49 protein-coding genes and 2 tRNA genes (1 of these 51 running past the window's edge) are annotated in these 57,671 nt (G+C 57.6%); 18 read left to right on the top strand and 33 right to left on the bottom strand.

Translation table 11 applies throughout. The annotated features are described in order from the left end of the window. Positions 1-425: 425 nt before the first annotated feature. The 5 genes from HQL98_01430 to HQL98_01450 all read right to left on the bottom strand — a co-directional run bounded on the left by HQL98_01430 (position 426) and on the right by HQL98_01450 (position 4,572). The gene (locus HQL98_01430) at positions 426-1,472 is read right to left on the bottom strand and encodes a hypothetical protein (GenBank protein MBF0270723.1); all 1,047 of its coding nucleotides are present in this window, start codon (positions 1,470-1,472) and stop codon (positions 426-428) included. A 616-nt stretch (positions 1,473-2,088) separates the two neighbouring features. Beyond that, positions 2,089-2,164 (bottom strand) — tRNA-Ile (locus HQL98_01435). Between the two features lie 20 nt (positions 2,165-2,184). After that, on the bottom strand, positions 2,185-4,002 hold the full coding sequence (gene rpoD, locus HQL98_01440) for an RNA polymerase sigma factor RpoD (protein MBF0270724.1): 1,818 nt from the start codon (positions 4,000-4,002) through the stop codon (positions 2,185-2,187). Between the two features lie 154 nt (positions 4,003-4,156). Then, positions 4,157-4,369: a type II toxin-antitoxin system HicA family toxin gene (locus tag HQL98_01445; GenBank protein ID MBF0270725.1), complete on the bottom strand. Its 213-nt coding sequence runs from the start codon at positions 4,367-4,369 to the stop codon at positions 4,157-4,159. Next, positions 4,366-4,572, bottom strand: coding sequence for a type II toxin-antitoxin system HicB family antitoxin (locus HQL98_01450; GenBank protein MBF0270726.1), 207 nt, complete (start codon positions 4,570-4,572; stop codon positions 4,366-4,368). The genes HQL98_01445 and HQL98_01450 overlap by 4 nt, the downstream gene beginning before the upstream one ends. Before the next feature lie 113 nt (positions 4,573-4,685). Between HQL98_01450 and HQL98_01455 the strand changes: the two genes are divergently transcribed. Further along, positions 4,686-4,844, top strand: coding sequence for a hypothetical protein (locus HQL98_01455; GenBank protein MBF0270727.1), 159 nt, complete (start codon positions 4,686-4,688; stop codon positions 4,842-4,844). On the opposite strand, the gene HQL98_01460 is transcribed toward HQL98_01455, so the two are convergent. Next, positions 4,832-5,506 (bottom strand): transposase, encoded by a 675-nt coding sequence (locus HQL98_01460; protein ID MBF0270728.1) that lies wholly within the window; start codon positions 5,504-5,506, stop codon positions 4,832-4,834. The two genes, HQL98_01455 and HQL98_01460, sit on opposite strands and share 13 nt — an antisense overlap. Before the next feature lie 34 nt (positions 5,507-5,540). Here HQL98_01460 and HQL98_01465 point away from each other — a divergent pair, with 34 nt between their 5' ends. After that, entirely contained in the window at positions 5,541-5,822 is a 282-nt protein-coding gene (locus tag HQL98_01465) for a hypothetical protein (protein MBF0270729.1), read from the top strand. 395 nt (positions 5,823-6,217) lie between these two features. Here HQL98_01465 and HQL98_01470 read toward each other — a convergent pair whose 3' ends face one another. The 5 genes from HQL98_01470 to HQL98_01490 all read right to left on the bottom strand — a co-directional run bounded on the left by HQL98_01470 (position 6,218) and on the right by HQL98_01490 (position 13,296). Continuing rightward, positions 6,218-8,425, bottom strand: a complete 2,208-nt coding sequence (locus HQL98_01470; GenBank protein MBF0270730.1) for a hypothetical protein — start codon at positions 8,423-8,425, stop codon at positions 6,218-6,220. A gap of 375 nt (positions 8,426-8,800) precedes the next feature. Further along, positions 8,801-8,876: transfer RNA gene (locus tag HQL98_01475), tRNA-Ile, on the bottom strand. 20 nt (positions 8,877-8,896) lie between these two features. Then, a complete protein-coding gene (gene rpoD, locus HQL98_01480; GenBank protein MBF0270731.1) occupies positions 8,897-10,903 on the bottom strand; it encodes an RNA polymerase sigma factor RpoD in 2,007 nt (668 codons plus the stop codon). Positions 10,904-10,947: 44 nt separating this feature from the next. Next, the gene (locus tag HQL98_01485) at positions 10,948-12,750 is read right to left on the bottom strand and encodes a DNA primase (GenBank protein ID MBF0270732.1); all 1,803 of its coding nucleotides are present in this window, start codon (positions 12,748-12,750) and stop codon (positions 10,948-10,950) included. A 195-nt stretch (positions 12,751-12,945) separates the two neighbouring features. Then, the gene (locus HQL98_01490; protein ID MBF0270733.1) at positions 12,946-13,296 is read right to left on the bottom strand and encodes a histidine triad nucleotide-binding protein; all 351 of its coding nucleotides are present in this window, start codon (positions 13,294-13,296) and stop codon (positions 12,946-12,948) included. Positions 13,297-13,485: 189 nt separating this feature from the next. Between HQL98_01490 and tviB the strand changes: the two genes are divergently transcribed. Continuing rightward, positions 13,486-14,763: a Vi polysaccharide biosynthesis UDP-N-acetylglucosamine C-6 dehydrogenase TviB gene (tviB, locus tag HQL98_01495; protein MBF0270734.1), complete on the top strand. Its 1,278-nt coding sequence runs from the start codon at positions 13,486-13,488 to the stop codon at positions 14,761-14,763. 43 nt (positions 14,764-14,806) lie between these two features. Here the strand turns inward: tviB and gspK are convergent, their stop codons facing one another. The 14 genes from gspK to gspL form a co-directional block, all read right to left on the bottom strand. Continuing rightward, complete coding sequence (gene gspK, locus HQL98_01500; protein ID MBF0270735.1) at positions 14,807-15,742, bottom strand: type II secretion system minor pseudopilin GspK; 936 nt, start codon at positions 15,740-15,742, stop codon at positions 14,807-14,809. After that, positions 15,742-16,425 carry a type II secretion system minor pseudopilin GspJ gene (gspJ, locus tag HQL98_01505; protein ID MBF0270736.1) on the bottom strand — a complete coding sequence of 228 codons (684 nt, stop codon included), beginning with the start codon at positions 16,423-16,425 and terminating at the stop codon, positions 15,742-15,744. The genes gspK and gspJ overlap by 1 nt, the downstream gene beginning before the upstream one ends. An 8-nt stretch (positions 16,426-16,433) precedes the next feature. Continuing rightward, positions 16,434-16,811, bottom strand: coding sequence for a type II secretion system minor pseudopilin GspI (gene gspI / locus HQL98_01510; protein ID MBF0270737.1), 378 nt, complete (start codon positions 16,809-16,811; stop codon positions 16,434-16,436). Then, entirely contained in the window at positions 16,808-17,344 is a 537-nt protein-coding gene (gene gspH, locus HQL98_01515; protein ID MBF0270738.1) for a type II secretion system minor pseudopilin GspH, read from the bottom strand. The genes gspI and gspH overlap by 4 nt, the downstream gene beginning before the upstream one ends. Further along, positions 17,328-17,813 (bottom strand): type II secretion system major pseudopilin GspG, encoded by a 486-nt coding sequence (gene gspG, locus HQL98_01520; GenBank protein MBF0270739.1) that lies wholly within the window; start codon positions 17,811-17,813, stop codon positions 17,328-17,330. The genes gspH and gspG overlap by 17 nt, the downstream gene beginning before the upstream one ends. An 8-nt stretch (positions 17,814-17,821) precedes the next feature. Beyond that, positions 17,822-19,039: a type II secretion system inner membrane protein GspF gene (gene gspF / locus HQL98_01525; GenBank protein MBF0270740.1), complete on the bottom strand. Its 1,218-nt coding sequence runs from the start codon at positions 19,037-19,039 to the stop codon at positions 17,822-17,824. Positions 19,040-19,240: 201 nt separating this feature from the next. Further along, the gene (locus HQL98_01530; GenBank protein MBF0270741.1) at positions 19,241-21,889 is read right to left on the bottom strand and encodes a pyruvate, phosphate dikinase; all 2,649 of its coding nucleotides are present in this window, start codon (positions 21,887-21,889) and stop codon (positions 19,241-19,243) included. A 436-nt stretch (positions 21,890-22,325) separates the two neighbouring features. Continuing rightward, positions 22,326-22,748: a VOC family protein gene (locus tag HQL98_01535; GenBank protein ID MBF0270742.1), complete on the bottom strand. Its 423-nt coding sequence runs from the start codon at positions 22,746-22,748 to the stop codon at positions 22,326-22,328. A gap of 59 nt (positions 22,749-22,807) precedes the next feature. After that, positions 22,808-23,611 carry a formylglycine-generating enzyme family protein gene (locus tag HQL98_01540; protein MBF0270743.1) on the bottom strand — a complete coding sequence of 268 codons (804 nt, stop codon included), beginning with the start codon at positions 23,609-23,611 and terminating at the stop codon, positions 22,808-22,810. Between the two features lie 7 nt (positions 23,612-23,618). After that, entirely contained in the window at positions 23,619-25,676 is a 2,058-nt protein-coding gene (locus HQL98_01545; protein MBF0270744.1) for an EAL domain-containing protein, read from the bottom strand. Position 25,677: 1 nt separating this feature from the next. After that, positions 25,678-26,208: a metallophosphoesterase family protein gene (locus HQL98_01550; GenBank protein MBF0270745.1), complete on the bottom strand. Its 531-nt coding sequence runs from the start codon at positions 26,206-26,208 to the stop codon at positions 25,678-25,680. Between the two features lie 104 nt (positions 26,209-26,312). Beyond that, positions 26,313-27,119, bottom strand: a complete 807-nt coding sequence (gene gspN, locus HQL98_01555) for a type II secretion system protein N (protein ID MBF0270746.1) — start codon at positions 27,117-27,119, stop codon at positions 26,313-26,315. After that, complete coding sequence (locus tag HQL98_01560) at positions 27,077-27,643, bottom strand: type II secretion system protein M (protein ID MBF0270747.1); 567 nt, start codon at positions 27,641-27,643, stop codon at positions 27,077-27,079. Before HQL98_01560 ends, gspN begins: the two co-directional genes overlap by 43 nt. Beyond that, complete coding sequence (gspL, locus tag HQL98_01565) at positions 27,640-28,857, bottom strand: type II secretion system protein GspL (protein MBF0270748.1); 1,218 nt, start codon at positions 28,855-28,857, stop codon at positions 27,640-27,642. The genes HQL98_01560 and gspL overlap by 4 nt, the downstream gene beginning before the upstream one ends. A 264-nt stretch (positions 28,858-29,121) precedes the next feature. Between gspL and HQL98_01570 the strand changes: the two genes are divergently transcribed. Then, a complete protein-coding gene (locus HQL98_01570) occupies positions 29,122-29,850 on the top strand; it encodes an FKBP-type peptidyl-prolyl cis-trans isomerase (GenBank protein MBF0270749.1) in 729 nt (242 codons plus the stop codon). 97 nt (positions 29,851-29,947) lie between these two features. Here HQL98_01570 and HQL98_01575 read toward each other — a convergent pair whose 3' ends face one another. Further along, positions 29,948-31,744, bottom strand: coding sequence for an EAL domain-containing protein (locus HQL98_01575; protein ID MBF0270750.1), 1,797 nt, complete (start codon positions 31,742-31,744; stop codon positions 29,948-29,950). An 18-nt stretch (positions 31,745-31,762) separates the two neighbouring features. After that, positions 31,763-36,781, bottom strand: a complete 5,019-nt coding sequence (locus HQL98_01580) for a PAS domain S-box protein (protein ID MBF0270751.1) — start codon at positions 36,779-36,781, stop codon at positions 31,763-31,765. 178 nt (positions 36,782-36,959) lie between these two features. On the opposite strand from HQL98_01580, the gene HQL98_01585 reads away from it, so the two are divergent. Next, positions 36,960-37,277: a hypothetical protein gene (locus HQL98_01585; GenBank protein MBF0270752.1), complete on the top strand. Its 318-nt coding sequence runs from the start codon at positions 36,960-36,962 to the stop codon at positions 37,275-37,277. 182 nt (positions 37,278-37,459) lie between these two features. After that, positions 37,460-38,473 carry a hypothetical protein gene (locus HQL98_01590; protein ID MBF0270753.1) on the top strand — a complete coding sequence of 338 codons (1,014 nt, stop codon included), beginning with the start codon at positions 37,460-37,462 and terminating at the stop codon, positions 38,471-38,473. 66 nt (positions 38,474-38,539) lie between these two features. Here the strand turns inward: HQL98_01590 and HQL98_01595 are convergent, their stop codons facing one another. The 5 genes from HQL98_01595 to HQL98_01615 form a co-directional block, all read right to left on the bottom strand. Beyond that, positions 38,540-40,777: a response regulator gene (locus HQL98_01595; protein ID MBF0270754.1), complete on the bottom strand. Its 2,238-nt coding sequence runs from the start codon at positions 40,775-40,777 to the stop codon at positions 38,540-38,542. Positions 40,778-40,864: 87 nt separating this feature from the next. After that, the gene (locus HQL98_01600) at positions 40,865-41,482 is read right to left on the bottom strand and encodes a hypothetical protein (protein ID MBF0270755.1); all 618 of its coding nucleotides are present in this window, start codon (positions 41,480-41,482) and stop codon (positions 40,865-40,867) included. 94 nt (positions 41,483-41,576) lie between these two features. After that, positions 41,577-41,885 (bottom strand): DUF3301 domain-containing protein, encoded by a 309-nt coding sequence (locus HQL98_01605; protein MBF0270756.1) that lies wholly within the window; start codon positions 41,883-41,885, stop codon positions 41,577-41,579. Next, the gene (locus HQL98_01610; GenBank protein ID MBF0270757.1) at positions 41,886-42,722 is read right to left on the bottom strand and encodes a TIGR02646 family protein; all 837 of its coding nucleotides are present in this window, start codon (positions 42,720-42,722) and stop codon (positions 41,886-41,888) included. It lies immediately after the preceding gene. Beyond that, positions 42,719-43,924 carry an AAA family ATPase gene (locus tag HQL98_01615; GenBank protein MBF0270758.1) on the bottom strand — a complete coding sequence of 402 codons (1,206 nt, stop codon included), beginning with the start codon at positions 43,922-43,924 and terminating at the stop codon, positions 42,719-42,721. The genes HQL98_01610 and HQL98_01615 overlap by 4 nt, the downstream gene beginning before the upstream one ends. 134 nt (positions 43,925-44,058) lie before the next feature. On the opposite strand from HQL98_01615, the gene HQL98_01620 reads away from it, so the two are divergent. Further along, positions 44,059-45,867: an ATP-binding cassette domain-containing protein gene (locus tag HQL98_01620; GenBank protein ID MBF0270759.1), complete on the top strand. Its 1,809-nt coding sequence runs from the start codon at positions 44,059-44,061 to the stop codon at positions 45,865-45,867. A 49-nt stretch (positions 45,868-45,916) separates the two neighbouring features. Here the strand turns inward: HQL98_01620 and HQL98_01625 are convergent, their stop codons facing one another. Then, a complete protein-coding gene (locus HQL98_01625; protein ID MBF0270760.1) occupies positions 45,917-47,119 on the bottom strand; it encodes a hypothetical protein in 1,203 nt (400 codons plus the stop codon). A gap of 466 nt (positions 47,120-47,585) precedes the next feature. Here HQL98_01625 and neuC point away from each other — a divergent pair, with 466 nt between their 5' ends. The 11 genes from neuC to HQL98_01680 all read left to right on the top strand — a co-directional run. Then, positions 47,586-48,770 carry a UDP-N-acetylglucosamine 2-epimerase (hydrolyzing) gene (gene neuC, locus HQL98_01630; GenBank protein MBF0270761.1) on the top strand — a complete coding sequence of 395 codons (1,185 nt, stop codon included), beginning with the start codon at positions 47,586-47,588 and terminating at the stop codon, positions 48,768-48,770. Continuing rightward, on the top strand, positions 48,767-49,873 hold the full coding sequence (neuB, locus tag HQL98_01635; protein ID MBF0270762.1) for an N-acetylneuraminate synthase: 1,107 nt from the start codon (positions 48,767-48,769) through the stop codon (positions 49,871-49,873). Before neuC ends, neuB begins: the two co-directional genes overlap by 4 nt. After that, positions 49,870-50,565: an acylneuraminate cytidylyltransferase family protein gene (locus HQL98_01640; protein ID MBF0270763.1), complete on the top strand. Its 696-nt coding sequence runs from the start codon at positions 49,870-49,872 to the stop codon at positions 50,563-50,565. The genes neuB and HQL98_01640 overlap by 4 nt, the downstream gene beginning before the upstream one ends. A 125-nt stretch (positions 50,566-50,690) precedes the next feature. Next, positions 50,691-51,743: a radical SAM protein gene (locus tag HQL98_01645; GenBank protein ID MBF0270764.1), complete on the top strand. Its 1,053-nt coding sequence runs from the start codon at positions 50,691-50,693 to the stop codon at positions 51,741-51,743. 21 nt (positions 51,744-51,764) lie between these two features. Beyond that, complete coding sequence (locus HQL98_01650) at positions 51,765-52,439, top strand: hypothetical protein (protein ID MBF0270765.1); 675 nt, start codon at positions 51,765-51,767, stop codon at positions 52,437-52,439. A gap of 124 nt (positions 52,440-52,563) precedes the next feature. Continuing rightward, on the top strand, positions 52,564-53,193 hold the full coding sequence (locus HQL98_01655; GenBank protein MBF0270766.1) for a hypothetical protein: 630 nt from the start codon (positions 52,564-52,566) through the stop codon (positions 53,191-53,193). After that, a complete protein-coding gene (locus HQL98_01660; protein ID MBF0270767.1) occupies positions 53,190-54,212 on the top strand; it encodes an aminoglycoside phosphotransferase family protein in 1,023 nt (340 codons plus the stop codon). The genes HQL98_01655 and HQL98_01660 overlap by 4 nt, the downstream gene beginning before the upstream one ends. 46 nt (positions 54,213-54,258) lie before the next feature. Continuing rightward, entirely contained in the window at positions 54,259-55,059 is an 801-nt protein-coding gene (locus HQL98_01665) for a transketolase (protein ID MBF0270768.1), read from the top strand. Between the two features lies 1 nt (position 55,060). Continuing rightward, positions 55,061-56,005, top strand: coding sequence for a transketolase (locus tag HQL98_01670; protein ID MBF0270769.1), 945 nt, complete (start codon positions 55,061-55,063; stop codon positions 56,003-56,005). Next, positions 56,002-57,066, top strand: coding sequence for a radical SAM protein (locus HQL98_01675; GenBank protein ID MBF0270770.1), 1,065 nt, complete (start codon positions 56,002-56,004; stop codon positions 57,064-57,066). The genes HQL98_01670 and HQL98_01675 overlap by 4 nt, the downstream gene beginning before the upstream one ends. Before the next feature lie 49 nt (positions 57,067-57,115). Further along, positions 57,116-57,671 carry the 5' portion of a methyltransferase domain-containing protein gene (locus tag HQL98_01680; protein ID MBF0270771.1) on the top strand. 107 nt of this gene lie beyond the right edge of the window, so the window shows 556 of its 663 coding nt (coding positions 1-556); its start codon is at positions 57,116-57,118; its stop codon lies off the right edge, out of view.

Below are 57,671 nucleotides of genomic sequence, written 5' to 3' on the forward strand. Positions count from 1 at the left end.
CCCCGTCAGGTTCCGAAAGAGCTGGTCCGACCCGTCACCACATCATTTCACAGCATCTCCGCCAGGTTCAATAAGCCCACCTTGTTCTTGATAATCTTCTCTTCGGCATTCATCGCTGACATCCTCCTTGGTTGGTTTATGTCCATCCTACCATAAATGTCAGATTAAGTCTTGCCTACTACAGAATATATGTCTGCATCCGTTCCCTTGTTCACTCACGATTCACGGCATCTGGTCGAGACAAGCTGACACAAGCAATGGCAGGAGGCATAACGGAAGAATCGAGACAGAAAAAGACGGCCAACAGAGGACAAAGGCACCAACCATTCTGGGGCGCAGAAATTTTCCTTGCGCTCCGGGAGGGGTCCATATATGTCCCCGGATTTACGACCGAGTATGGTTTACCAGATTCCGGATTTCCGACTTCATATCCAGATAGAAAGATCTGCATCAAAGCCAATCTTCTTGCGAGAGTGAGCATGCGCAATTGCGATGCCTACGCTTGTCAATTCCATGCTATTGAATTGGGTACTCGCCGCATCGTCTAGGAACTTCGGAAACCTCGGACAAATTTTTTCGAGAAACTTGCGTGCCTCCTGCTCGTTCATTACATATTGCGTATTTAGCTGGATAAGCTGATTGGCTAATTCTTCCGATATGCCTCTGTCCGAACACAGCGTCTTGGTTATGTCGTCGTTTAACCCTTTTGGTTGTAACAGAGCGGAATCGTGAAGGCATGAAATATGAACATCAATAATCTTCGGCTCTCTTTCTTCGATCGCCCTTATGGCGTCTCGTTGATATCCTTTCGAAAAAAAACCTTTATACGCGTCGGTTAATGATTTTACGATATCTCTCGAACCTGCCCTGACCGAAGCACAACCGACAAACTCTATATGTTTGTAATTAGAAAGTTTTAGACTAATCGGATCAGCAAAAACCAATATCTCATTTTCTAGATAATCAGCGAGCATCTCAATACTATTCATGTTACCTCTGAACACATTGGCAACATTGAAGCAACATGCGAGGATGTCCAATTGCTCGGAATTGAGCTTTGGAGCAACCGATAACGATTCATTTAGAACGATCTGTAGCAGACTCCGTTCTTCTTGTTTTGTACGGTCCACAAGTAGACCAACTAGAAGGTCTCCTAATTCCTTATCACCGCACCGGGCGAACTCCTTTTGGACAGTGAAGAGAGAATACTGAAAGTCGGGATCTTCAGCGGCTTGCATTCCCGCCGGATTCTTTGCTTCCAGTTCCTGAATGAACTGATCTGTTATCTCTCGCGCCCGCTTGTCAGCCGTCTCTTTTGCTAAGCCTGCCAACTTAGCAAAATTACTTTCAAATACTTCATTGGCTATCTCTCTGACATGGGAAATTGTAAGCCCAGTGTTTACCGTAACCTGTTCGGCTTGGATGTTTAGCGAGTTGTCGCCACCCTGCTGACTTCTATTGCTAATATCCATTACCGTCCTTCCGAAAAGAAGAAGTAACGTTACCACCAACCTGGATATTTGTAGAGCTATCGCCTCCCTTCTGCGACATGCTACTTTTAATCCCAGAAGCCCTAAATAAGAGCCATGAAATCATAGTAACGCCGATTCCGCTGAATATCCATTCCTTGTTGGCGATCAAGTAGTCAAGCATACGAGTACTCCTAGCTGATTGAATCTAATATTTGATCGAAAATTCGGGGACCATAACTTCTGGGACAGTATCTCCATTAAGCCGACAAATCCGAAGGTGTTATAGATCGGACCCACTTTCGAATCCCCCCATTCTCCGCAACCAACTTTCACATCGAAATGGTCCAGCATCAGGAGTCAATGATATTCTCCCAATATCATACCATTAAGTGGGTCCGTAATTTCCGGACCCACCCAGGGCGGGTCCACAGGTTTTGGAGAATGGGGCCGGAGAGAGAATGATATCCGCCCATTTCGACTCCCGCAAGTCCGAAATTCGACCAAATGCGTTTTCGAACTGTTCCGCGCAACCATTGGAAACATTGGACTTTTTTGCATATACAAAAGCCGCCCGGTTGGGCGGCCTTGGTGACGAGAAAAAACTATTGAAAAAAAATGGTGGGCCCACCCGGATTCGAACCTGGGACCGACCGGTTATGAGCCGGCGGCTCTGACCGCTGAGCTATAGGCCCGCATGACATTTTACGTCGTTTCAAGACTCCAGAAAACTTCTCAGCTTGCGCGAGCGGGTGGGGTGGCGGAGCTTGCGCAGGGCTTTGGCTTCGATTTGGCGGATGCGTTCGCGGGTGACGTGGAACTGCTTGCCCACCTCTTCCAGCGTATGATCCGTATGCACGCCAATGCCGAAACGCATGCGCAAGACATTCTCCTCCCGATCGGTCAAGGTTTTCAATACCCGTCCGGTGGTGTCGCGCAGATTGGCCATGATGGCCAGTTCCGAAGGCGACAGCATGGACTTGTCTTCGATGAAATCCCCCAGATGGGAATCCTCTTCGTCCCCCACCGGGGTCTCCAGGGAGATGGGCTCCTTGGCGATTTTGAGTACCTTGCGCACCTTGTCCAAAGACATTTCCATGCGTTCGGCGATCTCTTCGGGGGTGGGTTCCCGGCCCATCTCCTGCACCATCTGACGGCTGGTACGCACCAGCTTGTTGATGGTCTCGATCATGTGTACCGGAATGCGAATGGTGCGGGCCTGATCGGCAATGGAACGGGTGATGGCCTGCCGGATCCACCAGGTGGCATACGTCGAAAACTTGTAACCCCGACGCCACTCGAACTTGTCCACCGCCTTCATCAAACCGATGTTGCCCTCCTGGATCAGATCCAGGAATTGCAGTCCCCGGTTGGTGTATTTCTTGGCAATCGAGATCACCAAACGCAGGTTGGCCTCCACCATCTCCTTTTTGGCCCAACTGGCCTTGCGTTCCCCGGTCATGATCTTTTTGTTGGTGTTTTTCAGATCCGTGACCGTCTGACCGGCTTCGGCCTCGATTTCGGTGATCCGGTCCCGCAGGGCGTACAGATCCTCCCGATGTTCGTAAAATCGCTGCCACGCCGGAGAAGGATGATTGGAAAACTTGTCCACCCAGACCTTGCGACCGTCGCTGCCCTGGTACTCCTTGAGAAAAGTCTTCTTGGGCACACCGGCAATTTCGGAGACTTTCAGAATTTCCATCTCCACTTCACGCACCCGCTCGACGTATTTCTTTAAAATACGCACCATGCGGTCGATCTGCTTGAAGGAAAACTTGACCGATACCACCGCCTTGACGATGCGCTCGCGCCGATCCCGATAACGCCGACGCAACCGCTTGACCCCGACCCCATCTCCGGCCAGCCGACATTTCTCCTGTTCGGCGCGGATTTCGTTCAGCATCACGTTGTCGGCGGCAATGGAATCAAATACCGCCTGGGTCTGTTCCAGCAACTCCTGGATGCGCAGATTCTCTTCTTCGGTGGATTTTTTCATGGCGAGCAACCCTTCGCCGCCATCCAGATCATGGGACTCGTCGTCCTCATCCATCAGGTCATCGGATTTGTCGTCCAGATCGTCGTCATCGTCGCTGTCCTCGTCGTCGGACTCTTCTCCGTCGCCATCCTCCCCCAGTTCGTGGGAGGGGGCGGGAATGTCGAGGATATCGCGCAGACTCACCTGACCATTGCGCAACTTTTCCGCCAGCAGAATGATCTCCTGGAACGTCACCGGGGAGTCGCAAATGGCGGAAATCACCTCGTTGCGCCCAGCCTCGATGCGCTGGGCGATCATGATCTCCCCTTCACGGGTCAACAGGTCCACAGACCCCATTTCCCGCAGATACATGCGCACCGGGTCATCGGTCTTGCCCAGATCGATATCCTCGATGCCGCCATCCGACCCGCCCCGTTTGCCGAACAGATCATCCCCGTCGTCCGGATCGTCCACATCCACGTCGCCCAGGTCCACATCCAGTTCGACATCCACATCCACGTCACCGAGGGGAATGGACTTGATGGAAGAGACCACCATGGTTGCCGATGCGGCACCGCCGCCCGACCAACTCAGGATGACAGGCCGCCCGCCAATTCTCTGCTAATGATCACTCAAATAAGTTTATGCAATTCAAAGAGAAGATCAAGGAGGTGATGCCAAGGCGAACAAAAAATTCTGGCACTTGATACAACTATAAATCATAGGGCTGCAAACCAGTATGGCGCGAGAGACGTGACAACATACGGGGACCGATTTCCTCCTGATCATGGAAAGCGAACACCACATCAGCCCATCCATCCCTTTCCAGGGTGCGATGGGATCCACTTTGACGTTTGATCCGCCAACCGATACGAAGCAAGGCTGCCAACACGAGACGCGCCTTGCTGGCGGGCCACATGCTCATGCCGCCGCAAACGAGACCGTGAATGCCCGCCCCTGGGTTTCCCCATTTTCAAGACGTTCCGCCAGAACCCGCAAGGCCAGGGCTTCGACCTGAGAGATGGCCTCCTCCTCGGTCCGACCATAAGCCATCACTCCCGGCAGTTCCATCACCTCGGCCAGCCAGCGACCGTCCGTTTCCTGTTCGTATTCTATGGTGTAATTCATTTCCATGGACTCCTGATCGTGGAGTTTCTTACAACAAAAAAACTTGATGTCTCTTTATATTAAATCATGAACGCTGGATTTTAAAGCACCTTCGTCGATTTGGCGTCTTGCACTTGATCGATGCGTTGATGACCCTGCTCGCGCCTGACATCATCGTCGCGATCCTGGACGGGCGGCAGCCGGACGTGCTGACGTGGCAGGCGTTGAAGAACCCGTTCCCGATGGAATGGGAGCAACAAAGGGAGAAGTGGGGGATGATTCATCCCGGTTGATCGGGCTTGGTGGGCTTGCGTCCTGGCTTTTGGGGCTTGAGAATCCGTTTCAGTTGGGTCTCCAGTTTGTCCAAAAAGAGATCACTGCCCAAGGGTCTTCCGGTTTGTTCGTGTCTGCGCAGGGTTTCCATGGTTTCATCGGCCAACCGGCTTGCCAAAAAAAGAGACCAATCCGGAATCAACTCCAGCATGGGTTTGGTTTTGACCAGTCTGTCGTCTTGCCCGGATAAATGAGCGCGTGCGCTACTCCATGGGTATTCTTCAGGCAAGACGGTCAAACGTGCCCGTACCGGATTGAGTTCGACGTACCGGGTAGCGGCCAGAAGATACTCTTCGTCCAAAGGGAACGAAGCAAACCGACCTTGCCAAAGATGCCCGCGCCATTTTTGGCGAAAATTGACATGCCGGGTGTAACGCCGGTGCGCCTCGCCGATGGCCAACCGCATACTCTCCTCCGTCCGAGGAACAGCAATCAAGTGGACATGGTTGGGCATCAAACAGTAGGCCCAGATCTCCACCTCAAAACGCGCGCACCACTCTGCCATCAGATCGAGATAGACCTGATAATCCTGTTCCACAAAAAATGTCTGCTGCCTCCGATTCCCGCGCTGGGTGATGTGATGCGGCAATCCAGGAGCAACAACACGAGCGATTCTGGCCATGAGATCATGGTAACTTTTTCAAGCCGGAAAGGAAATGAATATACTGTCCCCGGATTTCCGTTCCGGACATCATCGTCGCGATCCTGGACGGGCGGCAGCCGGATGTGCTGACGTGGCGGGAGTTGAAGAATCCGTTCCCGATGGAATGGGAGCAGCAGAGGGAGAAGTGGGGTTTCCCGAAATTGCCGATATAGCCAATTTATGGCCATCAGGGAAATCGGTAAGCTGCCCCCGATTTCTGGGATTTCCGGATTTCTTCGAATTTCGCGATTTCCCTATTTCGATTTCACCACCCAAGAAGCGCACCAAGATTTAATTTTCTTTTAATTGTATTTAAGCGTTCAAGATACCTAGCAGAGTTTTCATTATTAATATTATTTAGTTCAAACTGATAATAAATCTTAATGTAATCAAAAATTTCATTACGGTACTTACTGTCAAGCATAAATTCCTGGTAATTCTTAAGTAGTTGTTCAAAAAAAATTTTATTGTATGATTGGATCGATAAGATTTGTACATTGTTTATGCTAATATACGACACCTGCTCCACTAAAGTGTCAATATTAAACAATAACAAACAATAGCCCTCCGTTAACTTCTTTCTTTTATCTAGTCTACTATTTAAATACCCACCCAGCATTCCGAACATAAAGCCAAGAAAAGAGCTGATAAGAGCGATAACCAATTTCTCTTCAACGCTGCTTAACATAATCATTTCTCAACCATAACAGGTTTGTGTTGATTCTTAATCGTAGAAAACGTGCGGGTAAGGCGTTTGATATCGTTGTCCCACCCGCTTAACAGGCTTTCTATATTGCTTTGTTCGAGATCAGTTAATCTTATCTTTGCCATCAGTCTGCGTATTGATCTGAACAGTTCATTTTTAATATCAGTAATGTTTGGCGTTATATTTTTAGCATCTAATACTGCGAACAAACCACTTCTTAATTTCTTTTCCTCGGTCAGATCAATGAAAAGAGCGCAATACAAATAATACACTGCTTTAATTTTATCACCAATTAATTTTTTTGCCCTAAACCCAAACTCCTCACTGTCAATAATATGTTTATAATTATTAGCATAGAGCTCCTCTTTATAAGAATCTCTTGGGATTGCTAATTGATAATCGTCAGTAACTAATTCGAGATAGTTAAATGAAAAACAAAATTCTGACACGTTTGGAAAGACTTTAGTATCTTTCCCAAGCAAATACATACCCCTCTCAGTTGGCAATAAAAAGAAATCGAGAGCAGATATATTCTTAGTATAGGTTGAGTAATCAATTTCAATGCATTTGTATTCATTACTTGTACATAAACTTCCTAACGCAAGAAGGACAAATTCTCTCTGAAATCTCCCTAAATCACAAAACATTGAAACAACATCAGATGCGCGCACTTTGTCGTTGTTATTGTAAGATGTAACAACATATTTTAAAATTAGGTATTTTAACCAATAAGTGTGTTGATGCGGTTTATGCCATTCTGTGAAATTCATTTCAGGGGAAATTGTCGCATCAACCAAGAAAATATTTGGGAAATGTTCATTTGCTTGAGTATACCGCTTTTTAAAATTAAGCACATAAAGCATTACAAGAAGCGAAGGGTATTCGTTAAACAATCTTTTACAAATTATAAATGCCTCCTTATCAAAGGATAATTTTCCCAAAAACTCAATCAAAGAACGATACCTGTGATGACACATGTTATAGATGGCTTGCATAGAAGGTTCAGAAAAACCCTCTGCAGAAATCGTAAGAATAACTCCTATTTGCCCAAGCACATCTGAAAATAATTCGCTTTTATTGTTATTCGCCTTCTGTATAGCCTTAATTGCTTCGCTTAATAGTTTTATCCTGGAATCTACAACATCTTTGAGTGGTGATTGCTTTAATTTATAATACGTTCCATTTATACTCTTCTGACTGTCTGAAGATCTCTTCGTAAGAATAAAGTACAAATATGTTCTACAGAAGAAGAGCACACAAAGTCCTAGCTGACCAAAAGCACCATTTTGGTCAAAGATGTCAATTAAGTTTGAGATGTTATTCCCAAACCTTTCTGATTGGCAAATAAATTCTTTATCAAAGAATGAATATTTTGAAAACCTGTAATGATAAATATCTAAATTATCAATTAAAATAATTAAACGGTATTTATCTTGCATCATTCTCGAAACAAGCGCTATAAAGTACGGCTGTGGAGAGTTCTGTCTTGAAATATTTATATCATAATATATACCCAGGACACTAAATAAAGTTGATTCAATTTTTTTGATTAGCTCTACATAAAATTGATCATTAATATCTTTGTACACTTCTCTTCCAAGATATTCGTCTTTAACGTCAAATTTTACAGGAAACAATTTAAACCCATCATTTAAATCCATCCCAAAGACATCATTAACAACTCTTGTGGCAAATATGGATTTCCCTTCGCCTGGCTCACCAAGCAAATAACTAATACGATTTGTTCCGAAAATGTTTTTGAGATTATTTGTTGTTATTGGATTTGCCGTTATAGATTTAAGAAATTCTTGATATGACAACTCTTCAGAAATTATTTGATCTTCTTTTGAAACGGTTCTGTAAACCCCAGGGGGGATATATGTTTCAGAAATAAAAAATTTTGCAAGATTGTCTTCTGCAATTATATTCTCGTCCTGATCATTTACTTGAAGGGTTTTGCTATAGCCAATCGTTGGTCTAACGTGATGCGAAAAACAATTTGTAAATAATTTGCTCCACTGCCTAGAATCAAGCTTTGCTGAAGATGAAGTTATTGTTTCTCGATATTCTTGTAATGTTGGGCTATTTAATTTATCTAACAGCCTTAAAAACAAATCCTTGTAATTAACTGTTATTATTCCTGCATTATTCGTCTGAAGACTATCAGTACGTCTACTGGAATTTCTGTACATCGCCCAACCCCTTTTTTCTTAATAAGAATAAGTATTCGTCAGCATCGTCCAGCAGTATCATAAGAACCACCCCGGATCCAAGTTCGAATCCTCCCCCATTCTCCGCGACCAAGTTTCACTTCGAAACAGTCCAGTATCAGGAGTCAATAATATTCTCCCAGTATCAAATCGTTAAGTGGGTCCACAGGTTTTGGAGAATGTGGCCGGAGAGAGAATGATATCCGCCCATTTCGACGCCCGCAAGTCAAAAAAATCAAACCAAAAGCATTTTCGAACCATCTCACGTAACCATTAAAAATATTGGAGTTATTTTATCACAAAAAAAACCGCCCCGAAGGGCGGCAACAGACGAAGAAAAACACTTCAAAATCAAATTGGTGGGCCCACCCGGATTCGAACCTGGGACCGACCGGTTATGAGCCGGCGGCTCTGACCGCTGAGCTATAGGCCCGCATGACATTTTACGTCGTTTCAAGACTCCAGAAAACTTCTCAGCTTGCGCGAGCGGGTGGGGTGGCGGAGCTTGCGCAGGGCTTTGGCTTCGATTTGGCGGATGCGTTCGCGGGTGACGTGGAACTGCTTGCCCACCTCTTCCAGCGTATGATCCGTATGCACGCCAATGCCGAAACGCATGCGCAAGACATTCTCCTCCCGATCGGTCAAGGTTTTCAATACCCGTCCGGTGGTGTCGCGCAGATTGGCCATGATGGCCAGTTCCGAAGGCGACAGCATGGACTTGTCTTCGATGAAATCCCCCAGATGGGAATCCTCTTCGTCCCCCACCGGGGTCTCCAGGGAGATGGGCTCCTTGGCGATTTTGAGTACCTTGCGCACCTTGTCCAAAGACATTTCCATGCGTTCGGCGATCTCTTCGGGGGTGGGTTCCCGGCCCATCTCCTGCACCATCTGACGGCTGGTACGCACCAGCTTGTTGATGGTCTCGATCATGTGTACCGGAATGCGAATGGTGCGGGCCTGATCGGCAATGGAACGGGTGATGGCCTGCCGGATCCACCAGGTGGCATACGTCGAAAACTTGTAACCCCGACGCCACTCGAACTTGTCCACCGCCTTCATCAAACCGATGTTGCCCTCCTGGATCAGATCCAGGAATTGCAGTCCCCGGTTGGTGTATTTCTTGGCAATCGAGATCACCAAACGCAGGTTGGCCTCCACCATCTCCTTTTTGGCCCAACTGGCCTTGCGTTCCCCGGTCATGATCTTTTTGTTGGTGTTTTTCAGATCCGTGACCGTCTGACCGGCTTCGGCCTCGATTTCGGTGATCCGGTCCCGCAGGGCGTACAGATCCTCCCGATGTTCGTAAAATCGCTGCCACGCCGGAGAAGGATGATTGGAAAACTTGTCCACCCAGACCTTGCGACCGTCGCTGCCCTGGTACTCCTTGAGAAAAGTCTTCTTGGGCACACCGGCAATTTCGGAGACTTTCAGAATTTCCATCTCCACTTCACGCACCCGCTCGACGTATTTCTTTAAAATACGCACCATGCGGTCGATCTGCTTGAAGGAAAACTTGACCGATACCACCGCCTTGACGATGCGCTCGCGCCGATCCCGATAACGCCGACGCAACCGCTTGACCCCGACCCCATCTCCGGCCAGCCGACATTTCTCCTGTTCGGCGCGGATTTCGTTCAGCATCACGTTGTCGGCGGCAATGGAATCAAATACCGCCTGGGTCTGTTCCAGCAACTCCTGGATGCGCAGATTCTCTTCTTCGGTGGATTTTTTCATGGCGAGCAACCCTTCGCCGCCATCCAGATCATGGGACTCGTCGTCCTCATCCATCAGGTCATCGGATTTGTCGTCCAGATCGTCGTCATCGTCGCTGTCCTCGTCGTCGGACTCTTCTCCGTCGCCATCCTCCCCCAGTTCGTGGGAGGGGGCGGGAATGTCGAGGATATCGCGCAGACTCACCTGACCATTGCGCAACTTTTCCGCCAGCAGAATGATCTCCTGGAACGTCACCGGGGAGTCGCAAATGGCGGAAATCACCTCGTTGCGCCCAGCCTCGATGCGCTGGGCGATCATGATCTCCCCTTCACGGGTCAACAGGTCCACAGACCCCATTTCCCGCAGATACATGCGTACCGGGTCATCGGTCTTGCCCAGATCGATATCCTCGATGCCGCCATCCGACCCGCCCCGTTTGCCGAACAGATCATCCCCGTCGTCCGGATCGTCCACATCCACGTCGCCCAGGTCCACATCCAGTTCGACATCCACGTCCACATCCCCCAAAGGAATGGACTTGATGGAAGAGACCACTTCCGGTTCTTCCACCAGATGAATGCCCAAATCATCCAGCACAGTCACCACGTCCTCGATCTGCTCCGCGACGTTGACATTATGGGGAAGGACATCGTTGACTTCGTCATAGGTCAGAAATCCACGCTCCTTGCCGCGCTCGATCAAGAGTTTCATCTGACCCAGTTTGGGATCTTCACCCATATTATTCATCCATCTCCCGATTGTTCCTGATTGTGATGCCAACCATGTCCCTTTTAGCGCGCCTCTTCCCGAACGGTTTTGCGTTCCAGCACCCTGCGTTCTTCCAGTTTCAGGGCGCGACACCGGGAGGTCAGAGTATTGTCGTGATCGCCTTCCAGATCGATCCGACGCATCAGATTCATCCGTTCCCGGCGCAAGGTCTTGACATGCACACTGATCAAACAGCCGTCGAACTCTTCATCGGCCAAATCCGGCGACAACTCCTCGGCGGCCAGAATCTCTTGCACCCGTCGGGCCATCTCCGGTGTGGAAAACCGTTCCGGCGGCCAGCGACCGGAGCTGTCAGCGCCTTGCTGGCCCCATTCGATCAATTCGGTCAACAAGGCGGCCAGTTGCGCGTTTTCCAGTTGCAGGCGGCTCAACTCCTCCTCCCGTTCTTTGGCGAGACGGGGGTGCCGCAGCAGCAAAGCCAGCAGGGCCTGTTCGTGATCCCGTTGGGAAGGCGTCTGACCCTGGCGGACAGGCCGAGGCGCAGGAGAAGCCCGTACCGGTCGCGGTTCCGGGGGTCTCACCCCCTGAGCGAATCGCAACGGGATATGCAAACGTTGACCCAACGTCTCGGCGTAAAGTTCCCGCAGCAAAGGATCCTTCACCTTGGCCAGCAACGGACGGGCACGATGCATCAGGGCTGCACGTCCTTCGGGGTCTGCGGCGTTCAGGCCGGCACCGAGCCTGCGGACCAGAAACTCGATGGGGGCGATGGCCCCTTCGATGCGTCGGGCGAATCCCGCCGCCCCTTCCCGCCGCACCACCTCATCCGGATCCTCTCCGGGAGGCAGAAACAAAAAGGCCGCGTGACGATCCGCCTCCAGACCATCGAAAAACAGTTCCAACGCCCGCCAGGCCGCTTTTTCCCCCGCCGCGTCGCCGTCGAAACAGAAATGAATCTTGCGCGTCTGTTGCCATAAAAGACGCAAATGATCCGGAGTCAAGGCGGTTCCCAGGGTGGCCACCACCGGCAGCACCCCCTTGTCCACCAGGGAGAGACGATCCATGTAGCCTTCCACCACGATGGCCGAACCACTCTTGCGGATCGACTCCCGGGCGGTTTCCAGGCCATACAGGAGTTTGCCCTTCTGAAAGACTTCGGTTTCCGGCGAATTGAGATATTTCGGTTCGCCCGGCCCCATCAATCGTCCGCCAAATCCGACGCAACGCCCCTTGAGATCGTGAATGGGAAAGATGATCCGATCCCGGAAACGGTCATACAGTCGTTCACCGGGGGCCTTGCGGGTCACCAATCCGGCCTGCTCCAGGAGTTCCCCCGCCGCCTCGCCGCCGCCGAAACGGTCCAGCAGACGACTCCATCCTCCAGGGGCATACCCCAAGCCTTCGTTTTCCACGGTGGCGGGTTTCAGTCCCCGGTCCGCCAGATAGCGACGGGCCATGTTGCCGCCGGGAGCGGTCAACTCCTCCCGGTACCAGGCCCGCACCGCCGCGAGCATTTCCAGCACCCGACGCCGCGACTCCTCCCGGCGGGCGGTCTCCGGATCTTCCGGCCCATCCCGGGGCAAGGAGATGCCGGTCATGGCCGCCAACTCTTCCACGGCTTCGTTGAAGCCGACACCTTTGGACTTCATCACGAAGTCGAAGGCGTCACCTCCTTCGCCGCAGCCGAAACATTTATACCCCTTGTCCGGCCTCACCGAAAACGAAGGGGTTTTCTCATTATGAAACGGGCACAGCCCCTGCCAACCGGTTCCCTGTTTCTTCAGAGTGACCCGACGGCCCACCAGTTCCAGGAGATCCACCCGCTCACGGATCAGGTCAATGAGTGTGTCGGGATACCGGGGCATGGGGCCATCCGTTGAAGCGCGTCATAAAGAAACCGTCACACCACACCTGCTGGCGTGACCGTGCATCGAAACAGGAGTGCCGGTCGTTCCATGTATGTTTCGGCATAACATTTTATTTGACTACGATAGGTTGCGCTTGTCAAGTCCAGAGAGAAAAATTTTCTCGACAATCGACATCATCCCCCCTCCCGGGCGCTATCGACACACCATGGGACCCACCCTGCGCCCTCCCAGAATATGCACATGGAGATGCGCCACCTCCTGTCCGCCATGGTCGCGGGTATTGATCAAGGTGCGATACCCCGCTTCGGCCACCCCCAGTTCCCGGGCCACATGGGCCACGCGTTCCAGCAGATGTCCCGCCTCGGCGCGATCCGCCACGCCCAGATCATCCAGACAGGCCACGTGACGCTTGGGAATCACCAACGCATGCACCGGAGTCTGGGGATGAATGTCATGAAAAGCGAAAACCATCTCATCTTCGTAAATCTTTTTGGACGGAATGAGGCCTTGCACAATCTTGCAAAAAATACACTCCTGGGACATGGGTCGATTCTCCTTGTGTGGGCGGTCAGATGAAATCCGGATCCCCAATCATACCCTCCTTTTTCCAGGCTTGACACCTCTCCACTCCAATAGGCATGATTTTGGCATAAATCCATCTTCGAACCACGTCATCGGCGCGCGGATGCCAAACGGATCCATTTTCCACCACCATCACGGGCTAAAGCTTGCATGAAATCCTTGTCTGAGATCAAACTGGCCATCATCGGCTTGGGATATGTGGGTCTGCCACTGGCCGTGGAGTTCGGCAGCAAGCGTTCCGTACTCGGCTTCGACATCAATCAACAGCGTATCGACGAACTGCGCGCCGGCAACGATCTGACCCTGGAAACCCATCGGGAAGAGCTCCTGGCCGCCACGCAATTGCGTTTCACCACCCGCCTGGAAGATCTGCGGGAGTGCAACTGCTTCATCGTCACCGTGCCCACCCCCATCGACACCCACAAACGCCCGGACCTGACCCCGTTGATCAAGGCCAGCGAAACCGTGGGCAAGGTACTCAAGCCCGACGATGTGGTCATTTACGAATCCACCGTCTATCCCGGCTGCACCGAAGAGGATTGTGTGCCCATTCTCGAACGTTTCTCGGGATTGACCTTCAATCGGGAGTTCTTCGTGGGCTACTCCCCGGAGCGGATCAATCCGGGCGACAAGGAACACCGGGTCACCACGATCCGCAAAGTCACCTCCGGCTCCACCCCGGAAATCGCCGACCTGATCGACGCCCTCTACAACGAAATCATCACCGCCGGCACCCACAAGGCTCCCACCATCCAGGTGGCCGAAGCCGCCAAGGTGATCGAAAACACCCAGCGGGATCTCAACATTGCCCTCATCAACGAACTGGCGATCATTTTCAACAAAATGGGCATCGACACCGAAGCGGTGCTCCAGGCCGCGGGCAGCAAATGGAACTTTTTGCCCTTTCGTCCCGGTCTGGTGGGGGGGCATTGCATCGGCGTGGATCCGTATTACCTCACCCACAAGGCCCAGAGCATCGGTTATCACCCGGAGATCATCCTGGCGGGCCGACGCCTCAACGACTCCATGGGGGTGTACGTGGTGGCCCAACTGGTCAAGGCCATGACCAAACGCCGTCTGCTGGTGGATGGCGCACGCATCCTGGTGATGGGTCTGACCTTCAAGGAGAACTGCCCGGACCTGCGCAACACCCGGGTGGTGGATATCGTCAACGAACTGCACGACTACCATTGCAGCGTGGATGTGTTCGACCCCTGGGTTGCGCTTCACGAGGCCCACCACGAATACGGCATCACGCCGGTGACCCACCCGGAAGAAAACGCCTACGACGCCATCATTCTCGCCGTGGCCCATCAGCAGTTCCGGGAGATGGGCGTGGAGCGGATCCGGCGGCTCGGCAAGCCGGGCCATGTGCTTTACGATCTGAAATACCTGTTTCCCGCGGAGGCCACCGACCTGCGGCTGTGAACCGAGACACCAGGCGAACCCGGCTTGTCACGCTCCTCAAAGGTCACACGCCCCCCTGGGAGCGCCGACGCACGATCACCCGTCCATTCTGACGCACCAGCAGACTGGAAAGCCGGGTCCGACCCCGCCCCAGACGCACCTCCTCTTCCACCAGAAAAAAACGGCTGGAGACCGTCAAACCGTCGGAAAGCACCTCCCGGCCCTTGAGGAGCGGCTCCGCCAGAAAGGTGGCCAGATCCTTGAATCCCTCCCCCCGTTGCCGTTTGTCGTCCAGGGTCATGGCCTCGGAGCGGGTCATGTTTACGACCAGGGTCATCAGCAGTTCCACAGGGGCGGTGTTGATATTCAACTCGGTGCGCTCCGGCAAGGCAGTCACCAGAGGCAACAGTCGGCTCACAGCCTCTTCGTTGAACCCTTCCACCAGCCGCAACTCGGTTGGCGTAACAAACGGCTGATTGGCCGCCCGATAGGGGGGACGCCGGCCCAGATAGGTCTCATCCTCGGCCCCTCCCGGCTGGCTCACCTGACTGTCCGCATCGATCCAGTCCACCACCGCCAGGGCCAGTCGGGCATCCAGCCCCATCACCCGCAACAACCGCTCGAAACGGGCACGATCCACCGGACTCTGCTTGCCATCCCGCACCAGGTTGTTCAGATTGAACCGGCCTTGCAGATCGGTGATCCGTCCCGTGGCCGTACCCCCGGTCACCGGAATCGGCGGCGGGGTGGCGGCCCAGAGTTCGTTTAAATGGTCATGATTGCTCTCTGCCGCGTCCCGACTCAAAATGCCCATGGCCCAGGCCTCTCCCCCCAGGGCCAGATGCAAACCCCGATCCCGCTCCATGATATTGCCGCTGGCACGTATATCCAGATGCTGGGCCGAAATCATGCCAATGGTCACCGTCACCGCCACCGAGACGATCAGCAAGGCGGTCAGCAACGCGGCTCCCCGTCGGGATTCTCTTCCCACCACGGCCATCACCCGCCGCCTCCAATCTCGAACACGCGCCGCACCCGTCCCCAACCGCTCTTGAGCACCACAATCTCCACCGCCCGTGGCAAGGAGACCTCCGCCCCTCCCGGAACGGTTCCCGGCGCGACACCCGGAATGGCTCCCCCGGCGGGAATCCCTCCGGATCCCCCCGAACCCGGCGCCGCCGGCATGGGCCAGGTGCCCCGCCATTTGCCATCCACGGCCAGGAATCGGATCTCCACCTCCGTCACCGCTTCCAGCAGGATCTCCCCCTTGGGAACCTCGTCTTGCACCCGGTCCAGCACAGGCCAGGAGCGACGCAACACCTGTCCCTCCTCCAGGGAGTAGGCCACCCGTTCCAACGCGCTGCGGGCCAGACCACGGGGATTGGGTCGGCCTCCCCGGGTCAATTCAAGAAACCGGGTCGAGCCATCGCTGCCCACCAACGCCGGAAAAACTTTTTGTTGACCATCCCGCATGCCTCTGGGCACCGCCTGTTCCACATCCCTGGATACGAACAGAAAAAAAGTCCGCAACGCATCCAACGCCTCCATGCGTTTCATCCCCTCCTGACGGGCCTGCAACAAGGCGTTCAACCCGCCATAGGCCATCGCCGACATCACCGCGAACACCGCCAACGCCGCCAGCAGCTCCAGCAGGGTGAAGCCGCGCCGATCCGCAAGAGTCATCGGGGATTTCATGGCTTGACCAGATAGGATTCCAAACGGGCCAGGGGTTGGGAGCTGTCCGAGGCCTCGGCGCGCACCTGAATCTCCAGGCGTCGCATCTGGGGTTCGGTGGTGTTGGAAACCGACACGCTCCAATGCCACTCCCGGTCCGCCATGGTCTCCGTGCCCCGGATGATACCGGGTTCGGGCCACTCCAGACGGATCCGGCGTTCCGTGGCCTGATTCATCGCCACCCAGTGGGCCAGGGTGCGATCCCGCAGATAGGCGGCGTTGCGGGCATATTCGGAGACCGCCCGCAGCGACGCGGACAGCGCCAAGGCCAATACCGCCAAGGCCGCCACGGTCTCCAGCAGGGAAAATCCCCCTTCGGGCCGCCGTCGCCTCATGGGGTCACCGCCAGCCGTTCGATCTGCATGCGACCGGTGAGGCTGGCGCTCAGACGAAAGGCGATCTTCTCCCCGGTGCGTGTTGCACCGGGTACGGTCAATTCCAGCTCAAAGGGGGTCATCTCCCCATCCGACGATACCAGCACCTGGGGAGGATCGTCGGGTTTGACCTCCGGCTTGTCCACCGGCACCCCTTCGACCCGCAAGACCATAGGCATGGTCTCGGGAAGGCGTCGGGGTTGCAGGGTGCGATCCCCGGCTGGAGGAGAACGCCATTGATTCTTGTCGTCCAGCACCAAAAAGAGATACCCGTGATCGGCAAAACGGATGCCCCACTCCCGGGCATCGAGTACCGCCTCACGGGATACCAGATCCAACACCCCTTTCAATCGCGCCAATTCATCCCGTGTCCCCTTCTCCCGATCCCCCGGACCCACGGAAAGCACCGCCATGCCCATCATGATGCCAATGATCAGCAGCACCACTAGGATTTCCAGCAAGGTGAATCCGCTCTGATCACCTTTTGTTCGCATCGTGTTGGCCATCCAGGTTCCAGTTGCCCAGATCCGCGTTGGCCTCCGTTCCCCCCTCGACCCCGTCCGCCCCCAGGGTGTACAGATCGAACTCCCCATGGGCGCCCGGTCGCAGATACAGATAGGAGCGGCTCCAGGGATCCTTGGGAGGACGGGCCAGATAGCCCCCCTCGCGCCAGTTCTGGGGAATCGGTTCCAGGGTAGGCTTTTTCACCAAGGCTTCCAGCCCCTGATCCGTGGTGGGATAGACAAAATTGTCCAGCTTGTAGAGATTCAAGGCGGACTCGATGGCCAGAATGTCCTGTTTGGCCTTGACCAGACGGGCCTCTCCGGGACGACTCATGATCTTCGGGGCCACCAGAGTGGCCAATACCGCCAGAATCACCACCACCACCATGATTTCGATCAGGGTGAAACCCGCCTGTCGGGATCGGGAGGTGGCCGTGGTAAAACCGTCTGTGCTGTTCATAGCGACACTCATTGGATCAATTGGTTCAGATTAAAGATCGGCAGCAAGATGGCCACCACGATCGTCAAGACCATACCCCCCATCAAAAAAATCAGCAAAGGTTCCAGCATGCCGGTCAACACGCTCACCAGGGTTTCCACCTCCTGTTCCTGGGCCTCGGCGGCCCGATCCAGCATGTTGGCCAGATTGCCGCTCGCCTCGCCGCTGGCGATCAGGTGGACCACCATGGGAGAAAAAATCCGGCTTTCCGCCAACGCCTGATGGAGTCCTCCCCCTTCCCGGACCCGTTCGGCGGCTCTGGCCACGGCTTCCCGCATGGGCAGATTGGCCACCCCCCGCCCGGAGATGCGCAATCCTTCCAGAATCGGCACGCCACTGCCGGTGAGAATCCCCAAAGTCCGGGCAAAACGGGCGGTATTGATCCCCCGCACCAAAGCCGATGAAAGCGGCAGGCGCAGCAACACCCGATGCCACACCCGTCGGGCCGACTCCTTGCGCATCAGCAGGCGCACGCCGATCACCATTCCCACCACGCCGACCAGCAGCCATCCCCCCTGAAAGCGCAAAAAATCCGACAACGCAATCAGGCCACGGGTCAAAGGCGGCAACTCCTGACCAAAATCCTCGAACACCTTGGTGACTTCCGGAACCACGTAGGTGACCAGCGCCCCGGCCACCAGAATGGAAAAAAACACCACCACCGCCGGATAGATCAGGGCCAGTCCCACGCCGGCTTTGAGTTTGCGGCTTTTTTCCAGGTAGTCCGCCAGACGGTCCAACACCCGATCGAGTTGACCGGAGCTTTCCCCGGCGGCCACGGTTTCCCGGTAAAGGTCGGAAAAGAGGGTGGGATAATCCGCCAGAGCCTGGGCCAGGGCGCGACCTTCCAGCACCCGGGCGCGGACCGAAAGCAGAATGACGCGCAATTTTTTGTGATCGGTTTGCTGGGAGACGGCGTTCAGGGCCTCTTCCACGGGAAGGGAGGCTTTGAGCAGGGTGGCCAGTTGGCGGGTGGCCAGGGTGAGATCCGCCCCGCCGACACCCCGGGTGGGGGAGAGAAAACCGGTTTGGGGGTGTGCCGCGCCTTGTTGGATTTCGAGCATGGTGAGGGGAGTCAGACCCGACTCCCGCAACCGATCGCGCACCTCCCGGGCCGATTCGCCTTCTTCGACCCCTTTGCGGGTGCGTCCCCGACCATCCAGGGCGGTATATTCAAAGGTACCCAAATCCCCACCCCCGACAAACCATTGAAAAAAAAGAGGGGGTCTGGGGGATTCATCCCCCAGGGTTTTGATTGTAAAAAAACAATTTAAAAAATTCTCATTTTGTAAAAATAAAAAACAAAACCCTGGGGAATGAATTCCCCAGACCCCTTCTTCTTTTTCAATAGTCAAAAAAAAGGGGGGATCGCTCCCCCCTTTTCGACATCAATCCGCGATCACCGCCTGGGCTGCGGCCAACCGGGCCACCGGCACCCGGAAGGGAGAACAGGAGACATAATCCAATCCCGCCTTCTCGAAGAAAGCGATGGAAGCCGGATCTCCCCCATGTTCGCCGCACACCCCGATCTTGATGGACTTGCGGGTATCCCGCCCCCGCTTGACCCCCATCTCCACCAACTGCCCCACACCGCTTTGATCCAACGACACAAAAGGATCCTTGGCCAGCAATCCCTTGGCCAGATAGGCGGTGATGAACGGGGTGGCATCGTCTCTGGAGATACCCAAGGTGGTCTGGGTCAGATCGTTGGTGCCGAAGGAGAAAAACTCCGCATCTTCGGCCAGCACATCCGCCACCAAGGCGGCTCTGGGCAGCTCGATCATGGTGCCGATCAACAGATCGATCTTGACCCCGAAGGCCTCCATCACCTGACGACACACCTCCAGACAGCGGACCTTGAGGAATTTCAACTCCTGGGGCAGACCCACCAGGGGGATCATGATTTCGGGAATGATGGTGAATCCCTCATTCTTGACCAGTCCGCAGGCCGCTTCCATGATGGCCCGGACCTGCATTTCGTAGATCTCCGGGAAGGTGACCCCCAGACGACATCCCCGATGCCCCAGCATGGGATTGAACTCCTTGAGGGCGCTCACCCGACCCTGAATCTCCTTGAGTTCCACCCCCATGGATGCGGCCACATCGGTCTGTTCCTTGACTTCGTGGGGCAGGAATTCATGCAACGGCGGATCCAGCAGCCGAATGGTCACCGGACGCCCCTTCATGACCCGGAAGATCTCCTCGAAGTCGGAACGCTGCATGGGCATGATCTTGTCGAGAGCGGCGCGGCGACCGGCTTCGTCTTGCGCCAGGATCATCTCCCGCACCGCCAGGATGCGATTGTCCTTGAAGAACATATGCTCGGTGCGACACAGCCCGATCCCCTCGGCGCCGAACCGGACCGCGTTTTCCGCGTCGGTGGGGGTGTCGGCATTGGCGCGCACTTTCATGTGACGGACCACATCGGCCATCTTCATGAATTGATCGAAATCCCCGGTCAATTGGGGTTCGATCATGGGGATGCGCCCCTGAAGCACCTGACCGGCGTCGCCGTCGATGGTGATCCAGTCACCCTTGCGCAACACCGTGCCCTTGACGGTACAGGTTTCGGCCTTCATGTCGATGTCCAGGTCGTGACAACCGGAGACACAGGGACGTCCCATGCCACGGGCGACCACGGCGGCGTGGGAAGTGGCGCCGCCACGGGCGGTGACGATGCCCTGAGCCGCGTGCATGCCGTGGATATCCTCGGGGCTGGTCTCTTCGCGGACCAGGATGACCTTGTGACCCTCGGAGACCCATTGCACCGCGTCTTCCGGGGTGAAGACCACCTCACCCACAGCGCCACCCGGGGAGGCGGGCACACCGGAAGCCAGCACGGTACGCTTGGCCTTGGGATCCAGGGTGGGATGGAGGAGTTGATTCAAATCTTCGGGCTTGACCCGCATGATGGCTTCCCGGGGGGTGATCAACCCTTCCTTGACCATATCCAGGGCGATGCGCAATGCGGCTTGGACCGTGCGCTTGCCGTTGCGGGTTTGCAGAAGCCACAATTTGCCCTTCTGGATGGTGAATTCCAGATCCTGCATGTCGCGGAAATGGCTTTCGAGTCTTTTGTAGAGGGTCACCAGCTCCTGATACAGCTCGGGCATGACCTCTTCCATGGCCAGATGGGGAGAGCGGGCGCGATTTTTGCCATCCAGGGTGATTTCCTGGGGGGTGCGAATGCCGGCGACCACATCCTCGCCCTGGGCATTGATGAGAAATTCGCCGAAAAAGCGATTGTCGCCGGTGGCCGGGTCCCGGGTGAAGGCCACGCCGGTGGCGCTGTCGGTACCCATGTTGCCGAAGACCATGGCCTGCACATTGACCGCCGTGCCCCAGTCGTCCGGGATGTTGTTGAGACGACGATAGGTGTTGGCGCGGTCGCAATTCCAGGAGTGGAACACGGCCCCGATGGCACCCCAAAGCTGTTCCAGGGGATCTTCCGGAAAGGGTTTGCCGGTGGCTTCCAGAACAATGACCTTGTACAACTCGGACAGATGGCGCCAATCCTCGGCGGTCATCTCCACGTCCTGCTGTTTGCCCAGACGTTTTTTCTCGTGGGTCAGGGTCTCTTCAAAGCGCTCGTGGGGCAGGTTGAGCACCACGTTGGAGTACATATGGATGAAACGGCGGTAACAGTCGTAGACGAACCGGGGATCGCCGGACTGGTTGAGCAGTCCTTGCAGGGTTTCGGCGTTGAGTCCCAGGTTGAGCACGGTATCCATCATGCCGGGCATGGAGACCCGGGAACCGGAACGGACCGACAGCAGCAAGGGATTCTTCGCATCGCCGAAGCGGTTGCCCATGGCCTTGCCGACCTTGCCCAAGGCCTTGTCCACCTGTTCCCGCAACTCTTCGGGATAGGCGCCATCGTGCTTGAAGAAATAGGTGCATATCTCGGTACTGATGGTGAACCCTGCCGGGACCGGAATGCCGATTCTGGACATTTCCGCCAGATTGGCTCCCTTGCCGCCCAGGATGGCCTTCATCGAGGCCTTGCCATCCGCGACTCCCTTTCCGAAGAAATAGATCCGTTTTTTCACTGTTGTAAGATCCCTTGCAGCTCGAATGGTCCCGTTTTATACCGAGGCGGCTACGCTCAAATACCGCAACGCAAAAAGTCTACTCTTCCACTCACAAAAAAGCAACCCATTTCCCGGACCGCCAACACACCGACAGCGGAGCGTGTCACAATACGGCACATTGACTGAAAATTAACGTATCGATGAAACCCCACCCGTTGATTTCATGCCCAAGGGCACCCACTGTTGGTCCACACCACGGCCATGAGACCTAAGATTTCCACAGACAAAGGATTCGATAATTTTCCAACATCCAAACCAAGAATCCATCCCGGAACAGCATTGGCCCGGCAATACAGACAATACCGGCAAGAATCGCACGCCCTTTATCAAACAATACCCGACCTGGATCCAAACCGATTTCACACCTTGGACGACACCATCCTCACGGCAACACCAACTCCCCGTTCGCTCCCAATGGAAACATCGGCGCCCAGGTGATTTCCCAGGGATGTCCGTCGGGGTCGGCGAAATAGGCGACCCGTCCGCCCCAATGGGTATCGACGGCGGGCTTGAGTTCGATGGCGCCGCAGGCCACCACCCGCAGCAGTTCCCGGTCCACGTCCTCTTTCAAGGCCACATTGATCCCCAACGTGATTCCCCCCGCCACCGGGGTGGTATGGCTCAAGCCGGCATCGGCCAGCAACGCTTCACGGGGATAAAGCGCCACCGCCATGGATCCGGTCTGGAAAAAACAGACCCCCTCGCAACTGGCCGCCGAGGCGCGCCAGCCCAGACTTTCATAAAAAGCCCGCGCCCGGGCCAGATCCCCCACACCCAGGGTCACCAGTGACAAACGTTGTTCCATGATCGATGGCTCCTCGTAATGAATGTGTCCGACACAACCCCCTGCAAGACCACCCCCCGTCACGGCCCTTCCGAACGGGCCAGACGGAATCCGATGGTGGCATGACGGTTTTCGGGAGTGCTCCAGCCCCGGTCGGCGGAGCGCAAATAGATGGCCTCGTCATACCAGGAACCGCCACGCAGCACACGCAGTCCGCTGGAGTCGTCCAGACACACAGGATTTTTCCGGCCCGGTTCCACCTCCCGGTAAACCGCCGGACAATACCAGTCCCGCACCCACTCCGAGACATTGCCATGCATGTCGAACAGCCCCCAGCCATTGGCGGGAAAGTGGCCCACCGGCGTGGTACTCTGCCGATACACCCCCTCCCCCTTGCGCAGGGCGTGACCCTTGAAATTGGCCTGTCTGGCAGGATCCAGCGTCGCCCCGAAGGCATAAAGAGTCTTGCTGCCGGCCCGGGCGGCGTACTCCCATTCCGCCTCGCTGGGCAGGCGGAAGGGTCCGTCTCCCAACCCGTCGAGCTTGCGGATGAAGGCCTGGGTCTCCTCCCAACTGACCCGTTCCACCGGATGGTGTTCGCTCAAGGCGAAATGGGCGGGATTGTTCCCCATCACCCGCAACCACTGCCCCTGGGTCACCTCGTGACGACCGAGCCAGAAACCGTTCAGACACACCTCGTGCTGCGGTCCCTCGTCCCCATCCCGCCCGGCCTCTCCCGCCGGACTGCCCATGCCAAAACACCCGGCAGGAATGTGGACAAAAGGAATCCCCGCGAACAGACGCTCTTCCACCGGATCCCCGGCCCACGCCAGGGAAACCAGACCCCATCCCAAAGCCACCAGCATCGCGCCAACCCGCCCCACGGCCTTGTCAACCGTGCTGTCGCAGATAATCCAGCAAGGCCCCCTCGGACATGGGCCGGGCGTAATAATAACCCTGCACCACATTGCAGCCGTGGACCTGCAAAAAATCGATCTGCTCGCGTTTTTCCACCCCTTCGGCGATCACGGTCAATCCCAGACTGTGGGCCAGACCGATCACGGCGCGGATGATCACCGCATCCTCCAGATCCTCGGCGCAGTTGCGCACGAACGATTGATCGATCTTCAAGGTGTCGATGGGAAAACGCTTCAAATATTTCAGCGAGGAGAAACCGGTGCCGAAGTCGTCGATGGAGAGCCGCACCCCTACCTCGGAGAAGGATTTGAGCTTGACCAGGGTTTCGACCGCATCCCCCATGGCGATGCTTTCGGTCAATTCCAGTTCCAGCCAGTGGGGTTCCAGACCGCTGGTGGCCAGGATTTCCGTAACCCGGGCGACAAAATCCGGCTGCTCGAACTGGATTCCGGAAAGATTGACCGCCACCCGAAACGGCTTGATCCCGGAAGCAAACCAGCCCATGGCCCGCTGACAGGCATCCGCCAGCGCCCAGTTGCCCATGGGAATGATCAAGCCGGTCTCTTCGGCCAACGGAATGAACTCCCCCGGAAAGACCATGCCGTAACCCGGTCGATTCCAGCGGATCAACGCCTCCACCCCGGCGAGTTTGCCGCTGGCCAGATGGATCTGAGGCTGAAAATACAACTCGAACTCCTGACGTTCCAGCGCCATGCGCAAACTGGTCTCCATGCGCATGCGGGACATGGCCCGGGTGTTCATCTCGTTGCGATAAAACTGAAAATTATTGCGTCCCCGCTCCTTGGCATGATACAGGGCGGCATCGACGTTTTTCATCAAGGTTTTGGCGTCCTCCCCGTCCAGAGGATGCACCCCGATGCCGATGCTCGCGCCGACGAAAAATTCCACATCATGGATCACGAAGGGGGTACGCATGGCCAGCAACATGGTTTCGGCCAACTGGGCCACGGATTGGGAATCTTCGGTCTTGGGCAGGATCACCGCGAACTCGTCTCCTCCCAGACGGCTCAGATTGCCCCGCCCCCCCAGATGCGTGGCCAGGCGACGGCTCACCTCCACGATCAGGGCATCCCCCACATCGTGGCCCATGGTCTCGTTGACCACCTTGAACCGATCCAGATCCAACAGCAGCACCCACACCATGGTGCCCAGATCCCGGGCCTCGTCCAGCACAAACACCAACCGTTCGTGAAACAGATGACGGTTGGGCAGGTTGGTCAAGGCGTCGTGACCGGTGACATACAGCAGATTCTCTTCGGACTCCCGCAGCGCGGTCAGGTCGGAAAACACCGCGATGAAGTTTTCCACGGATCCGCCGGGGGCGAAGACCGCCGAAATGTTGGCCCACTGGGGATAGATGGTGCCATCCTTGCGCCGGTTGTAAAACTCCCCCTGCCATTGACCATTGGCCAGGAGTTCATTCCACATCTTCTCGTAGAAATCCTGGGGATGGCGGCCCGACTTGAGCAGGCTCATCCGGCGTCCCACGGCTTCGTGATCGGCATAACCGGTGATGTGGGTGAAGGCGGGATTGACCGACTGGATCACCGCATGGGCATCGGTCACCACGATCCCCTCGCCGGTATTGTCGAACACCCGGGCCGCCAGGGAAAGTTTATGTCCGGCCTCGATGTTGGCCAGCAGATAGTGAACCCGGTTGCGCAAAATGGCCCAGTGGATCGGCTTGGTGATGAAGTCGGAGGCTCCGATTTCAAAGGCGCGATCCACGGATTCGTCGTCGTTGAGACCGGTGATCATCAGCACCGGCACATGACGGGCATCCGGTCGTTCCTTCAGACGCCGACAGGCCTCGAAGCCATCCATCACCGGCATCTTGGCGTCCATCAGCACCACGTCGGGCATTTCCCGGTCCAAGGCTTCAGTGACCTGGGCCCCATTGGCGAACGTGCGGGTCAAATAACCGTGACGCTCCAGAAACCGGCACAACATCAACCGGGTGACCGGATCGTCATCCACCACGAAAAAAAGCGCTTTTCTGACCAGATCCATCTCAACCCCCCAGGGGTTTGAACGGATCGGGCGGTACGGCTTGCAGTTCGATCAGCTCAGCGGAATGGGTGGCGTCGTCGTAGATCATCGCCGTAGCCCGTTGCCCGAAGCCATGCAGGGTTCCGGGATTGAGCACCAGGGTCTCTCCTTCCATCCGGTTCACCGGACGATGGGTGTGACCGGTGACCACCAACCGGTATCCCCCTCCCACAATCAGGGAATCCCGCAATCGGGCCACCGTGCCATGATACAAAGCGATGCGTCCCGCTCCCCCCGGAGCCCCCAATTCCAGAAACTCCCCTTCCAGGCGCCCACCGATGCGGGCAAACGCCCGGTGCAACCCGGCCCGTTCGCCATCGTTGTTGCCAAAAACCCCCCCCACCTCGAATCCGACCATGGTCAGAATCGTGGCCGGACAGACACAATCTCCGGCGTGCAAAATCTGCGTCACTCCCCGCTCCCGGAAACACGCCAAGGCGCGGGACATGTGTTCCAGATGGTCGTGAGAGTCGGAAATCAAACCAATTTTCATAACAAAATCCACCATGTATCCCGTGTGCCCACGCCTGCCCCGGCGCATCCATCCCGTGTGCCCGGCATGTTACAAGATCGCGACGCGCCCTGGCAACCAACCGCCTAGAACCCAGGCCATCTGCCGGATTCATCCACGCCCACCCGTCCCTCTCCATCCACCGGTCCCAGCACCCGCAGCAGATTGACCAGGCGCGGATCGGATGGATCTTTCAAAACCACCGTGCCCCGGACCCGATAGCGGCCATCCGGCTTGACGCCCGCCGTCAGACGCACCCCCCAGGGACCCGCCAGATCCTGCACCCGCAACAACATTCCCCGGGCTTCGTCCCGGCCCGCCTCGCCCCGCAGATCCCCCAACTCCACCCCCAAAGGCGCACCGACGAACACCCCACGGGCCTCCCCCCGACCCCGCAAGGCCACCACCCCCAGCCGGTCGGCCTGAAACGTCTCCAGCGTGGCGTTCACGGTACCCCGACTGCCGGGAGGAATCAGGGGCAGCACCCCTTTCAACGCCTCCACCGACAGGCTCACCCCCGCCTTTTCCACGAACACCGACGACATCCCATCCAGCCCGGCCCGTCCCCAGGCCCGCAGGCCGGAATCCTCCCGACCCACGACAAAATCGATCCCGCCCCGCCCCTGGACCAACAAACCCGGCAGGAAATGCCAGCTTCCCGGTCCAATGCGGGCCGATCCCCACTCCAGGGAGGCGAACTCCCCGGACCAGACCGTGCCGACAAGCCCGCTCAACCGCACCGGAGCCACCCAGGGGGCCACCCGCTCGAAGGCCCAACGGGCCGGCATCTGGATTGCCAAAAACAGCCCGTAACACACCACGCCGAACAGCGCCTGCCAACGCCAGAGGGTCATCGCTCCGCGCCACGGGGCGGCCCCGGTCGCTCCGGCCACGCCAACACCACCCGGGAACTCACCTGACCCGGACTCTCCTCCCGATCCAGGGTGATGTTTTCCGCCCTGGCCCCGTGCCGGGACTCCAGTTCACTCAGCCACCCCATCAACCCCTCGAACGTCACCTTCTCGAACCACAAACGCACCCGGCCCGACCCTTCCGGCTCCACCCGCCGCAACGCGCCACCCAAGCCCCGCTCCCGGGCGGTACGGTCCGCCAAAGCCAGCAGGGATTCTCCGCCACCCGCACCGCTGCCACCAGCCGCCGACGGTTGGGCCGTGACTCCCGCCGCCTTGAGCCGGGTCACCTCCTGGGCGGCATTTTTCATCCAGGCCAAAGTCGCGCTTTTTTCCTCCACCACCCGACGGCGTCCCTCCAGCCACTCCAGCCCCGGCTCGATCACCCACATTTCCACCAGCAACGCCGCCAGCACCACGCCTCCCCCCACCACCACGCGCCGCTCCCGGGAGGCCAGAGAGGAGAGTCCACGGGCCGGCCAGGTCAACCATCCAGGCCACCTCATGGGGATTCCACCTTGAGCCGGGCCGCGATCCCCTCGCCTTCACGACTGGCCGACTGGATCCCCACCGCCAGACCACTCCCTTCCATGCGCTGCTTCAAGACATCCAACCGTTGCAGATCCGGCAAACGCACCATCAACTCCAACTTCCCCTCGCCAAAACGGACCCCGTTCAAGACACTCTCCGGAATCTCCCGCAACGCCTTGCCGGAACGTCCAAACACCGACAAAAACCCTTTGTTGCCTTCGGTTCCCCGCCCTCCCCCCTTGAGACTTTCCAACTGCTGGGTCATCTGCACCTTGGGATTGACGATACGCTTGACCTCCGGAAAGCTCTCCCGGAACACCCCCTGAATGGCCCGATCCAGCTCATCGGCCCGCTGTTCGAGTCGGAAGGCTTGCAGACCCGCCTCACCGCCCCGCATCAACAACCAGATCAACAGCAGCACCAGGGTGGGACGCAATGCCCGCACCATCCCCCCCATCCGACCCGCACGGGCAAACCGCCCCTGGGCCAGATCGAGGCCACCGCCCGGTCGATCATGGGCGGCCAGCACGGTCAAAGGATCCCCGGCAAACCGATGCCACATCACCACGACTCCCAAGGCGGCCAATGACGCAGGGGGCTCTTGCCGCTCCGGATCCAACCACACCTCCAGCCGCTCCGGTGGCGGCACAACGCCATCCGACAACGCCAACCCCAAAGCCACCGCCAGATTGGCCGCATCCACCCCAAACCCGGCGCACGCCCCGGTGCGCACCCAGGCGATCTCCGGGGTGAGCAGCACGCTCCAGGCTCCAGGCTCCAGGGGCAGCAGCAATGGGGCCGGCAACACGGCTTCGGGTTCCAGGCCCGCTCCACGCACCGGTTCCAGCCACTCCTCCAGTTGCCGCAACGCCACCACGGCCACCGGCAAACCTCCGTCGGATTCCCGCTGGCCCAAGGCAAAATGTAACTGTTCCACCGGCGCGGACAGAGACTCTTCCAGCAGATAAGGCACCGCCTTGAGCAAATCCCGCTGCCCGGCCTTGGGAGGAACCACCCGGGTCAACAGCACCTCTTCTCCCGGCACCACCAGCACCACCCGCCGACCCGCCATGGTCGCCACCTGGGACAACGGATCCCGTCGCGCCACCCGCGCCCCGTCACCGGGAGCGGTCCAGATGACACGCCCCTCGCTGTCCGGCGGCAGACGCATGAGCCATCTTTCACCCATGTCGTTTCAGAACCACCCGGCCCAATGGATGCATCGCTCCATGTCAGGTTCCTTGCAATAATAAAGGGTACCACCCGATTTCCGGGCCATTCCGGCCAATCCGCCGGAAAAGAAAACACATTATCCAGCCAGGGTCCATTTGTCGAGTCCGGGAGAATTTTTCTGCCTGCATGGTGTATCGTCTGGATCGGATCTGGTGCATAATAAAAAAAAGAGGCTGTCGCAAACAGCCCGTCAACCCTCACGCACCCTAAGGAATTCTTGATGAAGCATCTCTCCCTTCTTGCCGGCTCCGCCCTGGCGCTCGGCTGTCTGTCGATCCCGGCGGCCATGGCCGGAGACGCCGCCGCCCCCCTGAAAACCAACAAGGAACGCTACAGCTACGCCGTGGGCCAACAGATCGGCACCCAGGTGCAACCCCTCACCGACAATCTGGACTCCCAGACCTTCATACGCGGTCTCAAAGACGTGCTGGAGAAAAAGCCCCCGGTGATGACCCCGGAACAAATGACCCAGGCCAGAACCGAATTCCGCGACGTGCTGCAAAAGGACATGGAACAAAAGAACATGCAATCCGCCGAAAAGAATCAAAAGAAGGGAACGGCATTCCTGGCGGAAAACGGCAAGAAGCCCGGCGTCACCACCACCGCCAGCGGTCTGCAATACGAAGTTCTGACCCCCGGTTCCGGCCCCAAACCCAAAGCCACGGATCAGGTCAAGGTCCACTACCACGGCACGCTTTTGGATGGCACGGTGTTCGACAGCTCGATTGTACGCAAAGAGCCGGTCACCTTCCCGCTGAACCGGGTGATCCCCGGCTGGACCGAAGGGGTACAGTTGATGCCCGTGGGCGGGAAATACCGTTTTGTCATTCCGTCCAAACTGGCCTATGGCCCCAAGGGCGCGCCCCCCAAGATCGAACCGGAATCCACCCTCATCTTTGAAGTGGAACTGCTGGAAATCGTAGGCGACAAGGCCCCGGAGAAAAAATAACCGGACTCAAAAAAACAGCGCCACGGGATCCGGTGACTTAAAAAAAGCACCGGATCCCGTCCGGATTGCGGTTTGGCGTGAAACGGTTTGCGTTTGCTCACCCCTTCGACATCACCGGCGTCCCCCCACCCCCCAAGGGCAGGCGACCATGGAGCAGATCCAGGAAGGAGTTCTTGCCCAACGGCGGGCTGAAGAAAAAGCCCTGCACCTCGTCTCCCCCCTGTTCCTTGAGAATCTGGATCTGCTGATCGCTTTCCACCCCTTCCACCACCACATGCAGGCCCAACTGCCGGGCCATGGAGAGAATCGCGGAGGTGAAGGCGGAATTGCGACCATCCGGGGTGAGATCCCGCACAAAGGAGCGGTCAATCTTGATTACCTGAATCGGCAGGCGCTTCAGCAAGGCCAGGGATGAAAAGCCGGTGCCGAAGTCGTCCATGGCGATGGAAATGCCCAGATCACGCAATTGATTCAAAGTGTTGGAGGCCTGTTCCGGATTGCCCACCATCATGCTTTCGGTGATTTCCAGTTCCAGATTGCCCGCCGGAAAGCCGGTTTCGTTCAAGGTTTCTTCGACCATCTGCACCAGCCTCTCCCCATCCCGGAACTGCAACGCCGACAGATTCACCGCCAATTTCAAATTGGGGAATCCCTCCGCGATCCAGCAGACCGCATCGCTGCACGCGGTACGCAGCACCCAGGCTCCCACCCGGGTGATCAAACCGCTGCCTTCGGCCAGAGGAATGAACTGCTTGGGAAACAACACCCCCTCCCGGGGATGATCCCAACGCACCAAAGCCTCCATGCCGGTCAGACTGCCGGTGGTCAGACGGATCTTGGGTTGATAATCAACAAAGAATTCATCATTCTGAAAAGCCAGTCGCATCTCCCCTTCCAGGGTCATGCGGTGATGGGCCTGACGATCAATCTCCTCGGAAAAAAAACGGTAGGCATTGCGTCCCGACTTCTTGGCCAGATACATGGCGGAATCGGCGTTGCGGGACAGGTCATGGGGCGTGGCCCCGTCCGAAGGAAAGATGCCGATCCCCACGCTGCCGGAAATGGCGACCTGCTGACCTTTGAGGGTGAAGGGGGTGGAGAGCTGTTCGAGAATTTTGCGGGCCACCAGTTCGGCCATGGATTCGTGCAGAATGTCGGACAGGATGATGGTGAACTCGTCCCCCCCCAACCGGGCCACGGTATCGGACTTGCGCACGACCCCTTTGAGACGTTTGGCCACTTCCACCAGCAAGGTATCCCCCGCGTCGTGACCCAGGGTGTCGTTGACCCACTTGAAACGGTCCAGATCCACAAAAAGCAACGCGAAATTCCGCTCCCGCCGCTCTCCCATCAGCACCGCCTGTTGCAGACGATCCTGGAAAAGCTTACGGTTGGGCAGACCGGTCAGGGCGTCGAACTCCGCCTGTTCCCGCAGTTGGGTTTCCAGGCGTTTGCGTTGATGGATCTCTTCTTGAAGCTGTGCATTGGTCTTTTCCAAGGCGTCCCGCTGCCGCTTGAGGGACAAATGGGCCGCCACACGGGCGCGCACCGCGGCCGGGTTGACCGGCTTGGTGAGAAAATCCACGGCTCCAGCTTCAAATCCTTGGGTTTCGGCTTCGATGTCGTTCATCGCCGTGACTAAAATCACCGGAATGCCCCGGGTGGCATCCTGATCACGCAACCACGAACAGACGGCATAACCGTCGATTTCGGGCATCATTACATCCAGCAAAACCAGATCCGGCAAATTGACCAGGGCACTGTCCATGGCTTCACGACCACCGGTGGCAAACAACACCCGATAATCCCGTACCAATATATTGCCCAATAAACGAATATTATCCGGGGAATCGTCCACAACCAGAACAGTAGGCATGGATCCGGTCATCTCCATGGCGAAACTCCTTTTCTTTCAGATATCCAACTGCTGAATCAACGCATCGAGCCTCTTGCGGGCCTCCTGAATCTCCAACCGGTCAAGATGGACCTGCAACTGAGCCAGACTCTCTGCGAATTCGGGAAATACAGCCAGTTCTTGCCGCATCAACTCAAATTGTACGTCACATCGTATATCCCGCTTTTCCAACAACATGCCCAATTCCCGCGCCAATTGCAACAAGTTTCTTTTATCAATCAATCGTACTGATTCTTCTTCACCGCAGGCATCATCCGGCTGCATGACGATCGCGGATCCGGCTTCCAACAAGACCCGCTCCAGGGCAACGCCCAAGGCCGGCATCAGGATGGCAAGCAGACCGGATTCACCGCCGGGTTTCAAGGCGAGCTCCAGGCTGCCCGCCAACCCCGCCAACTCCCCGGCATCGATGTTGGCCGCCGCCCCCTTGAGCTTGTGGGCATACTGCATGGCCTGCTCCGCATTCCCTGCGTCCAAAAATCCTTGCAGGGTCGCCATCCCGTGGGCGAACTCCCCCAGGAAATGGACCAGCAAACGGCTATGCAACACCACATCCCCCTCGCACCGGGCCAGCCCGTTCTCCTGGTCGATGGCCGGCCTGGATGATCCGGACGCTTCGGTCCCGACCTCCACCACCGATGCCACCGTTTCATCCGGAATGGCAGGGGAAACGGTACAGGCATCACTACCCCACTGAATCATCTTGGACAACAGCAGACCCACCTCGATGGGTTTGGCCAAATGATCCCGCATGCCGGCGGACAAACAGGCTTCCACATCCCGCACCATCACACTGGCGCTCATGGCCACGACGGGTGGGGAGCCGGGATGGGCGGAAAGCCGACGGGTGGCCTCCAGGCCATCCATGACCGGCATCTGCACATCCATCAACACCACCTGGAAATGGCCTGTCGGAGCCGCCAGCACCGCGTCCAGGGCCTGTTGGCCGTTGCAGGCCGCCACCACCACCATACCGCGTCTTTCCAGGATCTCTTGGACCAGCATCACATTGTCTTCCAGGTCGTCCACCACCAAGACCCGTTTGCCGCGCAACCCCTCCACCCCCGACGGATCAAGCAGACGAGAGCCGACCAAGGCCCGCACCACCGCCTTGCCGAACCGCTCCATGATGGCGTCGAACAGAGCGGAAGGGATCACCGGCTTGTGGACAAAACTGCGAATGCCCAATGCCCCCACCGCGCCCATGACCATCTCCCGCTCGAACGCCGACACCATGATGATCGCCGGGGTTGCCGCGATGACCTCATCCGCGAGAATGCGCCGTGCGGTTTCGACCCCATCCATCCGGGGCATGGCCCAGTCCAGCAGAACCAGCTCCACCGGCCCCTCCTCTCGGGCCGCCTGACGCAACACCCGGATGGCCTCCTCTCCCGACTCCACCGCCTCGCTGACAAAATCCAGGGTGGTCAACAGACCACACAGAATCTCCCGGGAGACCCGGTTGTCATCCACCACCAGCACCCGTCGTCCCCGCAGATCCCCGGGCAACACAAACCGCTTCGCCCCGACGTGGCCCAACGCGAAACGGGCGGTAAACGAGAAGCGACTCCCTTTGTTCGGGGTACTCTGAATGGAAAACACACCCCCCATCATCTCCACCAGATTGCGGCAGATGGCCAAGCCCAGACCCGTGCCACCGTATCTGCGGGTGGTGGAAGTGTCGGCCTGCTGAAACGGTTGCAACAGTCGCTCCGTCTGGGTCGGGTCAAAACCGATGCCGCTGTCTTGCACGGAGAATTCCAGATCCACCCATTGGGGGTCCGAGGCGAGCCGTTCCACCGCCAACACCACCTCCCCCTGCTGGGTGAACTTGACGGCGTTGTCGCACAGATTGCCCAGCACCTGCCCCAGACGCACCGCATCTCCCTTGAGATTCCGGGGCACATCCACCGGCACCGAAACCAGCACCTCGATGCCGGTTTTCAGGCGGGCCTTGGCGAGCATGCCATCCGTGACCCGTTCCAGCACCTGACACAGATCGAACGGATTGAGCTCCAACTCCAGCTTGCCCGCATCGATCTTGGAAAAATCCAGAATGTCGTTGATGATGCGCAACAACGCATCCGAAGCCGAACGGATTTTCTCCAGATAACCCTGCTGCTTGGCGTTCAGTTCGGTCTGCAAGGCCAGATAGCTCATGCCGATGATGGCATTCATGGGGGTTCGAATTTCGTGGCTCATGTTGGCCAGAAACTCCCCCTTGGCCCGGTTGGCCAGACGGGCCTGCTCTTCGCTGCGTCGCAGTTCGTCTTCCATCAATTTCCGGTCGGTATTGTCCCGGGAGACCACCACGATCCCTTCCACCACCCCATCCCGCCGCAAATGGGGAAAATAGGAGACATCCATCCAGCGACGCCCCACCGCCGAAAATTCAAACCACGCCTGAAAATTGATGGATTCCCCTTTCAGACAGCGTTCCAGATTGCCGCGAATGCGCCCAAAGGTCTCATCCCCCAACAGTTCCCGCACCGAATGGCCCACAATGTCCTGGCGTCGCAATCCATGACTGGTCAAATAGCTGTTGTTGACCGCGCGATACACATAATCCTGCCCCAAAAAGGCCATGTGATCCCGGGAAGCGGCCACAATGGCGGCAAACTGCCGCAAGGTCTCCTCCACATGACGGCGTTCGGTCTGATCCAGCAGGATCAACCGATGTTCCACGATCCGGCCCGACTCGTCGACCTTGGGGGAGACCGACAGACTGGCCCACAGAATGCCCCCGTCACAACGCTTCAGGCATACCTCCCGATCCCGCTCGCTGGGACCCGACAACAAAAACGCCACCGCAGGATCCGCCGCCAACTCCGCAAAATTCACGCCTTCCGGCCCGGAAAAGTCATACCCGAACATCTCCGCAGCAGCCCGGTTGCCCCGCAGAATCCGTCCATTGCCCGCGTCCACGGACAAAAAGGCCACCGGCGCGTTTTCGTACAGATCCCGCATCAGCAGTTCCGACTCCCGCAGGGTCGCCTCGGCCCGCATCCGGTCGCCGATATCCCGCACGATGGCCAGATTGTACTCCCGCTCCTCGAACTCCATGTAGTTGGCGCTGATCTCCACCGGCAGCCCATCCCCGGATTTGCGTTTGATTTCGGTCTCAAACACCAGGGTGCGTCGTGCTTTCAGCTCGCGCCAATGCAGGGGCCACAGATGACTGGGATGCTCCGGATTCAGATCCGAGGCGGTCATGACCATCAATTCTTCCTGGGTAAAACCCAACCGGTCCAGCACCGATTGATTGACCCGCAGAAAATGACCATCGGGATGAATCCAGAACACCATGTCGCTGGTGTTTTCCAGGGAAGCCTGGGCCAGACGGGCCTGACCTTCGGCGCGTCTTTTTTCCGTCAGATCGTTGTAAACCGCCACCACCTCGCCGGAATCCAAACGATAGACGAAATTTTCCATCCAACCCCGATGGTATTCATCCTGATAATAGCTCACCGGGTGGTAGACCGATTCCCCGCTCCGGTACACCCGTTGAAAGACCTCAAACAGTCCGAACTCCCGCACCCCGGGAAAAACCTCGGTGGCCCGTCTGCCGATCACCCGCAAGGGGTCGGCGTTGCTGATGCGCACGCCGGCCTGATTCATCTCCTTGACGATGAAGTCCTCCCCGTCGTCGATCGCCTCGTAAACCGCCACCCCGCTGGTCATGGTGTTGAACAAGGCCCGATAGCGACGCTCGTTGATTTGCAGCGCCCGTTCCAGATGACGCTGCTCCTCTTGTTCCCGAAGATGACGCATCCCCTCGGCCATCTGACCGGCCAGTTCGCTCAGGAGTTCGGTTTCGGTATCGTCGAAGGCATCGGGGTGGGCGGCGTAAAGATTGAGGGCGCCGATGGTCACCCCATGGATTTTCAAAGGCAAGGCGATGCTGGCATGAAATCCCTGCTGAATCGCCCGCTCACGCCAGGGGGTACAGCACTTCTCCTGACAGAGGTCGCGGGTGACGCTGGGACGACCGGTACGGATGGCGGTTCCGGTGGGACCATCCCCCAACGGACACGGAGACCAGGAGAGGCCCGCCTCCCGGGGATAACCGGGGTCGCATCCATGGCTGGCCACGGGTCTGACCTGGTGTTGGGGATCGGTTTCCGCCAGTCCCACCCAGGCGAAACGATAACCGGTCTCTTCCACCAGCACCCGGCAAAGCTGTGCGAGGGCCGTGGCCTCTTCGGAGGCGACGGTGAGAATCTCGGAAAAACGCAAACGGCTTCTCAGGGCACGGTTGATCTGCGCCAGCCGTTTTTCGCTGGCGCGCCGACGGGTGATGTCTTCCTGCACACCGATATAGTGGAGGATGCCGCCCTTGGCATCAAACACCCGCCCCACCGCCACCGAAGACCAGTAAGGCTCCCCGGACTTCTTGCGGCTGACCAACTCCCCACGCCAGGGCAGATCCGGAAACAACGTGCGGGCATTGGGTCCAGGCAGGATGGCGTCTTGCATGCCGAAGCGTGTCAGGCCGTCGGGTTGACCGATCAACTCCTCCCGGGCATAACCGGTCAGTTCGACAAAACGGGCATTGACATACTCGATGACGCCGCCCGCATCGGTGATGATCACCGCGGCCGGTCCTTGTTCCACGGCCACAAAAAGCTTCTGCATCTCGATGGTCTGGCACTCCAGCGAGGCCATGGTGCGTTTGGCGATGATCAGGATCACCGCCACGCTCCAGATGGCAAACAAAGAGTAGAGCCGGTTGAGTACCACCAGCCACACTGGCGCCACCCCCACTGGCGAAAGCAGATATCCCAATCCCACCAACACCGAGGTAAACAATGCCATGGTGATGATGGTCTCCCGTCCTCCCCGCATCCACCATCCCAGCAAAATCACCCCCAGATACAGCACCCCATCGGCGGAACCAACCGGCAGGATGTAATCCACCACGAAGATAATCCCGCTCAGCAACGCGGCCAGCCCAGGCAAAGCCAACCGTTGCCACCTGCTGGCGGAAAAAACCATATCCGGACTGTGCGTCGTCATCGTTCCCATCCCATACCCCTGAAGGAGCGAACCGCTGGAAAGCCGAACCCATACAATAGAAAAAATATTGCGAAACAAAATTATCTTTCTGACATTTTTTTGTTGATTTTGCACTGCGGCATGAATTAGGATAGATCCCAACGATAACGACCTGATATCAATCCAAGGAGATCACTCCATGAGACTCGTACTCACCAACGGCAACATCATCGACCCGGAAAGCTGGTCCCTGCTCAAAAAAATCCGTTCCGCCACCCGGACCCCGGCGATCCCCTTCAAGGCCCGCCTCCTCGGTCTGCTCTCCGAACTGGTGACGGCTCCGACCGCTCCCCAAACCGAGGCCGCCCCGGTTTCCCTGCGCCTCGCTCCGCCGCCCGTCACCCTGACCACCCGGTTCATCTTCTGGATGGAAAAGGCTTTGATGGGTGCGTTGCTTGCCCTGTGGTCCCTGGCCATCTGGGTGATGTTCGACGGTTTGCGCCTGCTGTTCTTCTGATCGCCACGCCTCAAAAATCCCGCTTCACCCCTCCCCAGCCCCGCTGCCGATCCCGGCACGCGGGTGACCGCCAAAGGATTATCACAATTCACTGATATTGCCAATCCACGAAAATTCCGCCACAATGACCGGATGCGTCTGTTCTCCTTACCACGTCCCGATCTGACACAAAGGAAAATTCAATGGACAAAAAATATGTCGCGGCCGCCCTGGGGATGCTGCTCTTCACCATGACCGGTTCCATTCAGGCTGCCGAACCCCCGGAACAAAAACCCTTCTCCAAAACAGAGTTGGATCGTTTTCTGGCGGACTATCCCGGATTCACCGAGTGGCTCAGCAAACAGCACGCGATGTCGCCCATGTCCCGGAACAATCCCTGGGTGATGTCCGGCCTGCGTTTCAATCCGGCGTTCAGCGCCCAACTGACCGAAAAAGGATGGAATCCGGATCGTTTCTTTTATTTGCTCAATCATGTCAACACGGGTCTGATGTTGACTTCGGCGGAAAAAGATCAGGCGGAAGCCCAGGCGCGTATGGCCCGTGAACAAAAAGAGTTTGAAGAGCGTACCGCCCAGAATCAACAGAATTTACAGCAGGAGATGAACGCGGGCCAGGCACGCCTGGAGGCCCAAATGAACGCGCAGAAAGAACAAATCCGCACCAATCCCCACATTCCCCCCCACGAGAAACAACGCATCCTGGACCAGATGAGCCGCCACGCCACCGGGGCCAATCCGCCCCTCCTGGATGCCAAGGCCCAGGCGGAAGCGGCCCAAAAGCAGCAGGCCAACTGGATCACCGCCCAGGAGCAGGCCATTCGCACCAACCCCTACATGCCCCCCATGCAGCGTCAGCAGGCTCTGGCGCAACTGCAACAGACCCGCCAGTCCATGCAACAACAGCAACAACAACAGGCCGCCGCCATCGCCAAACCCCTGAACCCCGCCGCCACCCAGGCCGAAATGATGGCGACGCACCAGAAATGGTTTGAAAATCAAAAACAGGCCCTGAACAACAATCCCGCCATTCCCGCAGACCAGAAAAAACGCCAACTGGAGCAGCTCCAGGAGTCGGAAAAGCACTTCAAGGCCTCCCTCCAACAGGCCAAAACCCCGACGCCCCTCCTGCCACCGGAAGAAAAAACGTTGATCGAAGCCAATCAGCAACGTCTGTCGGAACTGTTTTCCAGCAAATAGATAAGCTAACCGGCAAGCGGTTCGCGTCACCAACGTGGCGCGAACCGCAGACTGTGCGGTCCGCGGTCACCCGTCGGTCTGCTGGTTCAAAAAGGCGTCGAGAGCCTTGCGTACCGGCGCGAAATTCAACCGTACCTGATTCAACGCCTGACCGGCCTCGTTCCAGTTCTGCGCCTTGATGAACTCGTGCAACTGCCGGGTATGGGGCTGCAACTGGGGGAAAATGGTATTGGCCATGCTGCCCTTGAGCACATGGGCCGTGGCCCGGGCAGTCTCGTACTCCCCGAGGCGCAGGTCCCGTTCCAGACTCTCCAGCAACTCCGGAATCTGATTGACCAGCAATCCCGCCACATCGCGGAAATCCTCCTCCGGCAGACCAATGGAATCCATGGCGCCCAACAGGATCTCCAGATCGGTTTTTTCCGTCACCACCACCGGACCCGCCGGCAGAGCGGTCGCCGACGCCACCACCGGGGTCACCACCACCGGCGTCAGATAACGTTCCAACACCCCCTTCAACTCTCCCAGGGTGACCGGCTTGGAAAGAAAATCGTTCATCCCCACCACCTCCCCCCGCAAACGACTGCCGGAGGTGACATTGGCGGTGAAGGCCACAATCGGTACCGGGTTCAACTCCCGTTCCCGTTCCCATTGTCGAATCAGACGGCTCGCCTCATAACCGTCCATGCCGGGCATCTGACAATCCATCAGCACCAGATCGAAATCCTGCTCGATGAACCGTTCCACCCCCTCCCGACCATCCCTGGCCCCCACCACCCGCGCCGCCTCGCACCCCAACCGCACCAGCATGCCACGGGCCACGGTCAGATTGGCGGGATGATCATCCACCACCAAGACCCGGGCATCGTAACGATCCGGATCCGGCTCCCGCCGCACCGGGAAGGGCACGCCACACACCTGACCCTCCTGGGTGCTGGACAGCCATTCGATGGCCGAACGCAACCGTTCGGCGTTCACCGGTTTTTTCAGACAGATGGCCACCCCCGGCAATTCGCTGGCGTGATCCCATCCCTGATCCAGCAGATCGGTCAACAGAATGAATTTCCAGGAGGATTCCACATCCCGCAAGGCGCGACAGGCGATCCGGCAATCCTGACCCGGCTTCTGGTTCAACAACACCAGATCATACGGATGCCCATCCCCCTTGGAACGACGCAACACCTCCAACGCGGTTTCGACCTCGGCCACGAAATCCAACCGGGAACCGAACAATGCAAACACATCCTCCAGAAACAGCCGCTGCAAACCGTCGATCTCCACGCCCAACACACGCAGATTCCGGAACACCCCCCGCCCCAGATCCTCCTCCACCGCCTCCGGCTGACGATTGAGACGAATGGTGAAATGAAACACACTCCCCGACGGGGCGTAGGGATTCTCATCCACCCCGATCTCCCCCCCCATCCGCTCCACCAACTGCCGACTGATGGCCAATCCCAATCCGGTGCCCGGAATCAGACTCTGATGCCCTTCGGCCCGGGCGAACAGATCGAAAATCCGTTCCCGCTCCTCCTCCGGCACTCCCGGTCCCGTATCCCGCACCTCGAACAGATACTCGGTCTGTCCGCCTTCCGCCGGACCGATCGGTCCCCCATGCAGTTCCACACTGCCCCGCTCCGGGGTGAACTTGATGGCGTTGCCCAATAAATTGGTGAAAATCTGTCGCAATCGGTTCACATCCCCCCGCACCGCCGTATGCATGCCGTGGGGGAAAAAGGGCGTCAACTCGATCTCCTTGGTATGGGCCAGGGTGGCCAGGGTCAGGGCGGATTCGTCCACCAACGCCCGCAAGTCAAAATCCACCTCGTCCAAAACCAGCCGATCCGCCTCCATCTTGGAGTAGTCCAGCACATTGTCGATCAACGCCAGCAAGGTCTTGCCCGATCCGTAGGCCAGCCGGACCTGCTCCTTGCGGTCATGATCCAACGACGCCTCCCGCAACAGCTCCAACATGCCCAGCACCACATTCATGGGGGTACGGATCTCATGGCTCATGATCGCCAGAAATTCACTCTTGGCATGGCTCTCCACCAAGGCCCGATCCCGCTCCGCCACCAGTTCCGCCGTGCGCTGCGCCACCTGTTCTTCCAGCAGGCCCGCCAACTCCTCCCGATCCTGACGCGCCCGATCCAGCCCGGCTGCCAGTTCCGCCACCGGTGCCGATCCCAAACGGTGTCCCATCCACCATCCCGCCCCCGCCGCCAGCAGGGCCAAACCCCATGGCCAACCGCCCGCCACTCCGGCGACGATCACCCCCACCCCGACTCCCGACCACCGCGCCATGCGCCCGAATGACCCTGTCATGCCCACTTGCCAGCACTCCCAGACACACAGAACACGCCCTTCATGCCATGCATCGACATACCCGGGTCACATGAAATACCGCTCATCAAATTTCACCACCTCTTCCAGAATCTCCACGCTGGCAGTCGTCAGTTCCTCCGGCTCCCTGGCCCGTTCCAAAATCCGCAGCAACCGCAACATGGACATCCAGGACTCCAGATGGGCATGATCGATCTGCGCCGCCACCACCGACAACGATTGCATGGCCAACAGGGTATCCCGGGCAATCTGTTGCAACGCCGCCGCATGCTCCCGGGTCAGACCTCGGGCGCGCAGGGTCTCGATTCCCATCCGCACCACATCCGGCGACGGCAACATCCCGCCCCTGTCCCGCGCAGACAACGGAGCCTCCGGCAAACAACCGTCCACAAAAGGAGCCAAAAAACTGCGCAAGGTGAACTTCCAGGCCCGTCGGGTATCCACCGTGGCACGCTTTTCATAAAAGGCGAACAGCACCACCAGAAAACCACCCTGCATGCAAAAACCGATCAACTGGGGCAACAAGGTCCGGGTGACACTGGTTTCGGAATAAAGCCACAAGGTCAAAAAGGGAGCCGCCGCGAAAAATACCACCAGAAAAAACAAATAAAACAGAAAAAACCCCTTCAACCAGGAAATTTTTTCTCCCACAATCGGAACGCGCATGTCTGCCCTCGTCACCCAGAGAAAGATTCGTTAAACCATTATCCCATAGTGCCAAACTTGCACCCGTTTGACCATCGAAATCCATCCGTCAGGATCACGAATCCAGCCGGGAGGTGTCCAGCAACACCACCTGAACCCGATCTCCCAGGAGAATCACCACCCCCTCGCGAATCAGGTGTTCGGCCTCCAGATAACGAAATCCGTAGATGCGCCGCAGCCGCCAACGCCCCTGTTCATCCCGTTGCAGCCCCGTGGACTTGATCGACACGGTATCATCCAGCCACCGCACCTCATTGGCCACACAGGCGTACCGGGCCTCATCCAGCGCCAACTCCCTGGCCCGCATGGACGCATGCCACGCCCATGCCAACCCCGCCAGGATCCAAAAGGCCAAGGTTTCCACTTAAAGAACCTGACGCCAACAGGCATTCCACACCACAAGACGCAGATTCTCAGGCAAGTTCACCAACAAAAACTGCCAGAACTCCTCGCCAAGGTGCCAGCCCAAACGAGAATAGGGTCGATGAGGTTCTCGGGCGTTCCGAACGCTTGTCAATACAGAGTCAAGCTCTTCACACAGAATTCGCTCACACTCTTCGTCGGATTGTTCCGGATGTTGCTCATTCCTCCTGAACCACCTGACCAAACTGTCCCGCAAACGTCTGCGGAACCGATCAACCACCTTTTTGCGTTCAATCGTCAATTCTTCCCGATCCAATCCGCACACCCGAATGGTCTCTTCACCTCTCACGCTGCCGGCCCTGGCCCGGATGGTGCCATCCGGGTGAAAAGTCAAATGCTCTGCCGGCTCGTCCCATTCCGGATGCAGCAGCAATGCCCGTTCCGCCAGAAAATCCACCGAACCGGCGCTCCACGCCTTGAAATCCGCCTGCGGTTGTACCACCCGCTCCCCTTGAACAGGAAAGCGATCCGATTTCTTTCGATTGCATCGTTCGCAACTCAGCACCAGATTGCTCCATTCATAGGCCAACCAGTAATAAATCGCATGGGGACGATAGTGGTCCACCCGTGGCGAGGATCCAGGCTCGATCTTGGTTTCGCAATAGGCACACTTGCCGTAATAAAGCTCTCGAAGCGCCGTCAATACGCTATCATGGCGATAAAGATGATCGGAGACACGATGATTCTCACCCTCTCTCAACAAACGATCCCGTGTGGAACGAGCATTGGCGGAGGTCAGACCAGCCGGCACATCCGAATTCTTCTCAACCCGAATCATGGGGAATCCTGGGGGCAACCACTCAAACGGGCCAGGAGGGCCGCCTGCTCATGAGCGAAACGGTCCAGCAATCGCTTCTGCTCCCGCTGCCGTTCGATCTCGGCAAAAGAGTCCTCAGTCTCCAAAAGATCCATAGATTCCAAAGACGGATTCAGGATAACATCCAAATCAAACAAGGGTGAGGTCAACAAGGCATTGGGAAGGAGCCTGGTCACATCGATATCCAACCGCTCCACCCGCGTGCCATGTTCCGCGTCGCGGATGACCCGCAAAAAAACCGATCCTGCCGGCGCGCCCATGAATGGCAAAACGCTATGAGTGGTAGCGATGAACTGTACGCCAGGAAACACCTCGGAAAGCTTGCGTGGAAACTGCCTCTGCCACTTGGGGTGGAGATGGGCCTCCAGTTCGTCGATCAACACAATACCAACATAGTCCTTTGGATCCTCCACCCCGGGCTGACCGTCCGCAAAACGAATCAACAGATCCCCGATCATGGCCAGGATGCTCTTGTGACCCGCCGACAGGTGATGGGCTGGAACCGGCACTCCCTTTTCAAGATAAGACACCTTGCTGCCATCCAGTTCAATTCTGTCCACGTTGGGCATCAACGCAGCAAGCAAATCCATACGCCGCCGATTGCGCGCCTGCAATACTGGATCACCCCTCGCATCCAACTCCAAATCCTTGAGCCACCGCTCCACGTTGTAAAGTGGTCCACCCTGATTCAGAAGATTGTCAATCTGCATCGTCTTCTTACGTTCTGCCGACATCTCACCTTGGATGCTGAGACGTGATGCACCGTAACCAAAAATCTGATCAGAGCAAGACACATCTCTATCATGAGACACAAGACAATCAAGATTATCATTGTCAATATCTAAAGACCTGCCACTATAATTATTTCTGTCCGCTCCGAATTGGCACGACAATATGCGCCCCAGGCTTGTTTGAATCTTTACATTTACCAAAAATTGAGAATTTGTTTTCTCATGCCAAGAAAAATTCCAATTCGTATTATACATGGCAATCGCCAACGCCTGCAACAATGATGTCTTGCCATCCCCATTCTCGCCAGTCATCATAATCCAGGGCGCATTCTGCGGAAGATCCCTGATTACAGTATGCTGCACGCACTGGAAATTGGTGATCTCAAACTCTTTGAGTGAAAGCGGCAGATTGCGGTTTCCTTGATCATTCACGCCACGCACTCCTTGACTATTGCCCCGGATCCGTCCATTGACGACCGGACATGCGAAAAAATTTCTCCAACCCTCAAACTTCGCGTATCATAGCCGATTCACGTCCCTTTCAGAAAAGGTTTCCAAAAAAGAATATGGCTTTGATCGGCACACACCATGTGAAGGTATCGTTCGGTGGTCCTCCGGTTCTGGAGGACGCGGCGTTCTTCATGGACAAAGGAGAGCGGGTCTGTCTGGTGGGTCGCAACGGGTCGGGGAAATCCACCCTGTTGCGTCTGCTGACCGGCACCGTGCAACCCGACGAAGGCGAGGTGGTGCGCTCCAAGGGGATCACCGTCGCCAGCCTGGATCAGGAGGTGCCGGGCCTGATCGCCGGAACCGTCCGGGAGGTGGCCACCCCGGATCCATCCCTGGTCCACGATGTCGACAGTCCCCGATTGGCCGCGAGCCTCGAAGAGATTCTGGCCCAGTTGGGCTTGCAGGCGGATCAGCCGTTCGCGGAGCTTTCCGGGGGACTCAAGCGTCGGGTGTTGCTGGCCCGCGCCCTCGCGGCCCAGGCGGACGTGCTGCTGCTGGACGAACCCACCAACCATCTGGACATGGCCACCATCGAACAGTTGGAAGGAATCCTCAAAGCCTATCGGGGGGCACTGCTGTTCATCACCCATGACCGCATGTTCGTGGATCGTCTGGCCACCCGCATCCTGGAACTGGACCGGGGCCGCCTCACCGACTGGCCGGGCAGCTATCAAATCTATCAACAACGCAAAGAGGCGGCCCTGGAGTCGGAAGCCACCAGCAACGCCCTGTTCGACAAACGGCTGGCCCAGGAGGAGGTGTGGATCCGTCAAGGAATCAAGGCGCGCCGCACCCGCAACGAAGGCCGGGTACGCTCCCTGGAAAAGATGCGCGCCGAACGCCGTGCCCGACGGGAACTGGAAGGCCGGGTACGCATGCGCGCCGAATTGGCGGAGCGCTCCGGCAAACTGGTGGTCGTGGCCGAAGAGGTGAGCTACGCCTATGATGAAATCTTCTACATTCAGCGTCTGTCCACCGTGGTGCAGCGGGGAGACAAGATCGGCATCATCGGCCCCAACGGCTGCGGCAAAACCACGCTGCTGAATCTGTTGTTGGGTCGGCTGACTCCCACTTCCGGCAACATTCACCTGGGTACCAACCTGGAGGTGGCCTATTTCGACCAGTTGAGAGCCGGACTCGAAGAGGAGAAAACCGTGGCCGACAACGTGGCCAATGGGCGGGAGATGGTGAGCTTCGGGGGACAGAATCGCCACATCATCAGCTATCTGCAAGACTTTCTCTTTCCGCCGGCCCGGGCGCGTTCTCCGGTCAAGATCCTGTCGGGCGGGGAGCGCAACCGGTTGCTGCTGGCCAAGCTTTTCCTGAATCCCGCCAACATCCTGGTCATGGACGAACCCACCAACGATCTGGACTCCGACACCCTGGATCTGCTGGAAGAGCTGCTGGCCCAATACACCGGCACGTTGCTTTTAGTGAGCCACGACCGGGCGTTTCTCAACAATGTGGTGACCAGTTGTCTGGTCTTCGAGGGAGAACGGGGAGAGATTCGCGAATACGCCGGCGGCTACGACGACTGGCTGTCCCAACGCCCGCCCCCACCCGCGCCGCTGGTGGAAGCCCGCACCGCCATCAAAAAATCCACCCCCAAGCCACCCCCTCCACCCAAAAAACCGGCGGGACTCTCCTTCAAGGAGCGGCGGGAACTGGAACAACTCCCGGCCCGCATCGAATCCCTGGAGTCCGAACAACGCCAACTCCACGCAACCATGGCCGACCCCACCTACTACCGCCACCCCCCGGAACGCCTGACAGCCGATCAGGCGCGCCTGGGGGAGGTGGAAAAGGCGTTGGAGGAGGCGTACCGGAGGTGGGAGGTGTTGGAGGGGGGACAAGGAAAAGCCTGAATGGAATCACCTCCGAAGCCCAGACAACACCTCCAAGCCATGGCTTATTTCAATGCCCAGCAGTTTCAGACTTCTCAGACGCTGGAGACCCGAATTTGTCATTAAAGATTTTCCTTATTTTCTCTGTGCACTCTACATAGTTAGAAGCATTAACAGAGCTAAGATCCAAGTAATGGCCATTCCTGCTCTCAGAACCAAGATTTGCCGCAAGCTGATCATAAATTTCTTTAAATTTCTCCACAATAATTCGTTCCCTAATATGCAGAGTCGAGGCAATCACATATTCTTTTCTATAAAAATGAATGAAAGCCTCACGATTATCTATAATAACCAACTCAAAAGCATTCTCTTCTGGTGTCAAAAAAAGCTCAAAAGGACGCCCCATAAAATCAGCCATATGCGTCAGCACATCATGAATTTTATCCTTATTGTTTAGTGAAACAATTCTATAATACTTCTTCAACGGAGGTCTGCCATCTCGTCCCAGAACTCGATGTCGAATCGCTGTGACATATTCATTTTGCGACAAAACCGAGTCCGGGAAAAATCTACTTGACCTGACCTCCTCGTTTGCAAGCAAAGTTGCTTGCGTCAAAGCCTTGAAAGCATCTTCCTGCCCTTCAATATATCTCGCATCAATCGTTGATTGATCTTTCTTAAGAAGCATGGACTCAATATTATCCATCTTCTTGATTAGAGAAATCATATCATTTTTATAATTTGAGAAGAATGTCGCGGTATCTCCTGCCGATGGACTGGCACCTAAAGAAAAAATATTAGATAAAGGATTCTCTACGACAAAATCACCAGATATAATTCTATCAATTTTTTCATCAATTCGTGACTTAAGCTGCAACATATTTTCAGATTGTGAAATATCATCATAAAATATCACATGATCATCAGCAATATCAAAAGGAATTTTACCCGCCCCTCCCTGATCCGATCTCTTTTCCATAATCAGGACGACTGGTTTTAGTATAGCATGACATATAGCCAATTCATAAAACACGTTAGGGTTATGATTCGTCAGATCTGCAACCATAAAATCAGAATCTCTAATTGATCTAAGAATTGATGACGTAATTTTCGAAACAATAAGCTTGTCTGCTCGCATAAAATCAATCGCAGCTCCCGCCTTTCTCCTTTCACGTGAAATCACATCAAAGATATTCTTGAAAAGTGCATCACATTTCTTCCTAACGTTAGATCCTTCATCTCCAAGTTCACAAATAACAAAACATTTTTTCATCTTAAATCTCCTTAGCCTTTATTAGGACAATGATTACACAAAAACGCATCAAGCTCAACATCAACCGAAAACATTATTCTTGATAAAGATTAGCACGCATTCCAAAATAATGCAAAATCAATTTTCAATTTTTCAATAACTTTTGTGAAATTAATTACAAAGATTTATGATTCATAAACATTCCATGCTGCACATATCATCATAAAATCTCACACCTTATCACACCGTTGTCGCATCAACTCGGAAACCGACATCATCATATTGATTTGTTATTTCTAAAGAACTCTGAAACAAAACACGATGGGAAAGCAACACAACAAACAAATCTCCCAAAAATAATCAAAAAAATCACCCATATGTCGCAATATGAATCATTTTTACCCCTCCTCACCACCCCCATTCACACATTAACGGCACAAAATATGCATACAACCCCAAACACCGCCTTGGTAAAGGAGCCTCCCCCTTGCACATCACCCTCGTCACCACGGGCCGGGCCGATTATGGTCTGCTCGAACCTTTGATCCGGGAACTCACGCGCCGCAGGAGATGCGCCGTGCAGCTCGTGGCCACGGGCGGCCATCTTTCTGTGGCGCAAGGGGAGACCATCCGTTTGATCCAGGCCGATGGCCACGCCGTCACCCCCATGGCCATGAATCCGGAAAACGACTCCGAACACGGCGTCTGTCAGGCCGTGGCCACGGGATTGGCGGGATTTTCGGACCATTTCCGCCAACACAGGCCGGATCTGGTGGTGGTGCTCGGCGACCGGTATGAACTCTGGGCGGTGTGCATGGCGGCGGTATTGCACAAGATTCCCATCGCCCATCTGCATGGTGGAGAGACCACCCTCGGCGCCCTCGATGATGTCATCCGCCACACCATCACCAAGATGGCGACCTTCCATTTTCCCGCCCTGCCCGAGTATGCCCGCGTGATCCTGTCCATGGGGGAGCATCCGGACCGGGTGCATGTGGTGGGCGCCTTGGGCATCGATGCGATCCTCCAGACTCCGCCGATGGATCTCCAGGCCCTGTCGGCCCATGTGGGGGTGGATTTCGCCCGTCGCCCGGTGGCGTTGATGACCTATCACCCGGTGACCCTCGACGATCACACCGCCGCAAGCCAACAAGTCACAACGATCCTGGCCGCCCTGGCCGCCACGGATCTGACCACCCTGATCACCATGCCCAACGCCGACGCCGGAGGCGAAGCGATCTTTCAGGCCATCGAGCATCACTGTCGCGCCCATCCCGAACGCTTTCATCTGGTCAAAAGCCTGGGGCAGCGGGGCTATTTAAGCGCCATGCGTCACGCCCGGGTGATGATCGGCAACTCGTCGAGCGGCATTCTGGAGGCCGCCTCGTTTCGGCTGCCAGTGGTCAACATCGGCGACCGGCAGGGTGGACGGATCAAACCCGCCAACGTCATCGACTGTCCCTGCGAACCCGCCGCGATCCGCGCCGCCCTGGAACAGGCCCGGTCGGAAGCGTTTCGGGAATCCATGGCCGATCTGGTCAACCCCTACGGCGACGGTCACACCGCGACCCGCGTGGCCGACATTCTGGAAAGCCTGGATCTGTCGCATCCGGGGGAGCTGTTGAAGAAAGGATTTTTTCACCCACCATGCGGACACGTCACCACACCATGACCACCCCACCCTCCCCCATCACCGTCATCGCCGAAGCCGGAGTCAATCACAACGGCCAACTGGATCTGGCCTTGCGACTGGTGGATGCCGCCGCCGACGCGGGAGCGGACGCGGTCAAGTTTCAGACCTTTCGCGCCGAGGAACTGGTGAGCCGTCACGCGCCAAAGGCGGAGTATCAACGGCAAAGAACCGATCCCGACGCCTCCCAACTGGCCATGATCCGACAACTGGAACTGGATCACCACAGCCATATCCGCTTGCAGGCCCACTGTCTGAAAAGAGGGATCGGATTTCTCTCCACCCCGTTCGACGCCACCAGCCTGGATTTTCTGGTGGGACCGATGAAACTCGACACCCTGAAAATCTCTTCCGGGGAGGTGACCAACGGACCGTTTTTGCTTCAGGTGGGGGCGAGCGGCTGTCGGGTGCTGCTTTCCACCGGCATGTCCACCCTGGGGGAGATCGAAACGGCCCTCGGGGTCTTAGCCTTCGGCATGCTGCATCCTGCCGAGGCTCCGTCCATGGCCGCATTCGCCCACGTTTTCGCCTCTTCAGCCGGTCAGCAGGTGTTGAGCGAACGGGTCACCCTGCTCCACTGCACCACCGAATATCCGGCCCCCTTTGCCGAAGTCAACCTGCGAGCCATGGACACCCTGCGCCACGCTTTTGGGCTGCCGGTGGGCTATTCCGACCATACGCCGGGCATGACCATTCCCATTGCCGCCGCGGCGCGGGGCGCGCAAGTGATCGAAAAACATTTCACCCTGGACCGCTCCTTGCCGGGTCCGGACCATCAAGCCTCTTTGGAACCCGAAGAACTGACCCGCATGATTGAAGCCATCCGGATAGTAGAGTCGGCCCTGGGTCATGGCCGCAAGATTCCGGTGGCTGCGGAGCTGAAAAACCGTCCGGTGGCCCGCAAAAGTCTGGTGGCCCTGGTTCCGATCCGCCGGGGAGAACGATTCACTGCCACCAATCTGGGGGTCAAGCGCCCTGGCACGGGACTGTCTCCCATGGTCTACTGGCAATGGCTGGGACGAATCGCCACACGGGATTATCACGTGGATGAAGGGATCGACCGGGAGGAGGAGGAAACACCATGATTCAAGAAGCGACGGTACTGGCGGTCATTCCGGCCAGAGGAGGCTCCAAGGGGGTCATCCGCAAAAATATCCGACCGTTGGGAGGCAAACCCCTGTTGGCCTGGACCATCGAAGCCGCCCTGGCCTGTCCTCAGCTCGACCGTGTGATCCTCTCTTCCGAAGACGAAGAGATCATGGCCACCGCCCGCCAGTGGGGATGCGAGGTGCCCTTTCCCCGTCCCATGGCCCTGGCCGGAGACGAGACCCGGGCCATCGACGTGGCCTTGCATCTGCTCGCCACGTTACCGGAGCGGTATGATTTCCTGGTCTGGCTACAACCCACCTCGCCGTTGCGCACCCCGCAAGACATCACCGACTGTCTGCGGCTGTGCGTGGAACACAACGCCCAAAGCGCCGTCACCGTCACCCAGGCGGACAAAAGCCCCCACTGGATGTTTCACGTCGCCCCGTCCGGAACCATGCGACCGGTGCTGCCCGGCAACGCCACCCTCTCGAACCGTCAGGCCCTGCCGCCAGTCTATCTGCTCAACGGGGCGGTCTACGTGGCCAATACCACCTGGTTGCGCCACTCCGGACGCTTTGTGGACGCCCAAACCCTGGCATGCATCATGCCCCCGGAACGCTCCCTGGATATCGATTCGGAAGCGGACCTCCACATGGCGGCATGGTGGTTGTCCCGGCAGACCAGGTGAGGAGTCATCCAATACCACGACGCACGCAAGAAAAATAATACGGCTCGGAAATTGCATCATTTTTACCAAGTCCACCTCGCACGTGGCGCCCATCGACCCCCCATGCATCCAAGAGACCCCAAACCATGGCGGAACTGCAACTGGATGGCACCAAGCTCACCTTTCACGTCAAGGAGTTGCTGGCGTGGAAACAGGGCGGGTTCGTGCCGCCGATTCTGGTGGAAGTGAGTCCCACCAATCTGTGCAACCACCGGTGCGACTTCTGCGCCTATGAATATCTGGACCGCAACGGCACCTATCTGGACATGGACCGCTTCCGGGTCATTCTCGACGAGTTGGCGGCCATGGGGACCAAGTCCCTGTTTTATTCCGGCGAGGGGGAACCGCTGATTCACAAGGGCTTGCCCGACATCATCGTGCATGCCGGGGGCATGGGGTTCGAGCAGGCGCTGAACACCAACGGGGCGCGACTGCTGCCCGCCGTGGCGGATCGAATTCTGCCCTGGCTCTCCTGGGTGCGCTGGAGCATCAACGGGGTCTCCCGGGAGGATTACGCCCTCCATCACCGGGTATCGCCACGACAGTTCGATCTGGTGATGAACAACCTGACCCATGCGGCCCAGGTCAAGCGCGATCTGGGACTGCCGGTGACCATCGGGGTACAGTTTGTCTATCTGGGACAAAGCGCCGCTACGGTGATCGCCCTGGCCGAACGCATGAAGGCCATCGGGGTGAGCTATTTCGCCGTCAAGCAGTTCAACCGTCATCCCAACAACCCCTTCGCGCTGGAAACCCCGCCGCCCATCGAAGAACTGCTCACCATTTTGCAACTCAACGACGCGAACTTTCACGCCACGGTCCGTCTGGGGGCGTTGGAATGGCAAGCCCCCCGGGAGTACCAACGCTGTCAGGCCCTGCCCTTTTTTGCCGAGATCGTGGCCAATGGGGATGTTTATGCCTGTGGTCCCCATCTGGGCAATCCGGCTTTTTGTTACGGCAACATCCACGACACCTCTTTCGCCAGCTTGTGGAGCGGGGCCGGTCGGCGCCAAGTGGAGGCACACGTCTGCTCCATCCCGGATCTGGACGCGGTGTGCATGCCCAATTGCCGCCTGCACGAGATCAACCGCTTCTTGTGGAAGCTTTCCCATCCGCCGGAACATCCGGATCTGGTCTGACACAATCGGAAATCACACACCATGGACGCTTTGACTCTGGACGGCTTCACCCTGTTTCACCATTTGGACGCCCTGCGCCAGTGGGAACTGGATCAACCCTTTGCGCCACTCCTGGTGGAGATCCACCCGATTGCGCCCAACCCGAAGGATCCACTCCTGCCCGGAGAGCGCTTCTTGAATCTGGTCCGGGAATTGGGAGCGATGGGGATCGGCAGTGTGCTGATCGCCGGACCCGGAGAGCCGTTGCACCATCCCGACACCCTGGAGGCGTTGCGCCTGGGGAGGGAACTCGGCCTGCGCATGACTCTGCTCACCGCCTCGGACCCCTGGCGTCGGGTGGAGGAGTCACAACGTCCCACCGGCATCCGGGTGCTGTTCCGGGAGAGAATTCCCGCTCCGACGACTGCCGAACCTCGGGAGTATGCCCGTTGCCTGGGTCTGCCGTTCATCGCCTTGGTGACCGCCGACGCCAAGGTGCGGAGCTGCTCGGATCCCGGCGCCGGACCGGAATCGATCTGCGGCGACTTGAATCACGAGGCGTTCTCCACCCTGTGGCCCGCGGCCCAGCCCCTGCGTACCCGTCTGAGCTGGGAACTGGATCCCCGGATGGTCTGCCCCGTCACCTGTCGTCATCACGGCATCAACCGGGTGTTGTGGCGTCATCTGCACCCGCCGGAACATGTGGCTTTTATTTGAATATTATCGTGATTTTTTATAATCAAAACCTTGGGGACTTCGTCCCAAAACCCCTACCGGGGACCGTACCGGTCCCCGGACCCCTGCAATATTAAAGAATAATCCGGGTGGAAAGAGGGTCCACGTGCGCATCGGGATTGATTTCGACAACACCCTGACCGATATGGATACCCTGCTGACCCGGCTGGTGCGGGAACAGGGATGGTTCGACGCCGACGCGCCGCTGCCCACCGACAAAACCACCATCCGCCAGCGCATACGCGCTCTGGACCACGGCGAAAGCAAATGGCAGCATCTTCAAGCCGCCCTGTATGGTCCCCGGTTGCACACCGCACCCTTGCGGGCCGGGGCCGGATCGTTTCTGCTACGGGCCAAAGAGCGCCACGTGACCATCTTCATCGTCAGCCACAAAACCCGTTTCGCCCGCCGCGACGAAGCCCAATGCCACGATCTGCGCATCCTGGCCACGGCGTGGATGACCCGTCAGGGACTCTTCGACCCCCACCGCTTCGCCGTGGACCCGGAGCATCTGCATTTCGCCGACACCCGCGCCGAAAAAGCCCAACGGATCGCCCAGTTGCGCTGTGATCACTTCATCGACGATCTGCCGGAACTGTTCGCCGAGCCGGGATTTCCCGCCGCGACCAACCGACTGCTCCTGGATCCGACCGGCGCCCATGGTCACGGCTTCGACTATCCGGTCTTCGCCTCCTGGAGCGCCCTCGAAGCCACGCTGCTGGGATCCCCCCCATGACCCCCGAACTGCCCCGCGTCGCGGTGGAAAAACTGCTCGAAGAGCCGCTGTTGACCTGGGAGCCGATCCGACGGGGGGGCAACAACCGGCTGTATCGCATCACCACCCCGACCCGCACCCTGGCGCTCAAACACCACACCCGCCAGTCGGAAGACCCGAGGGACCGCCAGAAGACCGAACGCATCGCCCTCACCTTTTTCACCGCTCATCCCCATCTGCCCACCCCCCGTCTGGTGGCCTGGGAGGAGGCATCCGGACTCACGGTGCTGGAGTGGATCGACGGCGAGCGGATCCAGACCCCCTCCACCGACGACCTGGATCAGGCATTGGCGTTCATCGCCGCTCTGGCAGCTCTGGGGAAAGCACCGGGAAGCGAGGCCATTCCTCCGGCCTCCGGGGCATGTCTGTCTCCGGGGATGCTGCTGCGCCAGGTGCAAGAACGGACCACACGCCTGCAAGCCGCCGCCAACACCCATCCCGAACTGGCAGCCTGGACACGCCAGCGGTTTCTGCCCGCCAGGACCCGCATTCTCGACCGCTCGGTCACGGCCTTTAAGCGCCACGGCCTGAAGACCGAAGCGGAGATAGCCCGCTCCTGTCGGCTGTTGAGTCCGTCGGATTTCGGGTTTCACAACGCCCTGCGGCAGCCGGATGGACGCCTTGTCTTTCTGGACTTTGAATATTTCGGCTGGGACGATCCGGTCAAGCTGAGCTGGGATTTTCAGATGCATCCGGGAATGAATCTTGCTACGCATTGTGCCCGGTCGGATGCCAACCTGGGCACACGTTTTGCCGAGGGCATGCAACGGCTGTACGGCGCGGATGACACCTTTGCCCGGCGCCACACCCTTTACCGCCCCCTGATCGGGCTGTGCTGGTGCATGATCGTGTTGAACGAATTCGCCCGGGACGGCTGGGAACGACGGGCACTGGCCACGGGCGAAACCGACCCGGATCAGGTCTGCGCCCGTCAACTGGCCAAGGCCACGGCCCTGCTGGACACTTTGGAGCCTCTTTAGAAAAATGCGTGATTCCACCCCCCCCCTTTCCAATCCTCCCATTCTCCTGGACGAACGCTCCCGCCGGTTGCGCCTGCTGGTGTTGCGGGCCATGGAACAAGGCGGTCGGGGCCATCCCGGCCCGGCCCTCTCCCTGATCGAAATCCTGCGGGTGCTCTACGACGACATTCTGCGTTACCGTCCCGATCAGCCGCAGTGGCCGGAGCGGGACCGCTGCATTTTAAGCAAGGGTCACGGCTGTCTGGCCCTTTACGCCCTGCTGGCCGACAAGGGATTCTTTCCCGTGGAAGCCCTGGACACCTTCTGCCGTTTCGACTCCTTTTTGGGGGGACATCCGGAACGGGGCAAAATTCCGGGGGTGGAGGCCTCCACCGGTTCTTTGGGACATGGTCTGTCCATCGGCGTGGGTCAGGCGCTGGCGGCCCGGTTGCAGGGACGCTCCCACCGGGTGGTGGTGGTCATGGGGGATGGGGAGATCAACGAAGGCTCGGTGTGGGAGGCGGCCATGACCGCGGCCAAACACCGGCTCGACGCCCTGACCGCCGTGGTGGATTACAACAAGATGCAATCCTACGGCCCGACGCGCGAGGTGCTGGATCTGGAACCCCTGACCGACAAATGGCGCGCCTTTGGTTTCACCACCCGGGAGGTGGATGGACACGATGTCGCCGCCTTGCGCACCACCTTGTCCACGCCCCCCGAACCCGGACGGCCCACGGCCATCATTGCCCACACGGTCAAGGGCAAAGGCATTCCGGAAGCCGAACACAATCCGGAATGGCATCATAAATCCCGCATTCCCGCGGCGCTGTTTTCCGCCATGCGGCAGGCACTGGAGACCCCCTAAGATGCGCAAAAGCTCTCTCGACGCGGTGTTCCGGCTCGCGCAGCAAGACGAACGGGTGATCTTTCTGGGGTCCGACCTGGGGGTCGGCACGCTGCAAGCCTTTCGGGACGCCTTCCCGGAACGGTTTTTCATGGAGGGAATCGCCGAACAAAACCTGATCGGCATGGCGGCGGGACTGGCCATGGAGGGGTTCATTCCCTATGTCAACACCATTGCCAGTTTCCTCACCCGGCGCTGTCTGGAGCAGATCACCATCGATTTATGCCTGCACCATCTGCCGGTGCGGCTGATCGGCAATGGTGGTGGTCTGGTCTACGCCCCTTTGGGGCCGACCCATCTGGCCACAGACGATCTGGCCTTGATGCGCGCCCAGCCCCACATGACCGTACTCGCCCCCTGCGACGCCATCCAGATGCGCGCCTGCATGGCCCAGACCCTGCACCATCCCGGCCCGATCTACATCCGTCTGGCCAAGGGGGGGGACCGGGTGGTCTTTCCGGAAGAGATGCCGGTGACCCTGGGCCAGGGGATCACCTTGCGCCCGGGAGACCAGGCGCTCCTGATCACCACCGGGGTGATGGCGCAACGGGCTTTGGAGGCCGCCTTGATCCTGGAACACCACCACATCTCCTGCGGCGTGGTGCATCTGCACACGGTCAAGCCCCTGGACGACACCCTGATCTTCAACGCGGCCCGGACCTTTCCCCTGCTGGTCACCCTGGAAGAACACTCCTTAGTGGGCGGTCTGGGGTCGGCGGTGGCGGAACGGCTGGCGGATCAGGGACCCTATCCCGGTCCGCGCCTGTTGCGGCTGGGACTGCCGGACTCTTTCCCCCACCACTACGGCTCGCAAGAGGCCCATCTGGCGGCGTTGGGCCTGGATCCGGAAGCCATCGCCCGACGGGTCGCCCTGACCCTGGACACCCTGACCAGGAGTCAACCATGAGCATCTTGTACAGCAGTTTGAAATTCTTGCGTTTCCAGGAACATCTGGCCGCCGTGAAGGAACGGCGTGTGGTGGCTCCGGTCCATCTGCGCATCAAGCCCACCAACCGCTGCAACCACAACTGCTGGTACTGCGCCTACAAGGTGGACAACCTCGCCTTAGGCGAGGAGATGGTGGAATCCGACACCATTCCACCGGAGAAAATGTTCGCGCTGGTGGAAGAGTTCATCACCCTGGGGGTCAAGGCGATCACCTTTTCCGGCGGGGGGGAACCTCTGCTTTACAAGCCACTGCCCGAAGTGGTGGAACGGCTGGCCGCCGGGGGCATCCGGGTGGCCACCCTCACCAACGGCGCCAATCTCAAGGGGCGCATGGCCGATGCCCTGGCCCGGCACGCCACCTGGGTGCGCATCTCCATGGACGGCTGGGACGACGCCAGTTACGCCAAGGCCCGGGGACTCAAAGGGGATCCCTTCACCCAACTGCTGAACAACATCGCCGCCTTCACGGCCCAAGACACCCGCTGTGTGCTGGGGGTGAGTTTCATCGTCACGGAAGAAAACCATATCCATCTGCCCCAGGTGTGCGCCCTGCTCAAGGAGGCCGGAGCCAATCATGTCAAGCTGTCCGGCGTGGTGGTGGCCAACGACGGCGCTGGCAACAACCGCTATCACGCCGATTTCTCCCATCAGGTCAAAGAGCGGATCCGTGCGGCCCAGACCCTGAACGACCACCGTTTCACCATCATCAACCACTACCATGAACTGGAAGAGCGGTTCGACAAGGACTATACTTTCTGTCCATTCTTGTCGTTTCTCACGGTGATCGGCGCGGATTGTCAGGTCTACACCTGTCAGGACAAGGCCTACCGCGCCAGCGGACGCCTCGGCTCCATCCGGGAACGCACCTTTACCGACTTCTGGTTTTCCGAGGAGAACCGCCAGCGGCTGTTCGGCCTGAATCCCGCGCAAGAGTGCGGCCACCATTGCGTGGCCCATGGCAAGAATCTGGCGATTCTGGATTATCTGTCCATCGACCCGGAGCACGGGTTGTTCGTCTAACAAAAAACGGGTCATCAACCCCAAAGCTTGTGGAGCGTCAACGTCAACCGTGGCCATTCAAAATTTCATCACCCCGCTGCACACCCGCGCCCAAAGGGATTATGTGGCGCGGGTGGTGGAACACGACAAGGCCGCATGCGCCACCATCGCCAAACAGTGGGGCGCGGAGTACTGGGACGGTCCCCGCCAATATGGCTATGGGGGCTACCGCTACGATGGCCGCTGGCTGCCGGTGGCCCAACGCATGGCCGCCCACTACGGCCTCACCCCGGAAAGCCGGGTGCTGGATGTGGGATGCGGCAAGGGTTATCTGTTGTATGAATTCACCCGCGCCGTGCCCGGCATCACCGTGGCCGGGCTGGATCTCTCGTCCTACGCCCTCACACACGCCAAGCCGGAACTCAAACCCCATCTGACCCTGGGCAACGCCACGGCCCTGCCCTATGCGGATCACAGCTTCGATCTGGTCTACTCCATCACCACCTTGCACAATCTCTACGCCCCCCAGCTCGATCAATCCCTGCGGGAGATGCAGCGGGTGGGCAAGGGACACAAGCTGATCGTGGTGGAGTCCTACCGCAACGAACGGGAAAAGGCCAATCTGC

The organism is Magnetococcales bacterium, assembly GCA_015231755.1.
GTDB lineage: Bacteria > Pseudomonadota > Magnetococcia > Magnetococcales > Magnetaquicoccaceae > Magnetaquiglobus.

Coding starts and splice junctions, on each gene's coding strand:
- rpoD (MBF0270731.1), bottom strand. CDS start 10,903: ATGAATAATATGGGTGAAGATCCCAAACTGGGTCAGATGAAACTCTTG.
- HQL98_01650 (MBF0270765.1), top strand. CDS start 51,765: ATGGACGCTTTGACTCTGGACGGCTTCACCCTGTTTCACCATTTGGAC.
- gspK (MBF0270735.1), bottom strand. CDS start 15,742: ATGGCCGTGGTGGGAAGAGAATCCCGACGGGGAGCCGCGTTGCTGACC.
- HQL98_01645 (MBF0270764.1), top strand. CDS start 50,691: ATGGCGGAACTGCAACTGGATGGCACCAAGCTCACCTTTCACGTCAAG.
- HQL98_01570 (MBF0270749.1), top strand. CDS start 29,122: ATGAAGCATCTCTCCCTTCTTGCCGGCTCCGCCCTGGCGCTCGGCTGT.
- HQL98_01535 (MBF0270742.1), bottom strand. CDS start 22,748: ATGGAACAACGTTTGTCACTGGTGACCCTGGGTGTGGGGGATCTGGCC.
- HQL98_01575 (MBF0270750.1), bottom strand. CDS start 31,744: ATGGAGATGACCGGATCCATGCCTACTGTTCTGGTTGTGGACGATTCC.
- HQL98_01445 (MBF0270725.1), bottom strand. CDS start 4,369: ATGAGCATGTGGCCCGCCAGCAAGGCGCGTCTCGTGTTGGCAGCCTTG.
- HQL98_01465 (MBF0270729.1), top strand. CDS start 5,541: ATGAATATACTGTCCCCGGATTTCCGTTCCGGACATCATCGTCGCGAT.
- HQL98_01460 (MBF0270728.1), bottom strand. CDS start 5,506: ATGGCCAGAATCGCTCGTGTTGTTGCTCCTGGATTGCCGCATCACATC.
- HQL98_01560 (MBF0270747.1), bottom strand. CDS start 27,643: ATGAGGTGGCCTGGATGGTTGACCTGGCCGGCCCGTGGACTCTCCTCT.
- HQL98_01640 (MBF0270763.1), top strand. CDS start 49,870: ATGATTCAAGAAGCGACGGTACTGGCGGTCATTCCGGCCAGAGGAGGC.
- HQL98_01600 (MBF0270755.1), bottom strand. CDS start 41,482: ATGCGCGTTCCGATTGTGGGAGAAAAAATTTCCTGGTTGAAGGGGTTT.
- gspJ (MBF0270736.1), bottom strand. CDS start 16,425: ATGACTCTTGCGGATCGGCGCGGCTTCACCCTGCTGGAGCTGCTGGCG.
- HQL98_01675 (MBF0270770.1), top strand. CDS start 56,002: ATGAGCATCTTGTACAGCAGTTTGAAATTCTTGCGTTTCCAGGAACAT.
- HQL98_01450 (MBF0270726.1), bottom strand. CDS start 4,572: ATGAATTACACCATAGAATACGAACAGGAAACGGACGGTCGCTGGCTG.
- HQL98_01545 (MBF0270744.1), bottom strand. CDS start 25,676: ATGGATCTGGTCAGAAAAGCGCTTTTTTTCGTGGTGGATGACGATCCG.
- gspG (MBF0270739.1), bottom strand. CDS start 17,813: ATGAACAGCACAGACGGTTTTACCACGGCCACCTCCCGATCCCGACAG.
- rpoD (MBF0270724.1), bottom strand. CDS start 4,002: ATGGTGGTCTCTTCCATCAAGTCCATTCCCCTCGGTGACGTGGATGTG.
- HQL98_01670 (MBF0270769.1), top strand. CDS start 55,061: ATGCGCAAAAGCTCTCTCGACGCGGTGTTCCGGCTCGCGCAGCAAGAC.
- HQL98_01550 (MBF0270745.1), bottom strand. CDS start 26,208: ATGAAAATTGGTTTGATTTCCGACTCTCACGACCATCTGGAACACATG.
- HQL98_01485 (MBF0270732.1), bottom strand. CDS start 12,750: ATGCCCCGGTATCCCGACACACTCATTGACCTGATCCGTGAGCGGGTG.
- HQL98_01585 (MBF0270752.1), top strand. CDS start 36,960: ATGAGACTCGTACTCACCAACGGCAACATCATCGACCCGGAAAGCTGG.
- tviB (MBF0270734.1), top strand. CDS start 13,486: ATGAAATCCTTGTCTGAGATCAAACTGGCCATCATCGGCTTGGGATAT.
- HQL98_01490 (MBF0270733.1), bottom strand. CDS start 13,296: ATGTCCCAGGAGTGTATTTTTTGCAAGATTGTGCAAGGCCTCATTCCG.
- HQL98_01660 (MBF0270767.1), top strand. CDS start 53,190: ATGACCCCCGAACTGCCCCGCGTCGCGGTGGAAAAACTGCTCGAAGAG.
- HQL98_01620 (MBF0270759.1), top strand. CDS start 44,059: ATGGCTTTGATCGGCACACACCATGTGAAGGTATCGTTCGGTGGTCCT.
- HQL98_01595 (MBF0270754.1), bottom strand. CDS start 40,777: ATGGCGCGGTGGTCGGGAGTCGGGGTGGGGGTGATCGTCGCCGGAGTG.
- HQL98_01430 (MBF0270723.1), bottom strand. CDS start 1,472: ATGGATATTAGCAATAGAAGTCAGCAGGGTGGCGACAACTCGCTAAAC.
- gspL (MBF0270748.1), bottom strand. CDS start 28,857: ATGGGTGAAAGATGGCTCATGCGTCTGCCGCCGGACAGCGAGGGGCGT.
- HQL98_01625 (MBF0270760.1), bottom strand. CDS start 47,119: ATGAAAAAATGTTTTGTTATTTGTGAACTTGGAGATGAAGGATCTAAC.
- gspI (MBF0270737.1), bottom strand. CDS start 16,811: ATGAGGCGACGGCGGCCCGAAGGGGGATTTTCCCTGCTGGAGACCGTG.
- neuB (MBF0270762.1), top strand. CDS start 48,767: ATGACCACCCCACCCTCCCCCATCACCGTCATCGCCGAAGCCGGAGTC.
- HQL98_01610 (MBF0270757.1), bottom strand. CDS start 42,722: ATGATTCGGGTTGAGAAGAATTCGGATGTGCCGGCTGGTCTGACCTCC.
- HQL98_01580 (MBF0270751.1), bottom strand. CDS start 36,781: ATGACGACGCACAGTCCGGATATGGTTTTTTCCGCCAGCAGGTGGCAA.
- HQL98_01470 (MBF0270730.1), bottom strand. CDS start 8,425: ATGTACAGAAATTCCAGTAGACGTACTGATAGTCTTCAGACGAATAAT.
- HQL98_01590 (MBF0270753.1), top strand. CDS start 37,460: ATGGACAAAAAATATGTCGCGGCCGCCCTGGGGATGCTGCTCTTCACC.
- gspH (MBF0270738.1), bottom strand. CDS start 17,344: ATGCGAACAAAAGGTGATCAGAGCGGATTCACCTTGCTGGAAATCCTA.